Origin of the sequence: Alcaligenes sp. Me129 (genome assembly GCF_050487245.1) — a bacterium.
Lineage (GTDB): Bacteria > Pseudomonadota > Gammaproteobacteria > Burkholderiales > Burkholderiaceae_B > Alcaligenes > Alcaligenes phenolicus.
In genome coordinates this window covers 173,015-230,685 of sequence record NZ_JBKQGX010000006.1, presented here as the reverse complement: position 1 = coordinate 230,685, position 57,671 = coordinate 173,015, and the positions used below count along the sequence as shown (strand labels likewise).

Genomic DNA, 57,671 nt, shown 5'->3' with positions numbered 1-57,671 from the left:
AGTTGATCGTAGCCGCGCTGCAAAAAGGTAGAGTAAATCGCCACAACCGGCTTCTGCCCTTCACAGGCCAAGCCACCGGCAAAGGTCACGGCGTGCTGTTCGGCAATGCCCACATCAAAATAACGACGGGGGAATTGTTGCTCGAACTCCACCATGCCACTGCCTTCACGCATGGCGGGAGTAATACCGTACAGACGTTGATCCTGCCTGGCCATATCGCACAACCACTGACCGAAAATCTGTGTAAAGGTAGGGCGCGGCTTGGTCGTAGGCGTGACCAAACCCACAGAAGGATCGAATTTGCCTGGACCGTGGTAGAGCACCGGATCGGCTTCAGCCAGCTTGTAGCCCTGCCCTTTACGGGTCACCACATGCAGGAACTGCAAACCACCCAGATCACGCAGATTGCTCAAGGTAGAGACCAGCGCATCCAGATCGTGACCATCAATCGGGCCCACGTAGTTAAAACCCAGCTCTTCAAACAGCGTGGCCGGAGACAGAATCCCCTTGGCGTGGCCTTCAAACTTGCGCGCCAGTTCCAGCACAGGCGGGACATGCTGCAAGACAGTACGGCCTACATTCTTGGCAGCGGCGTAGAACCGGCCCGACATCAGGCGAGCCAGATAATGATTCAAGGCGCCCACCGGCGGCGAGATCGACATGTCGTTGTCGTTCAACACCACCAGCACATTTACATCGGGCGTTACACCAGCATTGTTCAGGGCTTCAAACGCCATACCGGCCGTCATCGCGCCATCACCGATCACGGCAATGTGCTGACGCTCGATCCCGGCATTGCGCGAGGCCACGGCCATCCCCAGTACCGCGGAAATCGAGGTTGAGGAATGCGCCGTACCAAAGTCGTCGTACTCGGACTCGGAGCGCTTGGGAAAACCGGAGATGCCATCTTGCTGACGCAAACCACTCATCTGATCGCGGCGGCCTGTCAGAATCTTGTGCGGATAGGACTGGTGACCCACATCCCACACGATACGGTCGTGGGGAGTCTCGAACACATAGTGCAAGGCAGTGGTCAATTCAACCGTGCCCAGATTGGACGACAAATGCCCACCGGTTTTGGATACGGATTGCAGAACAAACTCGCGCAGTTGTCGTGCCAGCTCGGGAAGATCACGTTGATCAAGCTGGCGCAAGTCGGCGGGAGACTGGATCTGCTCTAGGGAAACGGTTGTCATACTAAAGACGTCTATCCGGGCAAATAAGTGAAACGACTGTCTAAAAACAATCGCCAATCGGCTATTGTAAAACGCTTCGCGGCCTGTGCCAAAGTAGCACAGGCCCGCGTCGCTTAATGATTGCGACCCACGATGTAATCAGCCAGTTGTGTCAGACGTGCCGCAGCAGGTCCCAAAGGACGCAAGGCCAACTGGGCCTGCTCATTCAGAGCACCGAGCAACTCGCGCGATCCGTCCATACCCAGGATGGAGACATAGGTGGGCTTGTTATCGGCGGCGTCTTTGCCAGCCGTCTTGCCCAGCGTGGCGGTGTCAGCCGTCACATCCAGAATATCGTCCACGACCTGGAAGGCCAGACCCACAGCCTGGGCGTACTCTTCCAAACCATTACGCACGGTAGAGGAAGCACCCGCCACAATACCACCCAGCAAAACGCTGGCTTGCAACATGGCGCCGGTTTTCATGCTGTGCATCTCTTGCAACTGATCACGGTCCAGGGCAATGCCCACGCTGGCGCAATCAATAGCCTGACCACCGGCCATACCGGCACTGCCGGCGGCCTGCGCCAACTGGGTAATGGCTTGCACAATCAGCGCAGGGGCAATCGGCATTTGTGCCAATAACTCAAAGGCCAAGGGTTGCAAGGCATCGCCAGCCAGCATGGCGCAAGCTTCATCAAACTGAACATGAGTGGTTGGGCGACCACGACGCAATTTGTCGTCATCCATGCACGGCAAATCGTCGTGAACCAGCGAGTAGGCGTGGATCAATTCCACCGCCGCCGCTGCCAACTCCAATGCTTTCAATTGGGCTGCGGCCATGGGCTTGCCTTGCAAGGCAGCCTCACCGGCGGCATACACCAAGGCAGCGCGCACGCGCTTGCCGCCACCCAGCACCGAGTAGCGCATGGCTTCGTGCAAACGAGCAGGTTCCTGGCTGACAGGGGGCAGCAATTGTTCCAGTACGGTCTCAGTCTGCTCAACCCGCGCCTGCAGCCAATCAGAAAAACTGGTAGAACTCATCTTAACTATCTCCAACAGCTTCATCCCCGGACAAGGGGCGCAGCAGATTGCCTTGCAATACGCTGACTTGTTCTTGTGCAAGGTCCAGCTTGCGCTGACACAATTGGGCTAACTCCACGCCCTGCTCGTAAGCCTGCAAAGCCTGCTCCAGCGGCAATGCCCCGCTTTCCATGCGAGCGACCAGCGCTTCCAGTTGTGCCAGAGCGGACTCGAAATCCTGCTGGGCTGGCGCCTGGGCGCTTTGATTATCATCGCGAGATTTAACCATAACTATTCCTGATCAATGAGGGCCGTCAGGACTGGCTGAGACCCAATTGGAAGTGGCATTGTACGGGAGGCGGCGGCTTGCTGCCCTTCCCAAGGAGTACTTTCTACTTTGGGACCGCTCCACAGCAAAAAAGCCGCTCCGGAGCGGCTTTCTCAGCACCAGAAACTCAGGGCATTGAACTAGCTGCGCGCAACAGGTCGGCTGGCGTCACTCACCCATTCACTCCAGGAGCCGGGATAAATGCTGGAGCCAGACAAACCGGCCAACTCCATGGCAAAAAGATTGTGACAAGCTGTAATACCGGAACCACACTGGTGCACAACCATCTCTGCCGAAATCGCTCCCAGCAAGTCCTGAAACTCCTGGCGCAGCTGATCGGCCGGTTTGAAACGCCCCTGTTCACCCAGATTATTCAGGTGCGACCGATTAAGCGCATCGGGGATATGACCTGCGACCGGGTCCATCGGTTCCACGTCACCGCGATATCGCTCGGCAGCACGTGCGTCCAATACGGTAAAGATAGGTTTGGACAGGTTTTTCAGTACCTGCTCGGTCTGCACAGTAGGCATGGCAGCCTGCTCAGGCACACTCAATTTAGCAGTTGCTGGTACAGGCTTGGCCGGGCCGCTTTCTTCGGCTCCGCCCAACTGCTGCCAGGCCTGCCAGCCCCCATCCAGAATGGCGACTTGAGGATGCCCCAACCAGCGCAGCATCCACCACATATGGCTGGCGAATAAAGAACCTTGGGCGTCGTAGACCACGACCTGCATACCATCACGCAAGCCGTTTTTCTGCAAAAGCTGCGCCAGCTCCTGACGGCTGGGCAAAGGATGACGGCCATTCAGACCCGTCTTGGGTGCCGCCAGATCCAGCTCGTGATCCAGAAACACGGCACCCGGAATATGCCCCTGTTCGTAAGCGCGTCGTCCTGCCTGATGGTCGGCCAAATCATGGCGTACATCCAGAATCAGCCACTCCGAATTATTCAGATTGGCCTGGACCTGCTCTGCGCTAATCAGAAATTCAAACACGTTCTGCCTCCTTGACGGGAGCCTGCTCCGCTGTCGCGGCCTGACCTCGCAAGATACGATCCTCGCTGTAGGTACGCCAGGCCGACAACAGACCAGACCCAATAATCAATGCCATACCTGCCCAGGCTAACCAGTCAGGCACATCCCCCCAGAAAGCAATGCCAATCAGGGCGGCGAAAATAATGGTGGTGTATTGCAGGGCTGCGGTCAACAAGGCCGAGCCCAAGCCAAAAGCACGCGTCATGGTCAATTGCCCGAACAAGCCGGACAGGCCCACGCCCAGCAAGGCCAGCCACGCGCGCCAGCTCAGCTCGCGCCAGCCTTCCCACAAAAGTCCAACCAGGCTGGAACAGACGACAAAACAGGAGAACAGCAGCACGGTGCGCCATTCCGGCTCGCCAGAGCGCCCCAGGGCACGTACCTGCATCATGGCCACCGCGCTCAAGGCGCCAGCACACAGGCCCAGCATGGCGGCCCACCATTGGTCTGGCGTAATGCTGGGGCGCAGGACACCGATCACGCCCATAAAGCCCAGCAACACGGCAATCAGACGCACAGGGTCACGCTGGGTGCCACCCCAGGCAAGCATCCAGAAAGCAATAAACAAGGGAGCGGTGTAGTTCAGGCTGACCGCGGTGGACAAGGGCAGATTAGCCAGAGCCAGAAAGCCCAGCCACATGGAACTGACCCCGGAGACATTACGCCGGACATGCAGTTTCCAGCTTTGAGGAGCCAGCCTCAAACCACGGCTTTTAGCCCAGAACACCAGAAGAAGAACCGAGGGCACACCCCGGAACAAAACAATTTGCGCCATCGACGCCCCGGCATCGGCGGACACTTTGACACAGGCCCCCATAATGGCAAACATGGCGCAGGCTACCAGCATCCATAATGACTGCATGTGATCAAACCAGATTCAGTAATAAGGGTAGGGTAGGAACGGTTCATTACTGAACCATCCCCCCCTAAGAACCGGACTTGCGACTTTCACCGCATCCGGCTCAAGCACAACACGTCCAGTAGAAAAGGAGTTTCAGATTATATCTCTGATCACCTTTGCCGTCTGGACTCGAAGCCCTTATCGGGCCGGTTTCGCTACCTGCAAACCAAGGGTATGCACCCGTATGTGACAGACCGGATGCAAAAGCACTCGGTTCGAGAGGGCATCTGACCCACCATCCATCCGATAAACCAGGTGGTGGTCATGCCATCCGCTCTCGTAGTCCAGAGGTTCCCCGCACAAGGCGCAGCGCCCTGCTTGGGATACATATAATTTTGCAGCCTCGGTTCGATAAGCGATGCGTTTAAGCAGCCGCTTCGTCCTTAACTGTTCACCATAGACCTCCCACGACGAATCAAACGGGTTGTAATCCCCCTTGATTTTCTCGTGCCTCACGATCTCTGTATCAGCGAGCTTCAACAGGGTGATCGGGAAGGAACCTTCTTCCGTCCATATTGTTGCAGCAAACTCGTTCCGACCTGCGATGCATTGCCAGTAACGGCGATGGCACCACGGTCGGGACTTATTCGGATGCCGTCGTCTCGACCACCGCACGAGGCGCCAGTAGATCAGATTATCCATCCGACTAAAGGTTTCTTTCGCCACCACCGGTTGGTGGTACTGCGCCCAGCCCCGTAAAACAGAGTTGAGCTTGGCAATGAGATCCTCCTGTTTCACCGTTAAGTGCGTTTTTACGATCTCTCTGACCTTGCGATAGAACGTTTGCACGTTCTTCTTGCTAGGCTTGATGAGCAACTTTCCTTTGTACTTGCGAAAGTTCCATCCCAGAAAGTCAAAGCCTTTGTCTATATGTACGACTTTCGTCTTTTCCGGCGATAGTCGCAGTCCTCGTTGTGCAAGGAAGGCTTCTATCCACGGCCTGATTTCAGCCTCCAACAATTCTTGCGAATTGCCGGTGATCACAAAATCGTCGGCGTACCGGACCACATTGACTTTCAGCTTCACGGCTTTCGTCTTTCCGTATCGCGTACCAAGATACGCTTTCAGGTCTGATTCGAGCCCGTTCAAACACACATTCGCCAGCGTGGGCGAGATGATTCCGCCTTGCGGCGTCCCTTTTTCGGTTGGCGAGAGGCGGCCCTTGTGGACTACCCCGGCTTTCAACCACTTACGCAGGACAACCTTGTTCATGGGAACGTGGTCAACCAGCCATTGGTGGTTAATGTGGTCAAAACAGCCTTGTATATCCGCCTCCAACACCCATTGAGCCGCAACTTTTCTGGATGTGCAGACAAATATCTGTCCCATTGCGTCCGCCGTTGAGCGTTGTTTCCGAAAGCCGTAGCTGTTCGGGTCGCTCGTGGTTTCTGCTACGGGTTCAAGCCCCAGCAAATGCAAAGCCTGCATCGCCCGGTCGAACAGCGTGGGAATGCCCAAGGGGCGTTCTTTACCGTTCGCTTTGGGGATGTAAACCCGCCGCAAGGGAAGAGGCTTGTAACCTCTTTGCTGCCTTAACCTACCTATCGCCGCCCGTTTCAGGGCAGGAGTTTCCCAAAGCTGGCGATCGACACCGGCCGTTCGCTTGCCTTGGTTTTCAGTAACCCGTCTTACCGCCAAGGCTCTGGCGGAAAACGAGTGGGTTAAAGACCGTTGCAGGGCCTTGACCCTGCGCCAATCATTATCCCGCGTCGCCTTCGCGATACGTTGCTGCGTTGTTCGCACGAATTGCTCGACTCGACGCCAGTCAATGGTGTGCCAGTCTTGCGGCTCGTGTGAGGACGCAGAACCACGGGGAGTGGTCTTTCTCATGCTTTCCTCTTTCCGGTTATCCCGTTGAAAGGACGCACAACGTCCCCGAAGGGATGGTGTACATCCCCTCGGGGTGGTTTGAACGTTTGCAGTCGTCTTGCGACGGTTGCACCTAGTGGAAGTGGGCGTGCTTTCGCACCGGAGCAGAGCCCTATGCCACCCATTACAGGCGGCCATTCGCTTTTTCCACTCTCCCATACCCCCTCATCCAACAGCTTGCCTTGCGGTTTGCCTGCCAGAGGTGCTTACACACCTTGGCGGATAGTGGGGCTTACCACGTTCCCTGATCTACCGACTGATTACGATTTGCATCGTACTCAGACTCTCCGTTTAGGACTCATCTCTCCTGGGACTGTTTTAGTGACGACGTGTGTGAAGCTTCCACTCACACAGCCAACAGCACACCTTTTTGGTTATGGCCTAACAGCAGATTCAGCCATTCAGTAATTACCCAGGTTCCAACGATGATTCACATTACATTGCCCATACGGAACTAGCCTAGCCCCTTAACCGCCTTTCTGCTGGCAGTATCCACCCTAACCCTCACAGGTCAGAAGTGCCGCTTACGCGGGGGTACGTTGTCTGGTGAGCTTCGCACCCGCCCATTACTGGTCGAGCACGTCACCGTAGGCTACGTGTGGTCGTACACACGGTTATGGCACTTCCTTTCAGAAGGCATAACAAGGCAGATCAGAGCTTGCGCTCTGCGGTTTCACGTTATCCAAGTCAACTAGTTTTACGCACACAAAGAGTTCCATTTGGTATCGCGAGGATGCCGCATGGATTGCTCGGGTTTGGAGTGTCTAGTTGCCCTGTTGGGCAGTCTAGGGGCGTAAGAATACGGACGAGCGTTTGATAAACGTTGCCGTAAGGCAGAGTCTCTTCCGTAGAAGTGTCTCTGTCGTTTGAGACGCCAGCCAAGGCTGGGTCATTGACTTGTGTCAGGCACCGTAGTGCGTTGACTGATAGCAGTGAAGTAATACCCTGAACCTGCTCCTTGGGGGAGTAGGTCGTTCGGTTCTCAAGGGTTGAACCGACGCAGAAGCGACATCTACGTGTCGCACGAAAGCCATTACTATACTCCCCACCTTGTAAAAGTGGACCGGTAACCCCATATCCAGACCACTTACGCAACAGCAAGAACCTCGGCGCAAGAAACTATCTTGCCCGGAAGCTGACTAAAAGCTGAATATTTTATTTTCACGCCTGGAATCAAGGCTAAAATTCGCGCAGATCGTGTTCTCACGATCACGATTTTTTCTGTTACACCGGAATCCGCATTCATGAAACGAATTGTCCTTTTCTTAATCACCAACCTGGCCGTCATGCTGGTGCTCAGCGCCTCCATGAATATTTTGGGTGTGGGACGTTACCTGAACGCGCAAGGTCTGGACCTGACTCAATTGCTGATCTTCTCGGCTTTGGTCGGTTTTACCGGCGCCATTATCTCCTTGCTGATGAGCAAATGGATGGCCAAGCAAAGCGTGAACGCCCGTGTCATTGACCCGAATGCCCCCGCCAATGCCGAAGAGGCCTGGCTGGTCGATACCGTGCACCAACTGGCCGACCGTGCCGGTATTGGCCGCCCCGAAGTGGCCATTTACGAAGGCGAGCCCAATGCCTTTGCCACCGGCGCTTTCAAGAATGATGCTCTGGTCGCCGTGTCCACCGGCTTGCTGCGCGGCATGACCGAAGAAGAAGTCATGGCGGTGCTCGGCCACGAAGTTGCCCACATTGCCAATGGCGACATGGTCACCCTGACCCTGATCCAAGGCGTGGTGAACACCTTTGTGATCTTTCTGGCCCGTCTGGCCGGCTACTTTGTTGACCGCGTGCTACTGCGCAATGATCGCGACGTGGGCATGGGTTACTACGCCTCGGTCTTTGTGTTTGAGCTGATTTTTGGCGTGCTGGCCTCCATCATCGTGGCCTGGTTCTCGCGTCAGCGTGAATACCGTGCCGATGCCGGTTCCGCTCAGTTGCTGGGTTCGCGTCAGCCCATGATTCACGCGCTGGCCCGTCTGGGCGGCATGGCTCCTGGCGAACTGCCCAAGAACTTTGAAGCCTCCGGTATTTCGGGTGGTCGTTCGATCAGTGCGATCTTCGCCTCCCACCCTCCTATCGCTGCACGTATTCAGGCTTTGCAAAGCGCTCAATCCGTCTAAGATCCCAGGCGGCCTGAACGGCACAGCCAAATAAAATGCCCCAAAAGCACACAGGCTTTTGGGGCATTTTTTATGCCTTGGCGCAAAGTTAGCGTATGGGCTGCCGGACAATCATCTTGTGCCGACTCGACGACGCTTTGCTCCAATCACTCAGATAGATCTCGTGATACACGCCCAAAGGCTCCAACCCTTCCTGCGGCAGGAACTTCGTATAGAGCTGCGACAACAAAGCTGACAGATCGGCTGGGGAGCCCACATGCATCACCTGCACGCACTTGCCCTCCGTCACGGCTTCCCACCTGGGAGCTGGAGCGTTCCCCAACTGAGCACGCATCTGGGCCACCGCGCCTTCCAGACCCGCCTTATCGGTCCATACAGGCAAGGTCACTTGTACACGCCACTGCCAGTTTTCCCGCCGCCCTGCTTCCACATCTTTCGGATCCGCAGCCCAGTACAGAACTTCGACCGGCGCTTCCATAAAGTCACGCCCCATGCGTTGGCGTGCCTCTCGACGGATAGGCTCAATAGCAAGCTGCAAGGTCTTGATAGCCGCCCCCACCGCAACAGGCTCGGGAGCACCTTTGCCATCCAGAATGGCAAACGGCAAAGTGGGCACATCCAGCACCCGAAAATGGTGCTGCAAAGGCGCATACAACATCTTCAGGGCTGGGATATCCTGGCTTAAATCGATCATGTTTTCGTAAGCCATAAAAAGGTCTCACCTAACTCCAAACCTAATCAGCAAAGTGATATTCCAAAATATCGTCACCGAACTCATCACGCTGGCCGCTTTCGGTCCAGCCTAAATGACGATAGAAACCATAGGAGCGCACCTGAGGATCACTATTACAAGCCAGGAACAGGCGCGTAAAACCACGCCCCTGCAAGTCCTGCATCATCTGTGTCAGCAAACGGCGGCCCAGACCCAGGCTTTCATAGTCGGGCAATAGCGCCAACACCATGATCTCGCCGCTCTCGCTATCACCGAAGCAATAGCCAGCCATCTGCTCATCGACCAGGGCCACATAGCCGGGGCAACTACCATCCTCAATACCTGCGGCCCAGCTTTCTGCGGTAACTCCCAAGGCGGCCAGATCCTCTTCAGAAAAAGCATTTTCACGAGTCAGTCCCCGGATACGCAGGCATTCGCGGGCGTCATCAGGCACTGCAGCGCGCAAGACTATCTTGCTCATTCACTACTCCAATATAAAAAGGGCAATGACGGCAAATCATCACGTCATCGACCATACAAAAGACTTAAGGGGTGTCAGTGTTAAGTTGGCTCAACCACTGGGCAATGTCGCCCACGACCTGGGGCATGGCCGAGCTGCCATCGGCCTGCGTCATGACGTGATCCAGATCGGGATAGCTGCGCCACACCACATGCGGGTTATCCACCTGTGCCACCATCTGGGCAGCGGCTTGCGGCGAGACCGAGGTATCGCGCCCGGACTGAATCACCAGAGTGGGGATAGCAATCCGTCGCAGCACCTCGGCCTGATCCAGATTCAGCATCTGCTGCCACCAATCGCGTCCATGTCCGCTCATCCGAGTATCCAGGCCGGCCCTGGCCTGCCTCAAAAATTCGCCCAAGCCATCAAGCATGTTTTGCTTGTCGGCAGCCGGCATCTCTTGGATTGAGGCGCTATAGAGCACATCATCCTGGAACCAGCGCCCGCCGCCATTAAAACTGATGGCCGCATCCAGATGCGAAGTCTGGGCCGCCAGCAAATGAACAATCACCGCTCCCTCGCTGCCACCCAAGGCAAAAAGCTTGTCATAGCGGGTCTGACTTTGCAGCTGTTTTAAAACCGCATCCAGATCAGCCACACGCTGTTGGGGCTGGTCGCGCTGAATATAGTCTGTCGGGCAGTCGCTACGCTCGGGATCGTCGCTATCAGGCAGCGCGGCCGTCAGCGCATATTTTTCCACCGCCAGCACCTGGGCTTGTGGACGAGCCTTGGCCAGGGTTTCCCAAACAACTTTCTTGTGCGCCACGCTATTGCAATCCGAGCCTTGCACAATCAGAAGCAGCTCATGCACACCTTCTTGAGGGGCGATGGCAGGCTGGACGTAATAATGAATGGTGCTGCCATCTGCACGCGCCAATTCATGTGGCTGCGCTTGAGCATAAGCCTGGCTGCCCACGACCCCAGAGATAGCAAGGCCCGCCAGACGGGCCAGAGAAATTGAATAATCCATGCCGCACTGTGGCACAGAATGATGAAGATTTGATGGAGAAAAATGGCGGACTCGCCGCCATGAAAAGGGACCAGCCAGCAAAGAGCTGACCTGACCGGGGGAGACATCAAGCCATCACACCCTTTGCTGGCTGGTGTCCCGCCGCCGGTCGCCATTTGCCCAAAAAGACGACCGGACTGGCAAGACTCAAGGCTTCATGGGATTGGTCTTTTCTGGATTGATTTGATAGCGCTGCAAAGCATCGCTGACCAACGAGCGAGGCACCGAACCTTCGTCGGCCAAGGCCTTCAAGGCCGAGACCACGATGAAGTGCCGGTCCACTTCAAAGAACTCGCGCAGCGAGGCCCGTGTGTCGGAACGCCCAAAGCCGTCCGTCCCCAAAACCAGCAAACGACGCTCCGGCACAAAGGGCCGGATCTGCTCGCCCACAATCTTCATATAATCCGTGGCAACCACAATCGGGCCTGCATGCCCTTCCAGGCAAGACTGCACATAAGGGATACGCGGCTCGCTTTCCGGGTGCAAGGTGTTCCAGCGCTCCGTATCCAGGCCATCACGACGCAGTTGGTTCAGGCTGGGCGCACTCCACACATCGCTGGCCACACCAAAGTCCTCTTGCAGCAATTGTGCGGCAGCCAGCACCTCCATCAAGATAGAGCCACTGCCCATCAACTGCACACGCGGGGCCTTGGCTTTTTGCTGCGGTCCCGCCTGCAAGAGATACAGCCCTTTGATAATGCCCTGCTCCACCCCTTCCGGCATCTCGGGATGCGGGTAGTTTTCATTGAGCACGGTAATGTAATAGAACACGTCCTCCTGATCCTGATACATGCGACGAATACCATCCTGCATGATCACGGCCAGCTCATAGGAGAAGGTGGGGTCATAAGAGCAGCAGCTAGGCACCACGCTGGAGAGCACATGGCTATGACCATCATCGTGCTGCAAACCTTCGCCCATCAAGGTGGTGCGACCCGACGTTGCACCAAACAAAAAGCCTCGTGTCCGTGCATCCGCCGCAGCCCAGATAAAGTCCCCTACTCGCTGAAAACCGAACATGGAGTAGAAGATAAAGAGCGGAATCGTGGGCACACCGTGATTGCTGTAGGCCGTGCCTGCTGCAATCCAGGAGGAGATTGCCCCGGACTCATTCAGGCCTTCCTGCAAGATCTGCCCGTCCTTGGCTTCTTTGTAATAGCTCAACTGGCCAGCATCCTGTGGCGTGTACAACTGCCCCAAGTACGAGTGAATACCAATCTGGCGGAACAGACCTTCCATACCAAAGGTGCGCGACTCATCCGGCACGATGGGCACAATCAATTTGCCCAGTACCGGGTCTTTCAACAAGGTGCTCAAAATACGCACAAAGGCCATGGTCGTGGACAAACCACGCTCCCCTGTGCCTTTCAACTGGGCCGCAAAGCTGTCCAGCGTGGGCACCGTCAAGGCCGGAACAGAGGTTCTTCGCGATGGCACAAAGCCGCCCAGAGCAGCACGACGTTGCTGCAAGTAAACCGCTTCCGGGCTGCCTGGCTCGGGGCGCAGATAAGGCAGCTCTTCCAGTTGTTCATCCGTAACGGGTAGCTGGAAACGATCCCGGAAGGCACGCACTGCATCTGCGCTCATTTTCTTGAGCTGGTGATTGATGTTCTGGCCTTCACCAGCCTCGCCCATACCAAAACCCTTCACGGTTTTCACCAGAATTGCGGTCGGCCCGCCATGGCTGTTACGTGCGGCTTGGGCATACGCGGCGTAGACCTTATCGGGATCGTGACCACCACGGGCCAGGGCCCAGATGTCGTCGTCCGACAAATCCGCTACCAGTTCCAGCAGCTCGGGATACTTACCAAAGAAATGCTCACGTACATAAGCGCCACTTTGGGACTTGAAGGTCTGATAATCCCCGTCCACGCATTCCATCATGCGTTTGCGCAGCAAGCCGGTTTTATCTTTGGCCAGCAAATCGTCCCAGCCCGCGCCCCAAATTACCTTGATGACATTCCAGCCTGCCGCACGGAAGTTCGCTTCCAGTTCCTGAATGACTTTGCTATTGCCACGCACAGGGCCGTCCAGACGTTGCAAATTGCAGTTGACCACGAAGATCAGGTTATCCAGCTTCTCACGCCCACCCACGGCAATGGCGGACAGGGACTCGGCTTGATCCATTTCTCCATCCCCCAGGAACGCCCAGACCTTGCGACCATCCATAGGCTTCAAACCACGGAAATCCAGATAGCGCATATAGCGTGCCTGATAGGCAGCCATCAAAGGCCCCAGGCCCATGGACACCGTGGGAAATTGCCAGAACTCGGGCATCAGGCGTGGATGCGGGTAAGACGACAAGCCACGACGCCCCGCCTCACGACGGAAGTTGTCCATCTGTTCATCATCCAGACGCCCTTCCACATAAGCACGGCCATAAATACCGGGGGCGGAGTGACCCTGTATATAGACCAGGTCACCATCAAAGCTTTCTGTGCGGCCCCGGAAAAAATGGTCAAAGCCCACGTCGTACAGAACGGCCGCGGACTGATAAGTAGCAATGTGTCCGCCCACATTGGAGTGCCGACCGGCACGCAGCACCATGACCATGGCGTTCCAGCGCACATAGGCATTGAGCTTGCGCTCCAGTTCCTTGTCACCGGGATACGGGGTTTGCTGATGCACCGGAATGGTATTCACATACGAGGTGGTCACGCGTGTGTACAGGTCACCGTGATGACGCGCATCGAAATCCAGCAATTGATCAATCAGATAGTGGGCACGGGGGCGTCCTACTGCCGCCGTGACCGATTCCAGGGCATCCAGCCACTCGGTCGTCTCTTGCGGGTCCACATCCGCGATCTGCAAAGCGTGATTCATAACAATCTCCAGGTGGATAGGCCGGATCCGCCACGCGACGTCCTCACGGCCTGAACAAGACGCAGGGCAGGACAGACCCTCACCCATACGATTGCAATTGCAACTACTTTATGAGCGCATCTTATCCGCGTATAATTGCATTTGCAACTAAAAAATAAATTCCTGGGGGAAAGAACGATGAGTCGCTCCGACACTGATCTGTGGTTTTCCTTTGTGCGCGCGCACCGCAGCATCCTGAAAGAAATCGAACGCAGACTGGCTGCCGAAAAGTTGCCACCCTATGCCTGGTACGACGTGTTGTGGGGACTGGAAAGCGGGCCGGAGGGAACCCGACGCATGCATGAACTGGCCGATCGACTGGTCATAGAACGCTATAACCTGACGCGACTGATCGACCGGCTGGAAGCCCAGGGGCTGGTCCAGCGCAGTCGCTCCTCGGAAGATGGTCGGGCCGCCTTTGCCAGCATCACGGATGAAGGCCGGGCCTTGCGCAAACAGATGTGGCAGATCTACCAAAGCGCTGTGCAGGAACTGTTTCTGTCGGCCTTTTCCGATCAGGAACAAACGCAGTTTGCACACGGGCTGGATCAGGCTGCCCGACAAGCGCGGCAATCCTCCAACACCTAGATGTGTCTAACTGATACCTGAGGCTCACGCTTGTAAGAGGCGCTGGGCTATTATTTAGCAATGAAAGAAATCTTCGCACTTCTCGATTTCGGGGGTTATATCGCCTTGCTCCTGTGGGGTATCCACATGGTGCAAAGCGGTGTGCAACGCGCCTTCGGTGCCGAACTAGGCATCTGGATGGGTCATGCCCTGGGGCGTCCCCGCCGTGCTTTTGTTGCCGGAGCGGCCATTACGGCCGCCATCCAAAGCAGTACCGCCACCGGGCTGATGATTACCAGCTTTGCCGCCACCGGCATGGTCGCCCTGGTTCCGGCCCTGGCCGCCATGCTGGGCGCCAATGTGGGTACGACGCTGATCGTGCAGCTGCTGTCCTTCAAAATGACCGCGCTGGCCCCGGCCCTGATTCTTCTGGGCGTCTGGCTGTTCCGCTCGCAGGAGCCTGGACGCCGTCGTGACTTGGGTCGCGTCTTTATTGGTCTGGGCCTCTTGCTGCTGTCCCTGCATGAACTGGTGGGCTTGTTCTCCCCCATTCAGGACGCCCCCCTGCTGCAAACCATTCTGGAAGCGCTGGCAGGCAGTCCCATGACGGGCATGCTGCTGGCCGCTCTGCTGACCTGGGCCGCACACTCCAGTGTGGCCATTGTGGTGCTGATCATCTCGCTGGCCAGTCACCAGCATATGGACCCGCAACTGACCTACGCATTGGTGCTGGGTGCCAATGTGGGTACCGCTATCAACCCGATTCTGGAAGGGGCTGGCGGCTCCAAGGACCCAGCCAACAAACGTCTGCCCATCGGCAACTTGGGCACACGTGTGTTTGGTTGTCTGGTCGGCATGATTTTGCTGCCCTGGATTCCGGATTTGATGAGCTGGTTCACCAATGACCCAGCTCGTGCTGTGGCCAACTTCCATACCTTCTTCAACCTGGCCGTGGCAGCCTTGTTCCTGCCTTTACTCAACCCCTATTCGCGTCTGCTGAGCCGTTATCTGCCCCGCCGCACCGACCCGGATGATCCCGGCCTGCCCTTGTATCTGGACCAGTCCGCTCAGGAAGTGCCTGCCGTGGCCTTGGGCAATGCAGCGCGTGAGGCGTTGCGTCTGTCCGATATGTTGCAGGAAATCCTGGATACGGCCCGTCAGAACATGCTGAACAATAGCGCCCAAAGCATTAACCATGCGCGCTATATCAGTAATGCCGTCAACCGTCTGGAGCCGCTGATCACCACCTATCTGGCCAGTATGGACCAGGAAAACCTCAGCAAGAAAGATACCCGTCGTCTGAACGATATTCTGACGTTCTCCACCAATATCTCGCACGCCGCCACGATCAGCGTCAATGGCTTGCTCAGCCACACGGCCAAGCTGCGTAAACAAGGCTGGATACTGCAATCGGAAGAACAAGCCGAAATCGGCAAAGTCATGGACAGGCTGATTCGCAACCAGCGTCAGGCAGCAGCCCTGTTTGTGGCCGAAGATGTAAAAACCGCCCGCTTCCTGGCCTTTGAAAAAGACTTCTTCCGCGAACTGGAAGTGGCGGCGGGAGACCGTCATATTCGCAAGATCAAGGCCGGTCAGCTGGACTCCGCCGAGCAGGGCTCCTTGTACCTGGAGATTTTGCGCGACGTGCGTACCATCAACTCCTATCTGGTCAGCGCCGCCGCCTATCCAATTCTGGCCAAGCACGACGAGTTGCTGCCCAACCGAGTGCGCTCCAACGAGGAATAAACAGACTGCAGCCAGGCGGTGAAAACAAGCCGCTCTGCTACTTAAAAAAAAGGCGACCATCAGGTCGCCTTTTCCTTTAGCTTGCCAGGAAGCCTTAGTGAGCCTGTTCCCAGTTATCACCCACGCCGACTTCAGCCACCAGCGGCACATCCAGCTTGGCTACATTGCACATCAGGCCCGGCAGGTTTTCACGCAGGACATCCAGCTCGTCTTCGGGTACATCGAATACCAGCTCGTCATGTACCTGCATCACCATCTGCGTGCGCAGCTTTTTTTCTTCCAGCCAGCGCTGCACAGCCACCATGGCCATCTTGATCAGGTCGGCCGACGTGCCCTGCATCGGCGCGTTAATGGCGGCACGCTCTGCACCGGCCATGCGTGGCCCTTTCGCGCCCTTCAGTTCAGGTAGCCACAGACGGCGACCGAACACGGTTTCCACATAACCCTGCTCATGCGCCTGCGCCTTGATGCGCGTCATGTAGCTGGCCACGCCAGGATAGCGGGCGAAGTAGCGATCAATATAGGCACGGGCTGCATCACGAGTAATGCCCAGATTGCTGGCCAGACCAAATTCGCCCATGCCGTAGATCAGACCAAAGTTGATCGCCTTGGCCGCACGACGCTGGTCCGAGCTGACGTCCTTGGCATCCACACCGAAGATCTCGGCAGCGGTTGCCGTGTGCACGTCCCCACCCTGCTCAAACACCTGCTGCAGATTCTCGTCGCCCGATACATGGGCCATGACACGCAATTCGATCTGGGAATAGTCAGCCGACACCACTTTGCCCAGTTCAGACACGAAAGCGGCGCGAACACGGCGGCCTTCTGCGGTACGCACTGGAATGTTCTGCAAGTTGGGATCGGAGGAAGCCAGACGTCCGGTAATGACGGCAGCCTGTGCATAACGGGTATGCACACGGCCACTGTCCGGGTTCACCATTTTGGGCAGTTTGTCCGTATAGGTGGACTTGAGCTTGGCCAGGCCACGATATTCCAGCAGTACCTGGGGCAAGGGGTAATCCTGAGCCAAACGGGTCAGCACATCCTCATCAGTAGAGGGGGCACCGCTGGCGGTTTTACGAACCACCGGAATACCCAGCTTGCCGAACAGAATCTCGCCCACTTGCTTGGGGGAGTTCATATTGAAAGGTTGGTCGGCCAGCTCGTAAGCCTTGTTTTCCAGTTCCAACATTTTCTGGCCCAGCTCGTGGCTTTGGCGCGCCAGAGTAGGCACATCAATCTTGACGCCATTGCGCTCCACAATGGTCAGCACGTCCGACGCCTGCACTTCCAGCAAATAGATACGCTCCAGCCCCTCTTCCTTGGCCACTTGAGGGCGCAGGCACTGATGCAGACGCAAGGTGTAATCCGCGTCTTCACAAGCGTATTGCGAGGCCACGGGAATATCCACCTCGTCAAAGCCGATCTGCTTGGCCCCCTTGCCGCAAATATCCTCGTAAGAGGCGCCTTTCAGACCCAGCCATTGCAAGGCCAGCTCTTCCATGCCGACACGCTTGTGCGATTGCAGAACATAAGCCTGCAACATAGTGTCCTCGCGAATACCGCGCAGGCTGACTTTTTCATTCAGCAAGACATGGGTATCGTATTTGGCGTTATGCAGGACCTTGGCCGCCTCTGCGCTTTCCAACCAGGGGCGCAGCGTTTCCAGCACATAGTCTTTATCCAGCTGTTCTACATCCAGCGAGCCACGATGAGCCACCGGCACATAAAAAGCCTGCCCCGCCTTGACCGACACCGACAAACCCACCAGACGCGCCATCAAGGGGTCCAGGGAGGTGGTTTCAGTATCCAAGGCCACCAGCTCGGCCTTTTCCAGCAGGCCTAGCAGGGTCTGTAGTTGTTCTTTCGTCGTGACGGTCTGGTAATCCAGCTCGGCAGGCGCAGCAGGTGTTTCAGCCTCGACACGGGCATCCTGAGCGGGAACGCGCTTGGGATCATCCGTCAATTCACGCAACCAGGTACGGAAACCGAAGGTCTCGTAGATATCCTGCAACACGGCGTTGTCGCGGGGCTCTGGCTCCAGCGCCTCGAAATCCCCGGTAAACCCAGGCACTTCGCAATCAAGTTTGACGGTGACCAGTTTGCGCGTCATTTCAAAGTTGGAGCTGAAGTCGCGCAGATTCTGGCCGGCCACCCCCTTGATTTTGTCGGCATGCTGCAACAGTTCATCCAGACTGCCATATTCGCCCAACCACTTGGCGGCCGTCTTGGGCCCCACCTTGGGAACGCCGGGAATATTGTCCGAAGTGTCGCCAATCAGCATTAAATAATCGATAATCTGATCTGGGCGTACCCCATACTTGCTGGTAACGCCTTCTACATCCAGCTTCTCGTTACTCATGGTATTGACCAGCTGCACATGCTCATTGACCAGTTGGGCCAGGTCCTTGTCCCCGGTAGACACCACGGTCTCGATGCCATTTTCTGCCGCCAGACGGGAAAGCGTGCCGATGATATCGTCGGCCTCTACACCAGGCTGACAAATCAGATGCCAGCCCATGGCGCGTACCGCTTTATGAATAGGCTCTATTTGCACCGCCATATCTTCGGGCATGGAGGGCCGGTTAGCCTTGTATTGATCGTACAGATCGTCCCGGAATGTGCGGCCTTTGGCATCAAATACGCATACCATATAGTCCGCTTGATAATCCTGTAGCAGACGGCGCAGCATATTGATGACCCCGTACAAGGCGCCTGTGGGCTGGCCTTGCGCGTTTCGCAGATCGGGCATCGCATGGTACGCTCGGTACAGATAGCTGGAACCATCAACGAGCAACAAGGTTTTTTTCATGTCTAACAATAAAATCGTCCGTTTACCGGCCTCTGAGCAGATTCCTACCATCATGAAGGAGCTGCAAACTGCGGTCGATACATTAAAAGAAATGGGTGCTGGCGTTAGTGTTTTCGGCAGCGCACGCATCAAACCCGGTCATCCTTACTACGAACTGGCCCAGGAGCTGGGCCGTCGTCTGGCCGAAGCGGGCGTCACCCTGATTGCTGGTGGTGGCCCTGGCCTGATGGAAGCCGCCAATAAAGGCGCGTACGAAGCAGGCGGGCAAAGTATTGGCCTGAATATACGCTTGCCTCACGAAACCACCAACAACCCTTACCAGACACAAAGTCTGCAGTTCGAGTACTTCTACTCGCGCAAGGCCACCTTTTTCATGCACAGCTGGGCCTACATTGCCCTGCCTGGCGGTTTCGGTACCCTGGACGAGCTGTTTGAAGTCATGACCCTGGTTCAAACAGGCAAAGTCCCACCCGCACCCATTGTACTGATCGGCACTTCCTTTTGGTCCGGCCTGATCGAATGGATTGGTGACCAATTGATGGAGATGGGCCTGATTGGTCCCAAAGACCTGAATTTGCTGGTCCTGACCGACGATCTGGACGAGGTCATGGGCTACATCAACCAGTGCTGCGTACTGCCTAGGGCGGAACCCGCATTGCCCCAGTAAGGCGTACGGGTTAAATTTGCAGTCTTTCTTCGGCCCTCCATCAGCAGGGCCGAATTTGTATTGAATGCCACAAGCTAGTCGATATTTGCCGGAGTCCTCCACATGAACAAAATGCTTGCCCGCCTCCTGATGGTGGCTTTTTGCAGTGCCTTGGTGCCCGCTGCTGCCCATGCAGCCGGGCCGTCCGAAATCCGTTTTGCCACTGAAGCGGGTTATCCCCCCTTCGAGTTTCTGGACCCCAGTGGCGAGCTGCAAGGCTTTGACATCGACATCGGCAACGAAATCTGTAAGCGCCTGCAAGCCAAGTGCGTGTGGATCGATCAGTCCTTTGACAGCTTGATCCCCGGCCTGCAAGCGCGCAAATTCGATCTGGCCAACTCCACCATGACCGCCACCGAGGCACGCGCCAAGGTGATCGACTTTAGCGAGCCCATGTATATCGTGCCGGTTCGCCTGGCCGCCCGCAAAGGCAGCGGTCTGGAGCCCACCGCCGAATCCCTGAAAGGCAAGCGTGTCGGTGTGCAGCAAGGCACCACCATGGAAACCTATGCGCGCCAGAACTGGGCCAACAACGGTGTCACCATCGTGGCTTACCCCAGCTACACCGACGCCTTCAATGACCTGGCCGGTGGCCGCGTGGACGCCACCTTCCAGGAAGCCCAGAACGCCGTTGAAGGCTTTTTGACCAAGCCTGCCGGTGCCGACTTTGAGCTGACTGGCAGCACCGTGGACGACAGCCCCATCCTGAACGAGCCTATCGCCATGGGTATTCGCAAGGGCAACAAGAAACTCAAGAAAACCGTTGATGAAGTTCTGCGTGAAATGAAGGCCGATGGCACCATGCAGACCTTTGCCGACAAATACTTCCAAAAAGAAAACATTCGCATCGCGCCCTGACCTGGATACCTGAACCATGTTGCTTTACGGTTATGGGCCGCAGTTGCTGGTCGGCACCTGGGAAACCATCAAACTGGCAGTGCTCTCGCTGCTGGTTTCCCTGGTGCTGGGTCTGGTCGCTGCCCTGATGAAACTGTCCCGCACCTCGCTGCTGCGATGGGTGGGCGGTTTGTATACCACCTTGATCCGGGGCGTCCCGGATCTGGTGCTTTTGATGTTGTTCTTTTTCAGCTTGCAAATCTGGCTGAACGAACTGACTGACTGGCTGGAATGGGACATGATCGAGATCGATCCCTTCGGAGCCGGTGTGGTCACGCTGGGCTTTATTTATGGTGCTTACTTTGCCGAAACCTTCCGTGGCGCCCTGATGGCTATCCCCAAGGGCCAAATGGAAGCGGGCAAAGCCTGTGGCTGGAGCGCCTGGCAAGTTCTGCATCGCATCCAGATTCCTCAGATGATGCGCTACGCCCTGCCCGGACTGGGCAATAACTGGCAAATCCTGCTCAAATCCACCGCGCTGGTGTCCCTGATCGGCCTGAGCGATGTGGTCAAGATTGCGCAAAATGCCGGTAACGCGACCTTCAACTCCTTCCTCTTTGTGGGCATCACTGCCCTGATCTATCTGGGCCTGACCGCCGTCAGCAATATTGGACTGGGCTACCTGGAACGACGCTACAACATTGGCGTGAAAGGAGCACAGTTCTAATGGATGTTCTGAACGAATTCTGGCGCGCCTATCTGTACCAAAGCAATGGTCAGCTCTCAGGTCTGGCCATGACACTTTGGCTGCTGGTGATCTCGGTTGCCATCGGCTTTTTCCTGTCGATTTTCATGGCCATTGGCCGTGTCTCTGGCAAGGCCTGGCTATCGCGCCCTATCGGTGCCTTCACCTACTTTTTCCGTGGCACCCCCTTGTACGTGCAGATCCTGCTGATCTACACCGCCATGTACAAGCTGGCCATCGTCAAATCCGTACCTGCACTGGAAGCCTTCTTCATGAGCGGCTTCAATTGCATGATTCTGGCACTGACCTTGAACACTGTTGGCTACACCACCGAGATTTTTGCCGGAGCCATCCGCTCCATGCCTCCCGGTGAAGTGGAGTCGGCCCGTGCGTATGGCATGTCCGGCTGGACCTTGTACCGCCGCGTGATTCTGCCGCAAGCCCTGCGTCGTGTGCTGCCTGCTTACAGCAATGAAGTGGTGCTGATGCTGCATGCCACCTCGCTGGCTTTTACCGCTACCGTTCCTGACCTGCTCAAGATCGCGCGCGATGCCAATGCGGCCACCTACCAAACCTTCACCTCCTACGGGATTGCTGCACTGATTTACCTGTGCGTGTCCTTCATTCTGGTGGGCATTTTCCGTATCGTGGAAAAGCGCCAAATGGCATTCTTGAATCACTGAGTGCTGAGGTGCTGAGGTGCTGAGGTGCCGAACAAGAAAAAAGGGCCGCTTTCACAAGCCGCCCTTTTTTTCTTTAGCGATACAGCGGCCGTGTCAGTCCCCCGTGTGATCCAGGTTCTGATAACGCATCTGGCGCCCCATCACACCGGCCATCATCAAAAAGAAAGTCAGGCCGCGACGCACTTCCGGCTCCTTGGCCAGTCGTATCAGGCCCATCAGGGTCGGTGTGGTCTCCGTGGCCCGCACCTGATCCGAAGCCATACGTGCCGCATTTCCAACCGACCAGGCGGCCCCTATGCCCTCCTCAAAGCCCTTCATAAGCTTTTCGAGCATATAGTCGTCCGTCATATCCACCAGATCGGCCAGCAGGGACACCGCATCCACCACCCGATTAAGGCGACCACCGGCCAGCAAAGGTTCGATCTTGCCGATCAGTTCATCCAGGCCCTTGATGCCCGGATCCTCTCCAAGCAGGCTTTCCAGGGCAGAAGGAGACTTCTGAGCAGCGCCCGCATCACCGGGATTCAAGGATTTATCCGATACCGAATTCATCTGTCTCTCCTGAATTAGACCAAGCCACGGGCCACGGCCCAGTAAATACCCCGGTTAAAACCCTTGCGCAACAGTCCACCCAGTTTGGTGGGCGGCGTGGGATGCACATCCTCCTTGTAGTCGTACCAGAGCGGCATACCGCCCTCCAGACCCATTTGGGCTACCGCCACCACCCGGCCATCGTATTCGTCGCTGGTGCGCCCAAATCGCAACTCTGAGGACAGGTTGTTGACCACTACGGGCGATTGGTTATGGCAGGAGCCGCCCGCTTTACTGATAGGCAGGTCCACCGTGTCACCCAGCACGTATACATTGTCCAGCCCCAGCACCTTCATGGTTTGGTGATCGGTGGGGACCCAGCCTTCGTTGTCGGCGGCTTGAGAAATCCCCGAGTCACGTATAGCAGGCACCGCCGTAATGGGAGGAGTCGCCATCAGGAGGTCGAACGGCTCTTCTGCGCCTTCTTCGGAATAGGCAATCTTGCGTTCAGGGTCCACACGGCTCAGGGTGAAACCGCGTTGATGCTTGATGTCACGATCCTCAAAAATGGGAGGCAAGACCTGACAAACCTCGTTCTGCATGAACAGGCAGTTACGCAAAAGCTGGGAGGTCGTGGGATAGGTATAAGCAATCTCTACCTTGTCGCGTACACCACGACGACGCAGGTACTCGTCCAGCATCAAGGTTGTTTCTACCGGTGCAATACCGCACTGGTGAGGGACGTTATGAGTTTTGGGGAAGGTGACCGTTACCAGCACACGGCCCTTTTCCAGCTTGCTCAGGCGGTCCGCCAATTGGCGCGCGGGCGCATGCTGATAGAAATGATCACCGCCCTCTTTCAGGCCTTCGATTTTTTCCGGTGAGGGGACGCAGCCGGTAGACAGAACCAGGTAGTCATAGTCGATCTTCTTACCACTGGCGCAGTGCAGACGGCTGGCCTTGAAGTCAAAACCACTGACTTCCTCTAGCTGAAAATCAATTTCGGGGCGCAAAAGTGAAATTTGCGGACGTCGCAACTCATCCCGAAAAAAAGCATCAAACGCCACGTACATAAAAGCGGGCTTGTAATAATGCCAGGGAGAGTTGGACAGCATGGTAATGCGGACTTTACCAGAGCGAATTTCCGGGTATAGCTTGGTCACTAAATGATTGGCAGTCATCGTACCGCCAATACCACCACCTACAATCACAATATGCTGCACCATCAGTATTCTCCTTAATGGGGGAAACTGCGCACCGGCTCTTGCAATGAAAAAATCTTTTCAAAAACAAGAAGATGCCCAGCTACAACTGAGACTTTGCAAAGCGAGCTTGGTAATGTGTCCAGCCAGTTTGTATCAGGCAGGTATTAAGCAGAAATTAAAGCAACTCATCAGACTCAATAAGCCACTTAATCAATTTTATTTATCCCACACCCTTTCTTGAATTTAAAAATCAAGCTGGGGTGCTTATGCACACACCCCAGCTTTTTAATACCGCGTTCTAAATCCGGCTGACGCCAACCATAGTAAGACAAAAAAAACGCCTGCATCAAGCAGGCGTTTTCTCGTATCGCTAAACCCGAAATATTAACTTTCGCGTTGGCTGCGACGGCGCTCGTGTTCTTTCAGGTAACGCTTGCGCAGGCGAATGGACTTGGGAGTCACTTCAACCAGCTCGTCGTCATCCAGGAAGTCCACAGCGTATTCAAGAGTCAGACGAATAGGTGGAACCAGATCAATATGCTCGTCCTTGCCGGAAGCACGCACGTTGGTCAGTTTCTTTTCCTTGATGGGGTTAACCACCAGGTCATTGTCGCGGCTGTGAATACCGATGATCATGCCTTCGTACAGAGCATCACCCGGGGACACGAACATGCGACCACGATCCTGCAGCTTCCACAAGGCGTAGGCCACGGCATCACCGTCGTCCTGGCTGATCAGCACGCCGTTACGACGCTCGCCAACCGTGCCTTCGCGCATGGGGCGGAACTCGTCAAAGGTGTGGCTCATCAAGCCGGTACCGCGTGTCAGCGTCATGAACTCGCCCTGGAAACCGATCAGGCCACGGGCGGGAATACGGTACTCCAGACGTGTACGACCACGGCCATCAGCAACCATATCCTGCAAGTCACCACGACGGCGACCCAGTTCTTCCATCACGCCGCCTTGGTGGCCGTCTTCGACGTCCACGGTCAGCTGCTCGTAGGGCTCCATCTTGACGCCGTTCTCTTCACGAATCAGCACGCGTGGACGCGACACGGCCATTTCATAGCCTTCACGACGCATGTTTTCGATCAGAATGGTCAGGTGCAATTCACCGCGACCGCACACTTCAAACACGGTGTCGTCGTCAGTTTCGTTAACGCGCAGAGCCACGTTGGATTTCAGTTCGCGGTCCAGACGGTCACGCAACTGACGGCTGGTCACGAACTTGCCTTCACGGCCTGCCAGAGGCGAGGTGTTCACCATGAAGTTCATGGTCAGCGTAGGCTCGTCAATGCGTAGCAAAGGCAGAGCTTCCTGGTGAGCAGGATCGGTCACCGTGCAACCAATGCCCAGCTCTTCAATACCGTTGATCAGCACGATGTCGCCGGCTTCAGCTTCGTCCACCGATACACGCTCCAGGCCCTTGAACTTCAGAACCTGATTGATACGGCCTTTGATGACTTCGCCATCAGGACCAAATTTCACGACCACGTCCTGGGCAGCGCGCACGCGGCCACGGTTCACACGGCCTACACCGATCTTGCCCACGTAGGAGCTGTAGTCCAGCGAACAGATCTGCAACTGCAACGGTGCGTTGACGTCGTCCTCACGCTGAGGCACATGCTCCAGGATAGCGTCGAACAAAGGACGCATATCGCCTTCACGCACGTCTTCGGTCAAACCGGCGTAGCCCGACAGACCCGATGCGTAAATGATGGGAAAATCCAGCTGTTCGTCGGTCGCGCCCAGTTTGTCGAACAAGTCGAACGTGGCGTTGATCGCGAAGTCAGGACGGGCGCCGGGACGGTCAACCTTGTTGACCACCACAATCGGACGCAGGCCCAGTTCCAGAGCTTTGCGAGTCACAAAACGGGTTTGAGGCATGGGGCCTTCAACCGCATCCACCAGCAACAACACGCCGTCAACCATGGACAGCACGCGTTCGACCTCACCACCAAAGTCAGCGTGACCGGGGGTGTCGATAATGTTGATGTGGGTGCCTTCGTATTCAACGGCACAGTTCTTCGCCAGAATGGTAATACCGCGTTCTTTCTCGATATCGCCCGAGTCCATGACACGTTCGGAGATATGTTCGTTGTCACGGAACGTACCTGCCTGTCTCAACAATTGATCGACCAGGGTGGTCTTCCCGTGGTCAACGTGGGCAATAATGGCCACATTGCGCAATGCGCGTCTCATAACTCATCCTTCTGATTGAAGTTTTTTGGGCAAAATCTCGGTAGGCAAGCTCTCGATGGCCAGCAAGGCCGACATCGGGTCTTCCATCGCCTGCAACCCGTCCAGGGTGTAGGCGTCGTCGATATGAAAAGGTCCTAATTCTGTCCGGCGCAAGGCCGTCAGATGGGCAAAACACCCCAGAGCACGTCCAATGTCTTGCGCCAGGGTCCGAATATAGGTTCCCTTGCTGCAACGTACAAACAAACGCGCCGATTGCGGCGTAAAGTCTTGCACCTGCAAATCGTGAATCACGAGATGTCGTGCCTCACGTTCCAGCTCTATACCCTGACGGGCATATTCATACAGGGGCTTGCCATCGCGCTTGAGCGCGGAATACATGGGCGGCACCTGGGTAATGGGTCCTCGGAAAGCAGGTAGAACTGCTTCCAGCGCCTCGAGGGTGACACCGGCAAAATCTGCCGGAGCCTGGGACACCACATTGCCGGTCAAGTCACCTGAATCGGTTTCCTGCCCAAACTGCAAGGTAGCTTCATAGGCTTTGTCTGCTTCCAGCATCGTGGCGGAAATCTTGGTAGCCCGGCCAAAACAGCAAACCAGCAGGCCCGTTGCAAACGGGTCCAGGGTTCCAGTATGGCCAGCTTTGCGGGCATCCAGAGTGCGGCGGGCACGCTGCAAAGCGTGGTTGCTGGACATTCCGTCGGACTTGTCCAGTAGCAGCACACCATCAATCAACTGCCCGCGTTTTCGCGTAGCCATCGTGTGTCAATCCGTGAAGAAACAACAGCCGCGTCAGGGCTGTTCGTCTGGCTCGTCCGATTTGGAAGCAGAGCCAGTCAATTCGCTATCGGCCTGGTTGGCGCTGTCGATGAGCTTGGAGAGCTCCATGCCGCGTTCCAACTGTCGGTCGTGATGAAAATGCAGAGTAGGAACCGTGTGGATGTGCAGCAGCTTGAACAACAGCGAGTGCAACCAACCGGCCTTCTCGGTCAAAGCCGCCTGAGCGACTTCGGGCTCGGCGCCCAGCACCGAGTAATACACTTTGGCGTGTGCGTAGTCTGGAGACAGCTCCACGCCGGTCAAGGTAATCAGACCAGCGCGGGTCATGTCGATCTCGCGCTGGATCAGAACCGCCAGATCCTTCTGGATCTGGTCGGCCAGGCGCAGGTTGCGCCCTGGGTTTGGTTTGGACTTGTGTCGTGCCATAAATTACAGTGTCCGGGCGATCTCTTTGATCTCGAAGATCTCAAGCTGGTCGCCCACTTGGATGTCGTTGTTGCCACGCAGCGTGATACCGCAATCGAAGCCGGAACGCACTTCCTTGACGTCGTCCTTGAAGCGGCGCAGGGAATCCAGGTAGCCACTCCAGTGCACGACGTTGTTGCGCAGCAAGCGAACTTGCGAATCGCGACGGACCACGCCTTCGGTAACCATACAACCGGCGATATTGCCAATACGCGACACGTTGTAGACTTCGCGGATTTCAACCATACCGATGACTTCTTCGCGCTGCTCGGGAGCCAGCATGCCGGACAGGGCTGCTTTGACCTCGTCAACCGCATCGTAAATGATGTTGTAGTAACGCAGATCAATGCCGTTGGCTTCAGCCAGTTTCTTGGCGCTTTGCTCGGCACGGACGTTAAAGCCGATCACTACCGCGTTGGAGGCAATCGCCAGGTTGACGTCGCTCTCGGAAATACCACCCACGGCGGCGTGTACAACCACCACACGCACTTCGTCGGTAGACAGCTTGACCAGCGACTGTACCAGCGCTTCTTGCGAGCCCTGAACGTCGGTCTTGATGATGAGCGACAGGGTTTGCATGCCTTCGCCCAGGTTGTCGAACATGGACTCCAGCTTGGCGGCCTGTTGACGCGACAGTTTCACATCACGGAACTTGCCTTGACGGAACAGCGCGATCTCACGAGCTTTACGTTCGTCAGCCATCACAACCAGTTCATCACCCGCAGCGGGCACTTCAGTCAGACCCTGGATTTCTACAGGAATCGACGGACCAGCCGAATTCAGCGACTTGCCGGTTTCGTTCAGCATGGCGCGAACGCGACCGAAGGAGGCGCCGACCAGCACGCTGTCACCACGGTTCAAGGTACCGCTTTGAACCAGGATGGTGGCCACAGGACCGCGGCCCTTGTCCAGACGGGCTTCAATAACCGTACCCTTGGCAGGTGCGTCAACCGGAGCTTTCAACTCCAGCATTTCGGCCTGCAGCAGCACGTTTTCCAGCAATTCGTCGATGCCCTGGCCGGTTTTGGCCGACACAGGAATAAAGGGCACATCGCCACCGTATTCTTCAGGCACCACTTCTTCGGCTACCAGTTCCTGCTTGACGCGCTCTGGATTAGCTTCAGGTTTATCAATCTTGTTGATCGCCACCACCAGCGGCACGCCAGCGGCGCGAGCATGGTGAATGGCTTCACGGGTCTGGGGCATCACACCGTCATCGGAGGCCACCACCAGAATCACCACGTCAGTGGCTTTGGTACCGCGAGCACGCATGGCCGTAAAGGCTTCGTGACCGGGGGTGTCCAGGAACGTAGCCGTGCCACGTTCTGTCTTGACGTTGTACGCACCGATGTGCTGTGTAATACCACCGGCCTCGCCCGAGGCGATCTTGGCACGACGGATGTAGTCCAGCAGCGAAGTCTTACCGTGGTCAACGTGACCCATGACAGTTACCACTGGAGCACGGGGCTTCAGTTCGGCGTCGTTCTGAGCATCGGTATCGACCAGGAAGGCTTCAGGATCGTCCAGCTTGGCAGCAATCGCCTTGTGACCCAGTTCTTCGACCAGAATCATGGCTGTTTCCTGATCCAGAACCTGGTTGATGGTAACCATCTGACCCAGCTTCATCAGGTGCTTGATCACCTCGGCAGCCTTGACGGCCATCCGGTGAGCCAGATCGCTGACCGAAATGGTTTCCGGCACGTGCACTTCACGGGCAATGAATTCTGCCACTTGTGGTTCACGGCGCTCGGCCTGAGCGTTGCGGCCACCACGACCACCCTTGCCACGACCCGCCTTGGCATTGGCTTTCCAGCCTTCACGACCACCACCGGCACCGGCGGAAGCCACATCAGCCTTGGAAGGCTGCTTCTTGCGGCTGGCATCGCTGGTCCAGCCAGGGGTGCTGTCAGTCTTGACGGGTTTGCCCGGGGCCTTCTCGGTCTTGGAGCCTTTGGCGTCTTTCTTCTGAGCGCCCTTGGCACCTGCCTTGCTATCAGCCTCTGGCTCGGGAGCACGCAAGACCTTACGAGGACGGTTCAACATATCGCGCAACGCAGCGGCTTCGGCCTCTGCGGCCTTACGGGCGCGATCACGATCCTGGTCTTGCTCCACATCGGCGGCAACAGGAGGAATCACCGGGCCACGCACTGCACGGCGCTGACCAGTAGCGGCCATATCCCGAGGTTTTCCAGTCGAAGTGGGCGTTTTAGTCCCTTGAGGGTGCTGATTTTTATTCACAGAGTTAGCTTGACGGGCGTCGTTTACAGATTTAGTAGGTTCCACGGGCTTTTCTTGGGCCGTAGGAGAGGGAGCCGATTCGGCCTTTTCCTGAACAGGCGCTGCCGCGGCTTCGGATGGCTCCGTTGCAGCAGGTGCTTGTTCCTGAGGCTGAGGCTCGGGTTTCTTTGTATCTTCCTGAGCAGCCTCAACGGGCTGTGCAGGAGCTGCAGGTTCGGGCGCAGGCTCGGCAACAGGAGTCGGCTCGGGAGCAGCGACCACTTCGGGCTCTGGCTCTGGCTTGGGCTCAGGCTTGGGCTCGACAGGGGCTTGCTCTTTCACAGGAGCTTCAGGAGTTGCTGACACAGGATCTACGGGCTTGCTGACAGGCGCGGCAGGCGCCTGTTCAACAGCTTGCTTTTCCTGACTGGCCGCCTGGGCCTGAGCAGCTTGCTCCTTTGCATTTTCCTGTGCCAATGCCGCATTGGCTTCTGCCACCAGCTCGGAGGGATCACGCTTTACAAACACGCGTTTTTTGCGTGTTTCCACCTGAATCGTGCGGGAGCGACCCGATCCGTCATCCTGACGGATCTCCGATGTTTGACGGCGAGTCAGGGTGATCTTGTTGCCTTCCTGACTGCCGTGCGAGCGGCGCAACGATTCAAGCAGCTTCGCCTTATCCGAATCAGTGATGGCGTCATCAACTGATTTGAGCTCAATACCTGCGCTACGCAACTGCTCCAGCAGAACATTCGCAGGCATTTTCAGTTCTTGAGCGAACTGGGCGACAGTGTTACTCGACATTCGACTCTCTCTTGCTTTACTACAACTATTCTTAATGAATACAACGCGCGGGACCTAGCTAGACATATCAGGCCTCGTCGTCAAACCAGTGGGCACGGGCACGCATGATCAGTTCGCTGGCCGCATCTTGCGCCAGGCCGGTCATCTCGGACAGTTCGTCCGTTGCCAGTTCCGCCAGTTCATCCAGCGTTGTAATCTCGTTTTCGGCCAGTACGGCGATCAGCTCAGGCGTCATGCCCTCGACTCCTGCCAGTTCCTTGACCGCGGTCTGTACCAATTCTTCCTTGGCGATGGCCTCGCTCAGCAGCGCATTGCGGGCGCGGGCACGCAGCTCGTTGACGGTTTCTTCGTCAAAGGCTTCGATGTCCTGCAATTCCTGCAGAGGCACATAAGCGATTTCTTCCAGACCGGTAAACCCTTCGTCGATCAGAATATCGGCCACGGCTTCGTCCACATCCAGACGGGACATGAAGGTAGCACGCAATTCTTCGCGCTCTTCGTCCTGACGGTTGCGGCTTTCTTCCGGTGTCATGATGTTGATCTGCCAGCCCGTCAATTCCGATGCCAGACGCACGTTCTGACCACGCGAACCAATCGCCTTGGGCAGGTTTTCCTCGTCTACCACCACATCCATGGCGTGCTTGTCTTCGTCCACCAGAATGGATTCGACGTGTGCCGGTGCCAGAGCACCGATCACGAATTCGGCCGGATCATCGGCCCACAACACGATATCGACCTGCTCGCCGCCCAGTTCGTTACGCACCGCAGTAACGCGCGAACCTCGCATGCCCACACAAGTACCGATAGGATCGATACGCTTGTCGTAAGCAATAACAGCGATCTTGGCGCGCACACCCGCATCACGGGCAGCGGCCTTGATTTCCAGCAGGCCCTGTTCGATCTCGGGTACTTCGTTCTCGAACAGTTCTTTAATGAATTCAGGTGCTGTACGCGACAAGATGACCTGCTGGCCACGTGCTGCGTAGTCCACCTTCTGTACCCAGGCGCGGACACGGTCGCCCACGCGGATATTTTCCTTGGGGATCATTTCCGAACGAGGCAAACGTGCTTCGATCTTGCCCATTTCGATAATGGCATCGCCCTTGTCCATGCGCTTGACCGTACCGGAAACAATGGTCTCACCACGCTCCAGGAAGTCGTTGAGCACTTGCTCGCGCTCGGCATCACGGATTTTTTGCAGGATGGCCTGCTTGGCAGCCTGGGCACCGATACGGCCAAACTCGATAGGCTCGAGTGGCTCTTCGATGTAATCGTCCACTTGCAGCTCGGGATCGATCTCCTGGGCGTCCGACAGCATCTCCTGCTTGTCGGGCTCTTGCAGACCGGCCTCGTCGGGCACGACCAGCCAGCGCCGGAAGCCTTCGTGGGCGCCGGTTTCCCTGTCGATTTCCACACGGATATCGACATCTTCCTTGAAGCGCTTTTTCATGGCCGAGGCCAAGGCGCTCTCGAGCGCGGTGAACACGACATCACGCGCTACGGATTTTTCACGCGCCAGCGCATCGACCAGCAATAGAATTTCGCGACTCATCGCTTCTTACCCTTGAAATCAAGAACGGGATCCAATTTGGCACGATCCACCTGGTCATAGGTGAATTCGACCTGCGTCAGCTTGCCCGATGCTTCGTCCAGTTCCAGCCTAAAAACGGTATCCAGCGGAACACTAGCCGGTAGCGCCCCTTCAGGAGCGTGGAGCGTACCCACAAACACTTTCCGATTGTCGAGCGCCTCGTGCAGGCGCACCTGCACCCGACTGCCCGCAAAGCGCACGTAATCGCCAATACGCAACAAGGGGCGATCTATCCCCGGCGAGGCCACTTCCATACGCTTGTAATCCACGTTTTCCACTTCGAAAACGCGTGATAATTGTTTAGACACCCATTCACAGTGTTCGATACGCACCCCTTCCGGGTGATCGATGACGATGCGTAACAAGCCTAGCGGCGCACGCTCCACGTCCACCAGTTCGTACTCGGTACCCGCCAGGGTCTCTTGTGCCAAAGCTAGAATGTCTGCCATAAAATCCAAAAAAAATGGGCTGTACGCCAGCCCATGGTCACCATGCACGCTTGAGAATCAAGCGGGCCCTGGTCTTGCGCATTGCCAACGTCAAATCGGGATAGTTGCAGGCGCAACCGAACCGGATGATCCACGCGGTCTCTGCCTTGAAAGACCGCCCTATTCGCTGGCGCGCAGCATCAAAAAAGACCCAGCCGACACAAACGTCTCTGAGCCAAGTTCTATATTCTACCAGAAAACCGGAAAATACGTGCATTCACACGGCCTTACAGGCCCAAACCGCAGGGTTCGGGCCACAAACTCAAAGTCCGTGCGTCCTGGCTTTACCGGCGCCCGCGTCCCAGGTGGGATTCATGGGCCGCCGAGCTGGCTGGTTGCCAGTCATCATCACGACGGCTGACACGGCGCACCACCGTTGTTTTCTTCACATGAGCCTTGGGCGTTTGCCCGGCTCCGGCACGATCGGAAGCGCCGCGACGGGCCGAAGGCGCACGTCCTTCCTGAGCACCGCGAGCGTGACCACCACGGGCCTGATCACCACGCCCCTGCTCACCGCGCGCCTGGTCGCCACGCACTGGACGGCGGCCATTGTGCACACGCGCACCTTCCTGCGAACGCCCCTCGCGACTGCGACCTTCATGCGCGCGTCCTTCCGAAGAACGCCCTTCCGCCGAACGACCGCGTTGCTGGCCACCACGTACACCCTGACCGCTACGTGGAGCACCACGCCCTTGACCACCGTGTTCACGACGACCACCATCAGGATGGCCATTGGCCAGACCACCGCTAATGAACAAGGCACCGCTGACGGATTCGTTTACACGCACATTATTTGAGGAGCGACCGCGACCTGCCACACGACCACCACGCCCCATGCGAGCACCACTCAGACCGTTGTGCTCCAGCGTACCGAAACCGGGAGGCAAAGCGCTGTCGTGGGACAGAGGTTGACGTTCGCGACGCTGGTGGGTGCCTTCGTCATCCGACTCTTTCACCAGCCCCAGGCGCAGCATGAATGCCATCACCACATCAGCATCCAATTCTTCCCAACGGCCACGGCGCAGATTTTTAGGCAGACCCACATCCCCAAAACGAGTGCGAATCAGACGGCTGACCGTCACACCCATCGCTTCAAACATACGGCGCACTTCACGGTTACGGCCTTCATGAATAGTGACGCGATACCAACGGTTGCTGCCTTCGCCACCCAAAAATTCGATCATGCCGAACTTGGCCACACCGTCCTCCAACTGCACGCCATCGCGCATGGATTGCATTTGCTCTTCGCTCAGCTCACCCAGAACACGTACAGCGTATTCACGCTCGGCACCGTAGCGCGGATGCATCATGCGGTTGGCAATATCACCCGATGTCGTGAAGATCAGCAAACCCTCGGTATTCAAATCCAGTCGACCGACCGACAACCACTTGCCCACTTTCAGGGAAGGCAGGCGACCAAACACGGTGGCACGGCCTTCGGGATCGTCGTGCGTGACAATTTCGCCAGCCGGCTTGTGATACAGAATCACGCGCGGAGGACGCTTGGTGTTCGCACGATTGATCAATTGACCATTGATACGCACCTTGTCATCGGCACTGACACGTTGACCGATATGGGCAGGTTCGCCATTCACGGAGACACGACCTGCAACGATCAGCTCTTCCATATCGCGGCGCGAGCCGATACCGGCTTCGGCCAGCACCTTGTGCAATTTAGGCTGCACCAAGTCGCTGCCCATGTATTTGCCCAGACGCTGCGACAAACGGCTTTGCTTGTCCAGATGACTGAATGCGATGTCATCATCACCATCCAGAATCACGACAGGAGCGTCATCAGCAGGGTTCGAGTAACGAGCGGCCTGGGTGTTGCCCGGACGCTTGTTGGCACCACCGCGTGTATCTTGACGACGGCCAGCAGCCGCTGGTTTGCGTCGATTGTTTTGTGGGCGAGCCGGACGGGCCTTGGCTTCGCCAGGAGCAGCCGCCTGGGTCTCTTCATTCTGACGAGGAGCCGACTCTTGCGTGGCATCGCCACGACGGCGGCGAAACGGGGTGCGCAGCTTGCGCCCTTGGCCCTTCGCGCGGGGATTCTTGGGGTCGGCCGCGCCAGAGGCGTCCGACATGGAGGCTGTGTTCGTCTCGTGCGAATCAGTCATTTTTAATCATTTACTCCAGAGTTTTTTATTTCGTCCGGTACCTGTATATCCGATAGGCCAGCCGCAGCCTGGGCCTCATCCACGGGGTCCGGTGTCGTATTCACTTCAGCTTGTTCGGTTTGTGGCAGCTCCGCTTCTGAAACTGCCTCAAGCAAATCGTCCTGACTGCCTGGCTCGAAATCCGGTTCGGACTCCAGCTCAAGCTGAGCAACAGAGGCCTGTAGCGGCTCCATGCTCACTTCCAAAGCAGCGTCTTGCTCTGCTTCTAGTTCTATTTCTTGCCCTGCTTCGGAACCAGTTTGCTGCCCAGCCACAGATGCAGACTCTTGCTCTGCACCCTGCTCTGCCGCTTGCTCCTGGCTCTGATCCTGATGATCCCCGCCCTGCTGTTGATCTTGCTGTTGATCCTGTTGCTGATCCCGTTCTTGATCCGATTCTTTGTTCTGCTCCTGATCAGCCGACGCAGTTGCTTGCCCGTTTGGCAAGGAAGCCAAGGCATCCAGGGAGTCCAGAGTTTCAACCGAAGGCAACTCATCCAAAGAGCGCAGACCCAGATCATTCAGAAACTGACGGGTCGTTCCCAGCAATGCCGGGCGTCCGGGCGCATCACGATAGCCCAGCACTTCAATCCAGCCCCGATCCTCCAGGGTACGCACAATTTGAGTCGATACGCTCACACCACGTATGTCCTCAATATCCCCACGGGTAACAGGTTGCCGCCAAGCAATAATCGCCAAGGTTTCCAGCACGGCCCGCGAATACTTGGGCGCGCGCTCCAGACTAAGACGGGACAAAAACACTTGCATGGCCGGGCGACTTTGAAAGCGCCAACCCGAGGCAACCTGAACCAATTCCAGGCCACGCTCTTTCCAATCCAATTGCAAGATAGCCAGATAACGGCGCAGATCATCCGCGCTCAGCGGCGGGGAGACAAACATTTTGCGCAACTCGGCGCTGTTCATGGGCTGCTGTGCACACAGCAAAGCCGTCTCCAGGACTCGGATTATTTCACTTTCAGTCACTGCTGGGAAGCCTCACTTTCTGGCGATACTTGCATAAAGCAAAAATTCCATGTTAGTATTTATCTTTTCCGGCGCGGGGTGGAGCAGCATGGTAGCTCGTCGGGCTCATAACCCGAAGGTCGTAGGTTCAAATCCTGCCCCCGCAACCATCACCCGGAACTGCTCAGCAGAACCAAACAAGCCAGCCAATTTGTGCTGGCTTTTTTGTTGCCCGCTGTTTTGATCTGCAATCTTGCGCGCGGCGCAGCCCACAGTCAGAACACGCAGGCCAGCCATCAGCAATGTGGCAACAACCCCAGCCCAAACAAAGGCCACCACAGCAGCCGCAGCACGCATCCGAATCACCATCGTCGCCATCATCGGGCTTTTTTGCATCGGGCCGGAAGCGCACGCAAGCCCGCCGCCCAGGCTCAAACCAGAAACAGCCGCTTTAAAAGCAATTAAAAATGTTGTGTAAGCACACATGCTGATGATGAGTATGTCCGCAAGCCCTATCGGACTGGATTTGAATTGGCGCTCCTGATTGGCGGAACGCGAAAACAGCACAACAACGTTTGGGGCAATAACTGATCGGGGCGACAGGTCTACATTGTCAAATGCCAACATCAAGGCACCAACAGACCACCGCAGGGCTTATCGATTGCCTAAACCTGAAGCAAAGCCAGAAACAGAGAAATTCGTTTTGCCGGGACATCCCGCCTAGTAGGGGAGCCGACTGCTATCAAAGCCAGATGCCAGCCATCAAGAACTGGTCGCTATACAGGAAGCCGCTTGCGCGTTTGAACTTTTTGAAATGCCAGTCCGGCTGAACCTGTAAGCACAGTTCGTATTACACCATTGCGACCAGCAAGACGCAAGAAAATTGAGGATCGTTTTATCCAGCCTTTATGCCCCTTCCAGCGGCAATCGCCAAATATTAATGAAATAAACACGCCACACTATGTACATAATCAAAAACTATGTTATAGTTACTTTTCTGACGCGGGGTGGAGCAGCATGGTAGCTCGTCGGGCTCATAACCCGAAGGTCGTAGGTTCAAATCCTGCCCCCGCAACCAAATTCATTTATCGGCCTCTTGCAGATAAATTTGAAAAAACCGGATTTATTCCGGTTTTTTTTATGCCCGTTGTTTTTAAATAGTCTGGTTTCCTCAAAACAATAAACACGGCGTACCCACGACAAGCCCTCTTCCTGCAGTAACTCCCACCCCGCTAGTACGCCCCCATCTACTTCAAGCACGAAATTTTCTTGACGGCCGCAGTCTCACCGTGCGATAAACCTTCCCGTGCGGGTGATTAGCCAGCTTAAGCATGACCAGAACACAGAATAACAAGTCAGCTCCAGCCCCTCTAATCGTGCTTCAAAACCCGTCAATCAGCTTATCTGTGCGTGAACACAGTGGCATCCCGTGGATGCCGCCAACGCTGTACGTGCACGATCCACAGCCAAGCTGAGTTTCAAGAAAGACGACATCCCTTATGAAAGCCAGGCCGCCTCTTCTCCAGCGCTGGAGCAAGCGCGTGCCTGCGTGATCCTGGGACAAGTCGTACTTTTTCTGCAGTCAATCAAAAACAACCGGAACTGGCTGGAGACAGCCGACTAAAGGATCAAGACATGAAACTAGTACCAGCAACCGCAGGTACCGCCCTGGCCTTGCTGATGGCCAGCACCAGCACCTTTGCCGCCACCACCTATTTGACTTGCGAGTTTGCCGACCCCTCTGGCAAGCCCCAGGTCTTCAATTTCGCCCTGGATCAAGAGGCTGGCACCTTTGGGGTGTACGTTCCTGCTTCGGGCAGCGAAAGAATGGAACGAGGCACCTTTGCCGACAACAAGGCCAGCCTGAATGAAGGCGCGATTGCTTGGGAAATTGACCTGGCAAGCGGCACCATCATCCGTGATCGCCGCATGGTAGGCGAGAAAGATCAGGGCAGTTGCAGCGCCATTTCCGCCGAACGCAGCGGCTTCGAGCAGTAATCCCCCTCTCCCCAAAAAAGACATGTCTCTGCCCCCTCTCCAGGGGCAGCGCAGCTTATCTCTACAGCGCGAAAATGAAGAAACTTACAAGTATTGTGATCCTGGGCGCGATCGGTATTGCCGTCGGGGCCTACGCCAGTGGCCAATTCAATACCTGGCTGCCACAGGAAATGAAGGTCGGCACCTCCAGCAGCTCCCTTCTGGGTAATGGTGAGGTCAACCTGCAAAAACAGGATATGCAACTGGCCGAGAAACTGCAGCCAGTAATTGCCTGCCTGAATGACGTCGCCAGCCCCTTGAGCCAGCATGCCCAGAAATACATCAAGGAATATCAGAACCTTGTCGCTACCCCCGGCTCCACCCGCATTGCCGCCAGCTTCAAGATCAAGGTGTACGAGCAGAACAACTCCATCTCGCGCGAATGCATCACCCAAATGCGCAATGCCATCGCCATGCCGCCAGCAGACGCTGGACTGGACAAGCCTGGTCAAGTGTTTGCTGACACGCTGGAAAAGCTGATTCCCGTCATGAATGAAGCGGATCTCTATTACAGTCGCAAGGACAATATTGACGACCAGATGAAGAAAGGCCGCGAGCTGGACGAGCAGATCATGCCTCTGTTCATCAGCTTCTTTGATGCGGAAGACACGCTCAGACAAACAGTCTCGGAGCGCAATCACAGTCTGCGGGAAAAACAGCTGGTAGCGATTGAAGAGGCTTACGGCACCGAGAACTTTGCTTGGCACACGCTGAATGTCTCTCTGGCCGCCCGCCGCGCCGTTGATGCCATCAGCACGTTGGCAGAGTCCGAGCAGCTCACTGGCCAGTCCATCGAGAAAATCGAGCAAGCGTATCAAGCCGCCTTCGACAAGGCTGATGCCTTTGCCAAAGCACATCCCGACACCAAAACGCAGCTGGGCAACGCGCCCAAGTGGTTTGCCCTGTCCAGCAACTTCAATACCTTCCTGGTGGGCTTGAAGGATCTGCGCCGAGCCCTGGCATCGGACGCAAAGCAAGCCAATGTGGAGTACCAGCTCTCCAAGCTGGAGAACGACTACAACAGCATGATCAGAAACTACAACATGCTACCCGACGCCTGACGAAACCAGGCTAAGGGCTGCGTTTTCCGTAAGCAGGAGAGCGCAGCCTGCGCACTGGCAATGGCAGACCCCAAGCAAGATGGGGTTGATCCGGTATTACAGGGCCTCCCGCCACCAGGGCCAAACGCTCATTAGCGCGCCGCGTCATCCTTGCGAAGACCGAAAAACTGCAAACCATCGCGCAGGCGATCACGCAGCCAGACATAGACAGAGGGGACTTCTTGCCCCGTATGGTATCTGGCTTGCACCTTCATGCCAGACATCAATTTACGCACCTGATCCACAGACAAGCCAGACTCCAGACGTGCCGCTGGCCAAGGGGGATCCATTGTCATATTCAACGACAAGCGCCCCTGGGGCGCGGGTAGCTGAGCAATAAATGCCAGCAAGGCATCGCGGCTGTCCCGATCCGCCACCGAGTCAGGCATCAACTGCACGGAAGTGCGTGCTGCCAACAAGGCCTTCTCAATACCGGGGCGCGGGTCTTCGTACATGCTCATGTTCATGACCAGGGCTGGCATGATCATGGACTGGATCAGATTCTGATTATCCAGGTACAGATTCAGACTTTTAAGCTCTACCTGCTCAAGATCATCGGCACCCAAGGGGCGTCCTGCGGCCGACCTAATCCCGAATTGCGCCTGAGCACGAACCTCACGCAGGTACTGACTACGCAGTCGAACCTGCTCCAAATTCAATTGTGCCAAGGCCGAGTCCCACTTGTACTTGAAAGTAAAATCCATAGGCTTGGCTTGCAGGCGCATTACGTAGTCCTGCCCTGGCAAACGTCCCGTCAGAACATAGATCCCGCTAACTTGTAGATCCATGGAGTCTGGAATAACTTGCCGCTCGGACAAGGATGCCAAGCCTTCATCACGCAAGACCAGCTCATCAAAGGCCAGCAGCATTGACGAAAAACCGGCCGACCATTGTCCATTCCGAACCAGACAAGCCCCCTCCTGATCCTGCATCTGCAGCTCGTCGCCGGATTGCGGCTGTAAAGCGACATAATTACGCAAATACTCACAAGCAGGACCCGCTTGAGCCGAACCTGCCAGCACCATCCACGTACCCAGCGCCAAGGTAATTTTCTTCATGAATTCCTCTTATTGGGCAAGCGCTGGCAACAATACCAATCAAGCCTTCCCTTTGTATGAAACGCTGGCTAGTATACAAAGCCGTCAGGGTCTATGCCCTAGCCCTGTTTCAAGTTGAGCTTACCGACGTACTCCTTGCCATGGTCAGCACTGAACCGATCCAATTTTCACTTTGCACACAGCTGAGTCAGCTCGACGCAGCACACTGGGACGCGCTCTCTGGCCATCACCTGTTGCTCAGTCATGCTTTTCTGACGTCATTGGACGAAGCTGGCTGCGCCATTCCACAGACAGGCTGGTCGCCACATTACCTCTTGATGCATCGTGGACAGACGCTGTCTGGTGCCGTGCCCCTGTATCTGAAGCACCATTCGCGCGGCGAGTATGTGTTTGATCAGGGCTGGGCTCAGGCTTATCAACGCCATGGGCTGGACTATTACCCCAAGCTGCTCAGTGCCGTCCCCTTTACGCCCGTTAGCGGCCCACGTCTGCTGGCGCACACACAAGAGGATCGCATCCTGCTGGCCAGGCAACTGATCCAGCTGACGCAAAGTAATCAGCTGTCCTCTGTGCATGTCCTGTTCCCGAATCCAGAGGACAGGCAAGCTCTGGAGCAGGCGGGCTTCATGATTCGCCACGATGTGCAGTTTCACTGGCAAAACCAGAACTACGCCAGCTACGAAGACTTCCTGGCTTCCCTGACCCAACAAAAGCGCAAAAAAATGCGACAGGACAGCCGCAAGGTTTACGAGCAGGGGCTGTCCTTTGAACACAAACAGGGTCAGGAGATTAGCGAGCAGAACCTGGACTACTTTTACCAGTGCTATGCCAATACCTATCAGGAGCGCGGACAACGCCCCTATCTGAATCAGGATTTCTTTGCGCGCCTGCACGAACAGCTACCCGACTCTCTGGTACTGATTCTGGCACAACAAGATGGGCAAGATGTAGCCTGCGCCCTGTCGCTGCGGGACGGGCACACACTTTATGGACGTTACTGGGGCTGTACTCGATACGTGCCAGGCCTGCATTTCGAGACCTGCTACAACCAGGCAATTCAGTTCTGCATTGCGCAGCAACTGCGTTTCTTTGAAGGCGGTGCTCAAGGGGAGCACAAGCTCTCGCGAGGTTTGCTGCCCACTCCCACCAGCTCGGCGCACTGGATTGCTGACCCCCGCTTTGCCCACGCCATTGAAGAGTTCCTGCATGAAGAAGCGGGCCATGTGGCCCGCTATCAGGAAGCATTAAGCAGCCATACCCCGTTTAAAACGCTGGCAGGCTAAAAATCAGTCTTTCTTGTCTTTGCCTGGTGGCGCAAAGGGAAAGACCGAGAACATTTGCCGGGTCTGATCCTGCATCTGGTCCTGCATTTGGACGAACAGATTCTTGCTTTGATCGATATAGCTGTTCATGACGGTTTGCATCACAGGCGCCTGTATGCTCATGAATTGCGCCCAGGCTTCCGGGCCGAACTGACCGCCGTAGACGCCTTTGGACTGTTCGGTCATGCGCTCCTGGATTTCCATGAAGGCCTGAATGTTCTTTTCCAGATACGAGCCCATCACCCCCTGCATGGCATTGCCATAAAAGCGGATGATCTGCATCAGCACCGGAGTGGAGAACATGGGGATACCCCCGCTTTCTTCCTCAAGAATAATCTGCAACAGAATACTGCGCGTCAGGTCCTCGCCGCTTTTGGCATCGACGACCGCGAACTCCTCTCCTGACAGGACCAGTTGCTTGACATCGACCATAGTGATGTAAGCGCTGGCCTGCGTGTCGTACAAGCGACGATTGGGGTATTTCTTGATGAGTCGAGGGGATCCCATGCTGGTGCTTACTTCCTAATCAATAAATCAAAAACACGCGCTATGCACTGCAACAAGCCTTAGCTCATGTGCAAGCCACCGTTCAAGGAGAAATCCGCACCCGTGGCAAAGCCGGAATCACCCGAGGCCAGCCAAGCCACCATGGAGCCAATTTCATCCGGTGTACCCAAACGGCCCACTGGAATGGTCGCCACGATTTTCTCCAGAACGTCGGGGCGAATCGCACGCACCATGTCCGTACCAATATAACCGGGGGAAATAGTATTGACCGTCACCCCCTTATTGGCAACCTCCTGGGCAAGAGCCATGGTAAAGCCGTGGATCCCGGCTTTAGCCGTGGAGTAGTTGGTCTGGCCAAACTGCCCTTTCTGCCCGTTTACTGAACTGATGTTGATGATGCGGCCCCATTGGCGCTCTACCATGCCATCAATAACTTGTTTGGTCACGTTGAACAGGCTGTTCAGGTTGGTGTCGATTACCGCACGCCAGTCTTCCTGGCTCATTTTACGGAAGGTACCGTCGCGTGTAATCCCGGCATTATTGACCAGAACATCCACACGACCAAACTCGGCAAAGACCTTTTTAAAGGTTTCAACGGTCGAGTCCCAGTCTGCTACGTTGCCCACCGAAGCATGAAATGTGTAGCCCAGCTCGGCCTGCTCGCCCAACCATTTCTGAAAATCACGGTTGGGGCCGCAGCCTGCAATAACGGTAAAACCGTCTTTGGCCAGACGCTGACAAATGACTGTCCCTATCCCTCCCATACCACCAGTGACGTAAGCTACTTTGCTGCTCATATACTTCTCCTGAAAGGGGTGACAAAGCTCGATCCCTGGGCCGGCCCGGGCAATGAAAAAGCCTGGCGTCGGGATAATGGAAACAGGCAAACCGCCCTGCTCCCGAAACCTGAAAAATTGAAAATTAACTGGCGCGCACTTTCACATAACTGCCGGGCGCATCCTCCAGCACGGGATAACGCGCATGGCCCAGACGACGTTTTGCGCGACGCCGCGTACCCGACAAGGGTGCAAGCCACGCAATCCAATCGGACCACCAGCTACCAGGTACGGACTGAGCCCGCTCCATATACTGCTGGGCATCCAGCGTGGCGACTGGCTCGCCATCTTGCAGCACCCAGTAATTACGGCGGTGCTTGGCAGGCGGATTGATCACGCCTGCGATATGGCCCGAAGCTCCCAGCACAAAACGATGCTGAGCCGCAGGCAGTGCCTGCAAGGACGCATAGGCCGACTGCCAGGGCACGATATGGTCTTCTTTGGAGCCATACAGGTACACAGGCAAATCCAGTTGGCTCAGATCGGCGCGGTGCGCCCCCACGGGGACACCACCTTTTTGAACCAGACGATTTTCCAGATAGGTGTTGCGCAAATACCAGGTAAAGAAAGGACCGGGCAAATGGGTGCCGTCGGAGTTCCAGTACAGCAAGTCAAAGGCAGGTGGTTTTTTACCCTGCAAGTAGTTACTGTTCACATAGTTCCAAACCAGCTCGGCGGGGCGCAGGAAAGAAAAGGTACTGGCCAGCTCACGGGCATTGAGCAATCCGCCCTGCCCCAACTGCCACTCCCGAAACGCAACCTGTGCTTCATCGATAAAGACATTCAGCATGCCCACGTCGGTGAAATCCAACATGGTGGTCAGCAAGGTCATGGAAGCGGCTGGGTCCTGACCTTTATCGCGTGCCAGTGCCAAAGCGCTGGCCAGCAAGGTGCCACCGATACAAAAGCCCAGCGTATTGATTTTTTCCTGGCCCGACAGCTCCTGGCTGACACGAATCGCCTCCAGCACGCCCTGCTCCAGATAATCCTGCCAACTCAGTGCATGGATATGGGCCGCGTCATTCGGCTGGGGATTGCGCCAGGACATCAGGTATACCGTCAGCCCCTGATCCAGAGCGTGGCGTACAAAGGAATTCTCCGGCTGCAGGTCCAGAATGTAGAACTTGTTAATGCAAGGCGGCACGATCAGCAAGGGCACGGTATGGACCATGCTGGTAGTAGGTGCGTATTGAATCAGTTGAAAAATATCGTTCTGGAACACCACGGCACCGGGGGTGGTTCCCACGTTTTGCCCCAGTTGAAACTGGCTTTCATCCGTTTGTGTCAGACGGCCTTTTTGCCAGTCGTCCATAAAATTGGACATCCCTTCCAGCACGGACTGGCCGCCCGTATCCATCATGGTTTGCAGGGCCTGGGGGTTGAGCATCAAATAGTTGCTGGGCGACATGGCCTCAGCCCACTGCATCATGGAAAAGCTCAGGCGCTCACGCTGCGCGGCTTCCAGCTCCATCGAGTCCAGCATCTCGTTCATGGCCTGAACGCTAAGCTGCCAGATATGGGCATTGAACAAGGCGGTGGGATTGCTCTGCCAGGCGGCATCCGCAAACCGGCGATCCTGGGGAGGTGGCAAGGCACCGCGCTGGGCCTGGTCCCACAACTCCTGCCACTGTTGCATATAACGAGCTTGCAGTTCAGCACAGCGGGTGGCATCGATCGGTTTGCCAAAACCTTGAAAAGCTCTGTTGTTACTCGACATCTGCCACCTGTAAACGAATTGCAAATACGCTTAGAGCATGACGTTCGTAACAAAAGCAGTCAATTGGGGTAATTAATTAGGCTGGCACGCCAATAGACGGAATTAAAGATTCCATATCGTATTTAATACGATCAAAAAACCGTTAAAGCAGGTTCAAGCGAGCAATGGTGGCCTGTCGGCCGGTCAAGGGCGAGCGGCGGTAGGAATAAAACAATCCATTCTCTTGAAACGTACACAAGCCACTTAAGTGCACGGTCATTTTTCCAGGGCTTAATTTTTCCAAACGGTGGCGGGCAATACCGGGCAAATCCGCCTGCCATTTTCCAGGACGCTTTCCCTGAATAAAAAAGGCGGCCAATTCCGGCTCATCCTGAACATAGGCATCAAAGACCTCCTGCCCGACTTCGAAGTGCTCCTGACTGATTGCCGGACCAATCCAGGCTTGCCAGGATTGCGCTTGGGGACAACGGGCGGCCATCGCCTGCCAGGTACGCTCCAGGACTCCGGCTTGCAGACCACGCCAACCGGCATGGGCCACACCCAATACCTGAGATTGCTCGTCCCAGATCACCACCGGCAGGCAATCGGCGGTCAGAATGGCCAGGGTACGATCCCGGCGTGTAGTGATGGCAGCATCAAACTGTCTGGGCATGGCAGGCAACACATCCTGATCTGCATCCAGCACATCTGTGCCGTGTATCTGTGCCAGCCAGACTGGCTCCAAGCCCAGGAAGTCCGCCAGCCGCTGGCGATTTACCTGCACCCGCTCCGGATCGTCACCGGTATTCAGGCCCAGATTCAGGCTGTCACGCTCGTCCTGGCTGACGCCCCCAGCCCGAGTCGTACAGAAATAAAGCAGCCCCGCTTGTTCGGGGCCGCTAACACCAGGAATCAGCTTTGAGTGTGCCATTCAATCGCCTCTGCAACAGACTGATAGTCAGACGGTGGCTCCGCCGAGAAGCGACGGCGCTCGCCCGTATCGGGATCATCAAACTCCAGCACATGGGCATGCAGCATTTGGCGCTGCGCCCCCGCGACAACGCGGCCACCATATAAGGTATCGGCCAGCAGAGGATGCTTGATTGAACTCAGGTGGACACGAATCTGGTGGGTACGCCCTGTCTCCAGTCGGCAAGCCACCTCGGTCACCGCTTCCTCGCCTGCATAACCCTGACGCAACATTTGATAATGCGTTACAGCATGCTTGGGAGCGACGGACGGCCCAGTACTCATGCGCACTGGCACGCGCAAATCGCGTCCAATCGGCTCATCGACCGAGCCCTGGCCCGGCAAGACGCCATGGACCAACGCCAGATACTGGCGTCCCATGCTACGCTCTTGCAGTTGTCGGACAAAGTGAGTTTGTGCGACTTCCGTGCGGGCCACGACCAGCAAGCCGGAAGTGTCTTTGTCCAGCCGGTGTACAACACCGGCACGGGGTACCTGACGCAGATTGGGGAAGCGAAACAGCAAACCATTGAGCAAGGTGCCACGCCAGTTACCCGCGCCAGGATGCGTGACCAGACCTACTGGCTTGTTAACCACCAGCCAGGAGTCGCTTTGAGCCACAATCTCGAAGTCCACGTCATCAGGTTCGAAGGCCATGTCTTCTGGGGCCTGTTGCTCCCAGACCAGCACGGTATCACCGGGGTAAACCGTATGCTTGACCTTGACGGCCTGGCCGTTGACGAGAACATGCCCACTCTCGACCCAGGACTGTAGACGGCTGCGCGAATGCTGTGGCAGTAAACGCGCTAAGGTCTTGTCCAGACGGTCGGGAGACGCAGTGATGGGAAGGATAAAACGCAGTGCGTCGGAAGAAACAACACTATCTTTTTCAGTATCTGTGTCAGGCATGGCGACAAATCATATAATTGAGCAGCAATGCTAACACCAAGGACGCTTTTGTGACTCGCCTGAACCTGAACTTGCCACGTATTCGTGGTACCAAGCTGGCCCACGTAGCCGCATTAATGCTGGCTGCCACTTTGCTTGCTGGCTGCGGCACTACCAAAAAAGAAGTTGACCCCACCTCGGGTTGGACCGCCGAGCGCCTGTATAAAGACGCCCGTGAAGAAATGTCCGCCGGCAACTGGAAAGACGCGCGTACCCGCCTGGAAGCCGTCGAGTCCCGCTACCCCTTTGGCACTTACGCACAGCAATCGCTGATCGACCAAGCCTATATCAACTGGAAAGACGAAGAGCCTGCCAAAGCCCTGGCCGCTATCGACCGCTTCCAGAAGCAGTACCCCAGCCACCCCGGTACCGACTACATGCTGTACCTGAAAGGGCTGATCTCCTTTACGCCTCCTAGCGCTGCCCTGTCCAACATTACCCAACAGGACCCCAGCGAGCGTGACCCCAAAGGTCTGCGTGAATCCTACGAAGCCTTTAACGATCTGCTGCAACGCTACCCCAATAGCCGTTACGCACCGGATGCCGCCAAGCGCTTGACCTGGCTGGTCAGCACCATCGCCCAGAACGAAGTGCACGTAGCCGAGTACTACTACAAGCGTGGCGCTTACGTGGCTGCTGTGAACCGTGCGCAAACCGTGATTACGGACTTCAAGGGCGTGCCTATTGCTGAACGCGCGCTGTACTTGATGTACCTGTCCTACGACAAGATGGGTCAAACCGAGCTGCGTGACACCACCAAACGCGTGATGGATCAGAACTTCCCGGACTCCACTTACTTCAAGGACGGTCTGGATGCCAAGGTTAACTACTGGAACCCGATTAACTGGTTCTAAACCTTGAGGCAAAGCAGCATAAAACACAGGCTGCCTTTGTGAAGCGACAATAAAACGTCTCACAGAACGCAGTCAAAAAAGGCCGAATCCCATACAGGATTCGGCCTTTTCAGTTTTCCGGCTTCAAGCTGATATTCCTTACCAGTCTGCTCTGCCCTGCTCATCAAAACAGTAACGACAAGTCAGGTAGCTCCTTAGCCTGCAGCCATCTAAACACACCCCGCCCCCACAGGCTCCAGAGCCTCCTGAATATCACCCCACCTTCTTGGCATTGTCCTTCTGCACGCTGTACATACGCTCTGCAAAAGCCTTGGCCTTGGCTGGGTCCAGGGGCTGGCCTCCCAGAATCTTCATGGTGTCGTCCAGATACACCATGCGGTCTTCCAGCTCTTCCTGCAGGCCAATCAGGTAATAGCCAATCTGACAAAAGTACGTCGTCCGGGCTCGGGTCTGGGCTTCAATCTCTTCCAGACCCATACGCTGAAAGAAATTGGCCAAGGCATTCATGCAGGCCTTGTCCGCCCGCGCGACGGCCTGACGCACTCGCTCGGAGCGCCTTGCCCAATCCCGCATGGCCATATCCAGGCCCGGCTCAAAACGGGACACATCCAGCCAAGTGGAGAACAGGGACAACATGCCATCTTGCAGATTGTCCACATTCTCCAGCGCCAACATGGTGGAGCGCATATTCTTTTGTTCCCAGAAACCGACCAACCCATCCAGCAGATCGTCCCTGTCCTTGAAATGCCAATAAAAACTGCCTCGCGTGACGGCCATGACCTGCGCAAGGCGAGTGATGCGCACCGCCTCCACGCCTTCCTGCATAAACAGGCGAATGGCCGCTTCCAGCCAGTCCGCCCGCGTCAAATGCACATTGGGCTCGGTCAGCGCGCCGGCCTGGGCCACACGTTCAATCAATTCCTTATCGCTCATATCGCCTGCTTGTAGAGTCGCTTTAGTCGCCAAAGTATACCGGCGCTCCTCTTATAACAGGCCCAGCATTCGTGGAAACGCCAAGGAAACAGCGGGCACGAAGGTGGTGATCAATTGAATCGGAATAGCCACAAACACGATCATGGCGATGGCCGGGCCAAAGGAACGATGTACCGTCACCTTGCTGATACGGCAGGACATGTACAGCACAGGTGCCATCGGCGGGCTGTTGGAACCCACAATCACCGCACACGCCACAATCGCGGCAAACTGTATCGGATTGACATCGGCCACGCCCACCAAAGGCAGCAGCAAGGGAGCCACCACCACGGTCAAGGACACATCGTCAATAATCATGCCCACCAGAATCAGGAACACATTGACCATCAAGAGAATGCCGATGGGGCTATCCACCAGACCCGTCACAAAGGCGGTCAAGTCCTGTGGCACACCTTGCGCAACCAAAATACGGCCGATCAGAAAGGAGAACAGCAAGATCAGGATAACGGTGCCCGTAGTCTCTGCCGTGCGAACGAAGCTGTCACGCAGCTTGCGCAGGGTCAGTTCACGATACACAAAACAGCCGATGCCAATCACCAGCACAACCGCCACCGCCGCAGCTTCCGTGGGTGTGAATACGCCCCCGTAAATACCACCCAGAATCAAGGCGGGAATACACAAGGCGGGCACGGCATAAAGCAAGGTCTTGAGAGAAGAACGACGGGATTGCTCATCAGCAGGCTGTGCAGGCAACTCCTTGAACCAGCGTCCAGCCACCACATAGTTGAACAGCGTCAGCCCGACCATCAACAGAATCCCTGGCCCGATCGTGGCTGCAAAACACGCCACTACCGACTGCTGCGTCACCACCGCGAACAGAATCATGGTGATGGACGGCGGAATCAGAATCCCCAGCAAAGAGGAAATCCCCAGCAAGGCCGCCGAGTACTGACGCGGATAACCGCGCTGCTCCATGGGATCGACCAGAATGGTGCCAATGGACGCCACCGCCGCCGAGGCCGTACCCGAAATCGCCCCGAACACCCCGGAAGCCAGCACCATGCTGGCCCCCATGCCACCACGACGATTCTTGACCAGCATTTCGGCAAAACCCACCAAACGGTGCGCAATCCCGCCTGCCTGCATCAAGTACCCCGCCATGATGAACAAAGGCAAAGCCAGCAGAACCAGAGAGTTCAAGGAACGGAAACCTTGCAGCATCAAGGTGTTCAAGTTGACGTCATACACCAGCGTCAACATCAGCAGCGTGCCGGCAAAGGACCAGGCCACTGGCACCCCGACACCTAGCAGGAACAGGAGCAAGAGAACAGAAAATCCAGCATGCATAATCAATGGCCTCCATGGCGCAAGGCCATCAAAGACTGATAAACATCGCGCAAGGCATAGATCAGGCTACCGGCGGCGTTCAGACCAATAGCAGCTTGCGGCACCCAGACAGGAATTCCCAGCTCAGCCATCGTGGTCGAGAACCGGGAACCCCACATGAACATGCGCAAGGTCCAATAGGCAAAAGCCACCACAATGATCAGCACCAGTACGGACACGATGAAACGATGGATAGCACGCGCCCGTGGGGTCTTCAAACGATGCGACAGGTAATCCACCACCAGATGCTGACGGGACTGGCTGGCAATCAAGGCCCCCGTCATATACAGCCAGATCGCCGCCACCATCACAATGGTGTGCACACCGGCTGCCGGCCAATTCAGGTAATAACGTGCGGCCACCACATAGGCCAAACCTGCCGCCACCACAACGCTGGACGCAATGGCCAGCCATTCCAGGGCGATCAGGGTCGGCCCTCGCTTGATCAGAAGGTCCTCACTCACATTCATACTCCCTTGTTCCAAGGTGTTCACTTGAGAGCCGAGGCGTTTTTCTCGATATGGGCCATGATGCTGTCGCCCACTTCAGCGTGCATCGCAGGCCAGACCTTGGCACGCACATGGGTGCCCAAAGCAGCCAGTTGATCCTTGTCGAGCTCAAGGTAGGTTTTACCCAGCGCTTTCCACTTCTCCACAATGGCCGCGTCCGCTACCTGGGCCTTGGAAAACTGATCTTGCATGATGGTGATGGCCGAGGTCTGGATCACTTCCTGCTGCTCGGGCGTCAAGGCTTCCCAGGCTTCCAGGTTCATGGACAGCACGCCGGTAATGAACTGTTGCTTGCTGCGCACGTAGTAATCCAGCGTGTCGCGGAAATATTCGTAGTCGTAATAAATGACGTTGGCTGCATCACCATCCACCACGCCGGTCTGAATGGACGTAAACACTTCGCCCCAGTCAATGGCTGCCGTCTGATAACCCATGGCTTGCACGGACTGCTGCATCATGGAGATCGGGGGGACACGTACCTTGATGTTCCTGGCGTCTTCTACCGTCACGGCATGTTTACCTTTGGTGGCGACGCCATTGAATCCTTCAGGCCAGGCACCGAAGAACTTCAAGCCGTTCTCTTTGTAGATACCGTCCAGCGTTTCATTCAACCAGCCACCGGGCTGGTACGCGGCCAAGGCTTCTTCCCAGGTGGTGAACATATAGGGTGTGTAGATCACCGCAATGCGCTTGTCGTAGGAAGTCATGGGCCAGTTCAGCATCAACTGCACATCACCGGCTACATGCTGGTCAAACACCTCTTCCTGACCTCCCAACTGGTTTTGATAAAAAACGCGTGGCGACACCGCGCCTTGCGTACCCTCCTTGATCAGCGCAGCCCATTTCTCGATTGCATCACCGCTAGGCGAGCCTTGCGCGCCCGAGTCCGTTGCAATGCGCATGGTCTGTGCGGACACGGTGGCCGCGCTCAGGCTGAACATCACCGTCAGCAAGGTCTTGCTCAAAAGCTTCATAACTCCTCCTGGGTATGTCTTTTAAATTTATTGTTCAAACTTCGGCTATCAGGCTTCCGCCCGGTGCCGCCATAACTCCCAGCCCAAACGGGCCCGGACACCCACATCCAGAAACGGACGTGGCGGCAAGGCATCGGGTTGCCCCAAAGCCTGCATATCGGCAATCAAGGGATTGTCCACACCGCAAGCCAGATCGGCGACCAACATGCCGGAAATCGTGCCCTTGGTCAGACCAACCCCGTTCTGACACACCGCGGAATACACATGCGGTGCCACCTGCCCAAAGCCTGGGGAACCATTACGGGACAAGCAGATAAAGCCGGTCCAGGTGTGTTCCATCTCCACGTTTTTCAGATTCGGGAAACGCTCGTCAAACAGGGCTTTGTGCTCAATGCGCACACGGCGGCGGCTTTCATCATCACTGCGCAAATTGGGCGCGTAAGTCATGTGCTGACGAATCAGAATGCGCTGGTCATTGGTGCGACGCATGGTAATGCCCACAAAGGCATTGGCGGGGGTCAATCCCCAACTGGGCAAACCACCCAGCTCACGCTGCTCGCTTTCTGTCAGGCAACGGGTCAGGCTTGCATGAGCCGCCATCGGCATCAGCTTGCCACTGTAAAAACCGAACTGCTCGGCGAACACATTCACGGCCAGAATCATCTTGCCTGCACGAACCTTGCCACCGGGGGTTTCCAGCGTGACACCGTCGCCTTGCTGCAAGGACAGCACGGGCGTTTTTTCGTAGACGGTAACGTTGGGGGGCATATTGTCGGCCAGACCACGCGACAGACCCGCCGGGTTCAGCAACACCGTACCGGGGGTGTAAATTCCTGTGCGGAAATGCTTGAACCCCAGCTTGTCGTGCAAGGCTTTGCCGTCCAGCCACTCATGCGGTTCCTTCAAGGACTCCAGCACCTGCAGCGTAGGCTTCAAGGTTGTGCGTACGCCTTCCTCGGAAACCGCAGCGTGGAATTTCCCGATGGGGCTCCAGTCGCACTCGATACCGTAACGCTCGACCTGGGTTCTTAGATAAGCAATCGCCGTACGCGCCAGGCGCACATGCGAACGGGCGGCGTCCAGTTCGCCCATGGAACTACCGACGTTATGAGGGCTATCAATCGCAAAGCCGGAGTTTCGGCCTTGAGCGCCCTCGCCCACCAGATCGGCCTCCAGCACCACGATGCTGTCACCGGGGCGGTTCTCTGCCAGGCGACGGGCAGCGGCCAAACCGGCCAGGCCACCGCCGACAATCACCCAATCAGCCTGCACGTCTTTGGCCAAAGCGGGCTTGGGAGTACGGGGAGCCAGGAGCCGACTCCACCCATTTGTCTTGTCGTTCTCCGGCAGACGCGTAATTTTCTTGATGCTCATGCCGCCGTCCGTGCGCTAGCCCAGTTGCTGGGATGCAGGCAGTAATGGATCAGAGCAGATTCTGCTTCATAGATCAGGGGCGTGCCCGCTGGCAACCACACACAATCACGTGGACCGGCTTCCAGAATGCCCTGCGGCGTATGAATGCGCATGCTGCCCTCGATCACCGTCACGACCTCGTCGTACAACACGGTCCATTCAATGCGGGCCTGGTTCAAGCGTGCATACCCCGCCCCCAAGGGCGTCCCATCCTCCTCACCCACGATTTCCGCCAACTGCGCCATCTCCGGTTTTTCCTGTCTGGGCTGAAAGACCAAATCATCAAAACGTATTACTCGCGGCAAAGTTTTTTCTGTTGTCATGTGAATCACCAAACACAAGTGGTTTTAGAACATACATGGTTGTATGTTGTGATGGTAATGAGCCGAATTTGACGCGTCAATGCGTGGAGAGATGGGGATTACCCTGCGTTCCAGGCGGGAGAGCTTTATATTTAAATAATTAAATTAGCCTTGTAACAGGATCTGAAAGCAGGGTTCTTGGTAGCGCTTTTGGCTGTTTTCTGCGCAACGCTTCTTCCAGCTTTTCACGCCCTTCTCCCATCAGCCAAGAACGCAGCGAGACAAGTTCAGGATTGATTTCTCGCATCAGACCGAGGTCCACCTGTTCTGCAAGAGGGCCATCCTCCAGACTTGACGCCATATGCCCCAAATCGGCGTTGGCAGCTAATACTTCATCAGGGAATCGGGCATAAGTGATAGAGCGACCTGCGGCTTCAGAAAAGGCGGCCTCCAGCTCCTGGCCGGTCACACGATCACTGGCGATCTTCAAGGTCCTCCCGGCAAAACGTGCCCTGTCCGCAAACAGGGCGGCAACGATTTTCCCTATGTCTTGCACCGCAGTGAGTTGGATCGAATGATCACGGTGTATCAGAGACACCAACCGCCCTTCCTCCAGGCCAAAGCCCGGCCGCACAAGCATCTCCATGAAGATCATGGGACGGATGATGGTTGCAGTCAGCGGCAGTTCGCGAATATGTGCCTCAATAAGAGGCTTGGCATCAAAGCGCGCAACACCTGTCAGTTTGTCCCCAGCGCTAGCCCCCGAGGAATAGATGAAATGCTCGACGCCATTTTTTGCCGCCAGATCAGCAAGACGTGTGCCATAACAAACCTCCTCTTCTGCTGATAGGTTCGCAGGCATCACGCTAAATACGCCATACACATCCTTCATGGCCGACGCGATAAGATTGGCATCGTCCAATGACCCTTGCACGAGTTCAGCGCCTGCTTCCCGCAGAGCGATTGAAGCCGGTTTGGATGGAGATTGCACAAAAGCGCAGACAGGCCAGTGAGCCTCCAGAAGTGCTTTGGCCACCGATCCACCTTGCCGGCCTGTGGCTCCGAAAACCAGAATGGGACGATGTACTTTATTCATGATTCAGCTCGAAAAAAAAGAGAATGTCGTATTCTTTCCTCGATATCTGAATTGCGGAAGACGGCACTTTTTTGAACCTCAGGCACAAAAATGAAACCCATAGATCCAGCAGAGTCGGATGCTCTCAAGGAGAAACCCGACAGCGACTCATCATTCCAGCCAATTCCATTGAATGGAGTCTGCACACGCCTCGGTGACAAATGGACCGTGCAGGTCATCTGGCGCCTTGCCATCACGGGTGATCGTAGGCTGCGGTTTTCCGAGATCAAGCGTGAGGTGGAAGGAATCACACAGCGCATGCTGACGCTAACACTGCGAAACCTGGAACGAGATGGCTTGGTAGAACGCCATTATTTTCCCGAGGTGCCCCCACGTGTGGAATACGAACTGACGGAGATGGGGAAAAACATGCTCGATGCGCTGAAAGGCATCAATGTGTGGGTCAGAGAGAACCTTCCGCGTATACAGAAATCACGTCAAACGTACGATGCCAAAAAGCCTTGATGTAGAACGGAGAACGACGCGAAATTGAAGTCCAAGCTTATGATGCTGCGACTTTATACAATGTCGTGCCCCGTGCCTGGTACTGTGCAGCACCTAGCTCAAAACTCCACCGTGGCAAGCAATGGCTGAAACCTGTCCTAAGTTGTTGGCCCGTAAGACCCACTACTCCGCTTCCCGACGTCACAAGAACATGAAAACAGACATTTTCCAATGTCCAAGAATGCCCCTTTCATAAACCATACTCCATGAACCACGAACAAGCAGAAACACGGGTACTAGAAGCCATTCCTGTACTGGCAAAGGATCAAAGCATTGAGGAGTGCATCGCTCAACTGCAAGCCAGCGGCCTGTCTGAAGTCCGTGCGACCAAGCTTTGCGTGATGATTCCAGAAGCCTTCGGGCTGGCACTGGCCTGGCGCCTGGGTGCAGCACTGCCTGATGAAGAGCAGATGTTTGATGTGCACAATCGCGCAGGCGAGACGGTTCAGGTCCCCATGCTGGGCCAGCATGTGTTTTCCGTCGCGCTGGCAATGGCGGTAGCGGTGCTCAAAAAAGGCTGGTTTACGCCTATCACTCGGGAAGCGTTTGAGGCAGTCAGCAATCGCAGTGCCGTCATGTCCGTTCTTCAGCAGATAGAGGGCAGTCTGGAAGGCGCTGGCACACCCAGCCTGTTCTTATGGGGCCTGGTGGCAGAGGACATCGTCGCAGACGAGTCCTTACCCTAGTTTTAATAGGCGGAGAATACAAGCAATACTTTCAAGCCTGCTCCGAGCTGTCGTTCAGCTCCACATCACTGACCTGAGCGCTCTGCCGCCTGGCTTTCTGCTCCCGCAGAAACGCCAAGGCACGAGCAGGATCACGGGTACGGGCAAAGGGGGGCAAACCACGCCATAGCAGTTTGCCGTAGGGCTTCTCGACAATACGGGTGTCGCCCACCATCAGCACGCCCCAGTCGCGCTCGGTACGAATCAGACGCCCTGCCCCTTGCTTCAAGGCAATGGCGGCTTCGGGCAACTGGTATTCCATGAAGGGATTACCGCCCCTGTCCTTGCACTCCTTGATACGCGCTTCCAGCACCGGATCATCCGGCGGAGCAAAGGGCAGCTTATCGATAGCCACCAGCGTCAAGGCATCACCGGGCAGGTCAATCCCTTCCCAGAAGCTGGCGCTCCCCACCAACACCGCATTGCCACGGGCACGGAACTCGTCCAGCAGAACTTGCCGTGAACGCTCCCCTTGGCGCAGCACATTGCGTTCGATGTCTTCCCGATCAAATCGGTCCCGCAGCATATCTGCAATCCGCTCGACCGAGCGCAAGGTGGTACAGAGCACCAGCACACCACCCTGACCCGCCTTGATCAGCGGAATGAGCGCATCCACGAAGGCCTGATTGAAGTTGGGATGGCTAGGAAGCGGCAAGGTGCTGGGGACGTAGAACAGCGCCTGATTCGGATAGTCGAACGGCGAAGCCCAGGCTTCGGTGCGAGCATCAAACAAACCCAGTTGACGCTTGAAGTGATTGAAATCACCATGCACCGACAAGGTGGCCGAGGTCAGCACCCAGGACTGCTCCTTGCCTCGGTAGCGCGAGAAAATCTTGGCGACCGACAAAGGGGCACTGTGCAGGCGCAGATAATGCTGCCCACTTTCTACCCAACGCACGAACTCGTCGGGCTGGTCTTCGTCTTTTTCACTTTCTGGCAAATAGGCGTGACGGCCTTGACGATCCGGCTGGCTCCATTGGAACAAGCGCGCACGTAACTCCAAGGCGCTTTTATGCGCCGCCGTCAGATCAGGATGGCGCTCAGCCACCATGGCCAGCATCTTGATGACCTTGTCGAAGGTCTCCAGCAAATTCTCCAACGCTTCATCAAACAGCTCGGGCTCGGGCAAGGCCTGGAAAGTGGCGCGACCACCCTGTGCCGCCAGCGACGCAGTACGCAAATGCAAATCCCGAGCCGCTTGCTCCAGCTTGCGGGCCACCTGACTCCAGTCTACGGTCTCACGTGCCTGGGCCAGACCCGCCGCTTCTATCTGCCGACACAAATCCGTCAATTGATACAAGGACACGCTACTACCCAGAAAACGGGTGGCCACGTCGGGCAGTTGGTGTGCCTCGTCAAACACCACCAGATCCACGCTAGGCAGCAAATCCGTCACACCCTCTTCGCGCAAGGCCAGGTCCGCCATGAACAGAGCATGGTTCACCACTACTACATCCGCATCCTGGGCATGACGGCGCGCCTTCATCACAAAGCAGTCGCGCACAAAGGGGCAATCCTGTCCCAGGCAGTTATCGCGTGTGGAAGTGACTCGGTGCCAAATATCCGCGTCCTCCGGGACTTCGACCAACTCACCCTTGTCGCCGCTACGGCTGCGTTCAGTAAAAAGCTGGATGGCCCGCAGATAGGCAATTTCCGCACGGGACTTCAGGGCACGGTCATCCTGCCCCAATCGTTCCAAATGGTAATGACAAACGTAGTTGCTGCGCCCCTTGAGCAAGGCCACATCCACCGGCAAGGCCAGCGCTTTACGCAGGTGGGGAATATCCCGACGGAACAATTGGTCCTGCAAGGTGCGCGTCCCGGTCGAAACCAGCGCTTTGCCCCCTTGCATGAACACGGGCACCAGATAGGCCCAGGTCTTGCCCGTGCCTGTGCCCGCCTCGGCAATCAGTACGCCGGACTCGGCGACCGTCTCGCTGATGGCTTGGGCCAGCTCCAGCTGAGCCTGCCGCGGACGATAGTGCGAGACAGACTCTGCCAGAGGGCCTTGGGGAGAAAAGATATCGGAATAATCCTGCAACAACATGGGGCAAAACCGCTCAGGGAGAGGTGACGAATGACAGAACTGTCTACAATCACAGTGGAATACATACAAGATGATACCTGCCAATTCTGGGTCGCTGCCGGTCTTTATGGCAAAATGCGGCGCTTGCAGACCCTTTTACAACGATGGACCCATAACTGAAATGACTGTGGAAACCCTCGCCCAGCAACAGGATCACCAACAGATTCTGGCGCTACTGGCCTCTGAACTGAACATCCGCATCCAACAAGCCGCCTCTACGGTTGAGCTCTTGGACAACGGGGCCACGGTCCCTTTTATTGCCCGTTACCGCAAGGAAGCGACTGGCGGTCTGGACGATAATGTCCTGCGTGATCTGGAAGTGCGCCTGATCTATTTGCGCGATATGCAATCGCGTCGTCATGCCATTCTGGAATCGATCCGCCAGCAGGAAAAACTGACGCCCGAGCTGGAGCAAGCCATTCTGGCGGCTGACACCAAGCAGCGTCTGGAAGACTTGTACGCGCCGTACAAGCCCAAGCGTCGTACCCGTGCCCAGATTGCCCGCGAAGCCGGTCTGGAGCCGCTGGCGGACGCCATTCTGGCCCAGAAGGATGCAGACCCTGTGGCGCTGGCCGAAGGCTATCTGAATGCCGAAGCCAAGATCGACACGGCCAAAGCCGCCCTGGACGGTGCCCGCGACATTCTGGCCGAACGCTTTGCCGAGCAGGCCGACCTGCTGGAAGCCATGCGCGACTATCTGTGGAAGTCCGCTCACTTGTACTCCAAGGTTGCCGAAGGCAAGGAACAGGAAGGCGACAAGTTCCGCGACTGGTTCGACTTTAACGAAGCGCTGCGCCAACTGCCTTCTCACCGCGTGCTGGCTTTGTTGCGCGGTCGTCAGCAAGGTGCACTGGACCTGCGCCTGGGCCTGAACCCCGAGCAGGATGCGCTTCTGCCTCACCCTTGTGTACTGAAAGTCGCCGAGCTGACCGATATTGGCGCTGACTTTTCCGCCGACGCCAGCCCACGCGACCATTGGCTGGCCGAGGTTTGCCGCTGGACCTGGCGCGTCAAGTTGCTGACAGCATTCGAATCCGAGCTGATTGGCCGTCTGCGCGAAGAAGCCGAGCAAGAATCTACCCGCGTGTTTGCCGCCAATCTGCGCGATTTGCTGCTGGCAGCCCCCGCTGGCAATAAAGCCGTTCTGGGCCTGGACCCAGGTATTCGTACCGGCGTAAAAGCCGCTGTGATCGATGCAACCGGCAAGGTGCTGGATACGGCCACCGTCTATCCCTTTGAACCCCGTCGTGACCGCGAAGGCGCCATTCGTACCCTGGCCGGTCTGGCTACTCGCTACCAAGTTGAACTGGTGGCGATTGGTAACGGCA

General features: G+C 56.3%; 50 protein-coding genes and 2 tRNA genes (2 of these 52 running past the window's edge). 16 read left to right on the top strand and 36 right to left on the bottom strand.

Going from position 1 to position 57,671, the window contains the following annotated elements:
• The 7 genes from dxs to ACLPGZ_RS08915 all read right to left on the bottom strand — a co-directional run.
• On the bottom strand, positions 1-1,196 hold the 5' portion of the coding sequence (gene dxs, locus ACLPGZ_RS08945; RefSeq protein WP_022983569.1) for a 1-deoxy-D-xylulose-5-phosphate synthase. 670 nt of this gene lie to the left of the window's left edge; the window shows 1,196 of its 1,866 coding nt (coding positions 1-1,196); its start codon is at positions 1,194-1,196; its stop codon lies beyond the left edge, outside the window.
• A 113-nt stretch (positions 1,197-1,309) separates the two neighbouring features.
• Positions 1,310-2,218, bottom strand: coding sequence for a polyprenyl synthetase family protein (locus ACLPGZ_RS08940; RefSeq protein ID WP_022983568.1), 909 nt, complete (start codon positions 2,216-2,218; stop codon positions 1,310-1,312).
• Between the two features lies 1 nt (position 2,219).
• On the bottom strand, positions 2,220-2,486 hold the full coding sequence (locus tag ACLPGZ_RS08935) for an exodeoxyribonuclease VII small subunit (protein ID WP_003802451.1): 267 nt from the start codon (positions 2,484-2,486) through the stop codon (positions 2,220-2,222).
• A 179-nt stretch (positions 2,487-2,665) separates the two neighbouring features.
• The gene (locus ACLPGZ_RS08930; RefSeq protein WP_373568165.1) at positions 2,666-3,517 is read right to left on the bottom strand and encodes a sulfurtransferase; all 852 of its coding nucleotides are present in this window, start codon (positions 3,515-3,517) and stop codon (positions 2,666-2,668) included.
• The gene (locus ACLPGZ_RS08925; protein ID WP_080655545.1) at positions 3,510-4,418 is read right to left on the bottom strand and encodes a DMT family transporter; all 909 of its coding nucleotides are present in this window, start codon (positions 4,416-4,418) and stop codon (positions 3,510-3,512) included. The genes ACLPGZ_RS08930 and ACLPGZ_RS08925 overlap by 8 nt, the downstream gene beginning before the upstream one ends.
• A gap of 177 nt (positions 4,419-4,595) precedes the next feature.
• Positions 4,596-6,287, bottom strand: a complete 1,692-nt coding sequence (ltrA, locus tag ACLPGZ_RS08920; protein ID WP_429641136.1) for a group II intron reverse transcriptase/maturase — start codon at positions 6,285-6,287, stop codon at positions 4,596-4,598.
• 1,126 nt (positions 6,288-7,413) lie between these two features.
• Complete coding sequence (locus tag ACLPGZ_RS08915; RefSeq protein WP_155624324.1) at positions 7,414-7,572, bottom strand: hypothetical protein; 159 nt, start codon at positions 7,570-7,572, stop codon at positions 7,414-7,416.
• Between ACLPGZ_RS08915 and htpX the strand changes: the two genes are divergently transcribed.
• On the top strand, positions 7,571-8,452 hold the full coding sequence (gene htpX / locus ACLPGZ_RS08910) for a protease HtpX (RefSeq protein WP_009457574.1): 882 nt from the start codon (positions 7,571-7,573) through the stop codon (positions 8,450-8,452). The genes ACLPGZ_RS08915 and htpX overlap by 2 nt on opposite strands.
• 88 nt (positions 8,453-8,540) lie before the next feature.
• Here htpX and ACLPGZ_RS08905 read toward each other — a convergent pair whose 3' ends face one another.
• The 4 genes from ACLPGZ_RS08905 to aceE form a co-directional block, all read right to left on the bottom strand.
• Positions 8,541-9,161 carry a GyrI-like domain-containing protein gene (locus tag ACLPGZ_RS08905; protein ID WP_035270757.1) on the bottom strand — a complete coding sequence of 207 codons (621 nt, stop codon included), beginning with the start codon at positions 9,159-9,161 and terminating at the stop codon, positions 8,541-8,543.
• 25 nt (positions 9,162-9,186) lie between these two features.
• Positions 9,187-9,645 (bottom strand): GNAT family N-acetyltransferase, encoded by a 459-nt coding sequence (locus ACLPGZ_RS08900; RefSeq protein WP_009457575.1) that lies wholly within the window; start codon positions 9,643-9,645, stop codon positions 9,187-9,189.
• A 64-nt stretch (positions 9,646-9,709) separates the two neighbouring features.
• Positions 9,710-10,654, bottom strand: coding sequence for an alpha/beta fold hydrolase domain-containing protein (locus ACLPGZ_RS08895; RefSeq protein ID WP_239055255.1), 945 nt, complete (start codon positions 10,652-10,654; stop codon positions 9,710-9,712).
• A 186-nt stretch (positions 10,655-10,840) separates the two neighbouring features.
• Complete coding sequence (gene aceE / locus ACLPGZ_RS08890; protein WP_427974791.1) at positions 10,841-13,516, bottom strand: pyruvate dehydrogenase (acetyl-transferring), homodimeric type; 2,676 nt, start codon at positions 13,514-13,516, stop codon at positions 10,841-10,843.
• Between the two features lie 177 nt (positions 13,517-13,693).
• Between aceE and ACLPGZ_RS08885 the strand changes: the two genes are divergently transcribed.
• Together ACLPGZ_RS08885 and ACLPGZ_RS08880 are read left to right on the top strand one after the other, a co-directional pair.
• Positions 13,694-14,143 carry a MarR family winged helix-turn-helix transcriptional regulator gene (locus ACLPGZ_RS08885; protein WP_035270761.1) on the top strand — a complete coding sequence of 150 codons (450 nt, stop codon included), beginning with the start codon at positions 13,694-13,696 and terminating at the stop codon, positions 14,141-14,143.
• Positions 14,144-14,203: 60 nt separating this feature from the next.
• Complete coding sequence (locus ACLPGZ_RS08880) at positions 14,204-15,868, top strand: Na/Pi cotransporter family protein (RefSeq protein WP_429641135.1); 1,665 nt, start codon at positions 14,204-14,206, stop codon at positions 15,866-15,868.
• Between the two features lie 94 nt (positions 15,869-15,962).
• Here the strand turns inward: ACLPGZ_RS08880 and polA are convergent, their stop codons facing one another.
• A complete protein-coding gene (gene polA / locus ACLPGZ_RS08875; RefSeq protein WP_239055253.1) occupies positions 15,963-18,680 on the bottom strand; it encodes a DNA polymerase I in 2,718 nt (905 codons plus the stop codon).
• On the opposite strand from polA, the gene ACLPGZ_RS08870 reads away from it, so the two are divergent.
• The 4 genes from ACLPGZ_RS08870 (at position 18,679) to hisM (ending at position 21,651) form a co-directional block, all read left to right on the top strand.
• Positions 18,679-19,347, top strand: a complete 669-nt coding sequence (locus ACLPGZ_RS08870; RefSeq protein WP_009457591.1) for an LOG family protein — start codon at positions 18,679-18,681, stop codon at positions 19,345-19,347. The genes polA and ACLPGZ_RS08870 overlap by 2 nt on opposite strands.
• A gap of 102 nt (positions 19,348-19,449) precedes the next feature.
• Positions 19,450-20,244: an ABC transporter substrate-binding protein gene (locus ACLPGZ_RS08865; RefSeq protein WP_009457593.1), complete on the top strand. Its 795-nt coding sequence runs from the start codon at positions 19,450-19,452 to the stop codon at positions 20,242-20,244.
• Positions 20,245-20,260: 16 nt separating this feature from the next.
• Positions 20,261-20,950 (top strand): ABC transporter permease, encoded by a 690-nt coding sequence (locus ACLPGZ_RS08860; protein ID WP_009457595.1) that lies wholly within the window; start codon positions 20,261-20,263, stop codon positions 20,948-20,950.
• Entirely contained in the window at positions 20,950-21,651 is a 702-nt protein-coding gene (hisM, locus tag ACLPGZ_RS08855; protein WP_022983563.1) for a histidine ABC transporter permease HisM, read from the top strand. The genes ACLPGZ_RS08860 and hisM overlap by 1 nt, the downstream gene beginning before the upstream one ends.
• Before the next feature lie 93 nt (positions 21,652-21,744).
• Here the strand turns inward: hisM and ACLPGZ_RS08850 are convergent, their stop codons facing one another.
• The 10 genes from ACLPGZ_RS08850 to scpB all read right to left on the bottom strand — a co-directional run bounded on the left by ACLPGZ_RS08850 (position 21,745) and on the right by scpB (position 35,010).
• Complete coding sequence (locus tag ACLPGZ_RS08850; RefSeq protein WP_035270768.1) at positions 21,745-22,203, bottom strand: DUF1641 domain-containing protein; 459 nt, start codon at positions 22,201-22,203, stop codon at positions 21,745-21,747.
• Positions 22,204-22,217: 14 nt separating this feature from the next.
• On the bottom strand, positions 22,218-23,408 hold the full coding sequence (locus ACLPGZ_RS08845) for an NAD(P)/FAD-dependent oxidoreductase (protein ID WP_239055252.1): 1,191 nt from the start codon (positions 23,406-23,408) through the stop codon (positions 22,218-22,220).
• Between the two features lie 363 nt (positions 23,409-23,771).
• A complete protein-coding gene (gene typA / locus ACLPGZ_RS08840; RefSeq protein ID WP_009457601.1) occupies positions 23,772-25,589 on the bottom strand; it encodes a translational GTPase TypA in 1,818 nt (605 codons plus the stop codon).
• A gap of 3 nt (positions 25,590-25,592) precedes the next feature.
• A complete protein-coding gene (gene truB / locus ACLPGZ_RS08835) occupies positions 25,593-26,345 on the bottom strand; it encodes a tRNA pseudouridine(55) synthase TruB (RefSeq protein WP_022983561.1) in 753 nt (250 codons plus the stop codon).
• Between the two features lie 33 nt (positions 26,346-26,378).
• A complete protein-coding gene (gene rbfA, locus ACLPGZ_RS08830) occupies positions 26,379-26,792 on the bottom strand; it encodes a 30S ribosome-binding factor RbfA (protein WP_009457603.1) in 414 nt (137 codons plus the stop codon).
• Between the two features lie 3 nt (positions 26,793-26,795).
• Positions 26,796-29,852: a translation initiation factor IF-2 gene (infB, locus tag ACLPGZ_RS08825; RefSeq protein ID WP_088450787.1), complete on the bottom strand. Its 3,057-nt coding sequence runs from the start codon at positions 29,850-29,852 to the stop codon at positions 26,796-26,798.
• Positions 29,853-29,919: 67 nt separating this feature from the next.
• Positions 29,920-31,404 carry a transcription termination factor NusA gene (gene nusA / locus ACLPGZ_RS08820; protein ID WP_026484319.1) on the bottom strand — a complete coding sequence of 495 codons (1,485 nt, stop codon included), beginning with the start codon at positions 31,402-31,404 and terminating at the stop codon, positions 29,920-29,922.
• Positions 31,401-31,892, bottom strand: a complete 492-nt coding sequence (gene rimP, locus ACLPGZ_RS08815; protein WP_009457607.1) for a ribosome maturation factor RimP — start codon at positions 31,890-31,892, stop codon at positions 31,401-31,403. The genes nusA and rimP overlap by 4 nt, the downstream gene beginning before the upstream one ends.
• Before the next feature lie 323 nt (positions 31,893-32,215).
• Entirely contained in the window at positions 32,216-34,048 is a 1,833-nt protein-coding gene (gene rluB, locus ACLPGZ_RS08810) for a 23S rRNA pseudouridine(2605) synthase RluB (protein WP_226348628.1), read from the bottom strand.
• Between the two features lie 2 nt (positions 34,049-34,050).
• Positions 34,051-35,010, bottom strand: a complete 960-nt coding sequence (gene scpB / locus ACLPGZ_RS08805; RefSeq protein ID WP_230940589.1) for an SMC-Scp complex subunit ScpB — start codon at positions 35,008-35,010, stop codon at positions 34,051-34,053.
• Between the two features lie 132 nt (positions 35,011-35,142).
• Here scpB and ACLPGZ_RS08800 point away from each other — a divergent pair.
• From ACLPGZ_RS08800 to ACLPGZ_RS08785, 4 genes are all read left to right on the top strand, one after another.
• Positions 35,143-35,219 (top strand) — tRNA-Met (locus tag ACLPGZ_RS08800).
• An 831-nt stretch (positions 35,220-36,050) separates the two neighbouring features.
• A tRNA-Met gene (locus ACLPGZ_RS08795) sits at positions 36,051-36,127 on the top strand.
• A 557-nt stretch (positions 36,128-36,684) separates the two neighbouring features.
• Positions 36,685-37,047, top strand: a complete 363-nt coding sequence (locus ACLPGZ_RS08790) for a hypothetical protein (protein ID WP_060185740.1) — start codon at positions 36,685-36,687, stop codon at positions 37,045-37,047.
• 74 nt (positions 37,048-37,121) lie between these two features.
• Positions 37,122-38,147 carry a DUF3829 domain-containing protein gene (locus ACLPGZ_RS08785; protein ID WP_429641134.1) on the top strand — a complete coding sequence of 342 codons (1,026 nt, stop codon included), beginning with the start codon at positions 37,122-37,124 and terminating at the stop codon, positions 38,145-38,147.
• Between the two features lie 131 nt (positions 38,148-38,278).
• Here ACLPGZ_RS08785 and ACLPGZ_RS08780 read toward each other — a convergent pair whose 3' ends face one another.
• Complete coding sequence (locus ACLPGZ_RS08780; RefSeq protein ID WP_429641133.1) at positions 38,279-39,244, bottom strand: hypothetical protein; 966 nt, start codon at positions 39,242-39,244, stop codon at positions 38,279-38,281.
• Between the two features lie 140 nt (positions 39,245-39,384).
• Here ACLPGZ_RS08780 and ACLPGZ_RS08775 point away from each other — a divergent pair, with 140 nt between their 5' ends.
• Complete coding sequence (locus ACLPGZ_RS08775; protein ID WP_268380543.1) at positions 39,385-40,527, top strand: GNAT family N-acetyltransferase; 1,143 nt, start codon at positions 39,385-39,387, stop codon at positions 40,525-40,527.
• Between the two features lie 3 nt (positions 40,528-40,530).
• Here the strand turns inward: ACLPGZ_RS08775 and phaR are convergent, their stop codons facing one another.
• From phaR to ACLPGZ_RS08750, 5 genes are all read right to left on the bottom strand, one after another.
• Positions 40,531-41,073 (bottom strand): polyhydroxyalkanoate synthesis repressor PhaR, encoded by a 543-nt coding sequence (gene phaR, locus ACLPGZ_RS08770; protein WP_009457627.1) that lies wholly within the window; start codon positions 41,071-41,073, stop codon positions 40,531-40,533.
• A 59-nt stretch (positions 41,074-41,132) separates the two neighbouring features.
• Positions 41,133-41,870, bottom strand: coding sequence for an acetoacetyl-CoA reductase (gene phbB / locus ACLPGZ_RS08765; protein ID WP_088450794.1), 738 nt, complete (start codon positions 41,868-41,870; stop codon positions 41,133-41,135).
• A gap of 124 nt (positions 41,871-41,994) precedes the next feature.
• Complete coding sequence (locus tag ACLPGZ_RS08760; RefSeq protein ID WP_429641132.1) at positions 41,995-43,626, bottom strand: PHA/PHB synthase family protein; 1,632 nt, start codon at positions 43,624-43,626, stop codon at positions 41,995-41,997.
• A gap of 142 nt (positions 43,627-43,768) precedes the next feature.
• Positions 43,769-44,536 (bottom strand): peptidoglycan editing factor PgeF, encoded by a 768-nt coding sequence (gene pgeF, locus ACLPGZ_RS08755; protein WP_239055249.1) that lies wholly within the window; start codon positions 44,534-44,536, stop codon positions 43,769-43,771.
• Positions 44,518-45,483: an RluA family pseudouridine synthase gene (locus ACLPGZ_RS08750; protein ID WP_026484310.1), complete on the bottom strand. Its 966-nt coding sequence runs from the start codon at positions 45,481-45,483 to the stop codon at positions 44,518-44,520. The genes pgeF and ACLPGZ_RS08750 overlap by 19 nt, the downstream gene beginning before the upstream one ends.
• 116 nt (positions 45,484-45,599) lie before the next feature.
• Between ACLPGZ_RS08750 and ACLPGZ_RS08745 the strand changes: the two genes are divergently transcribed.
• Positions 45,600-46,376, top strand: coding sequence for an outer membrane protein assembly factor BamD (locus tag ACLPGZ_RS08745; RefSeq protein ID WP_035271413.1), 777 nt, complete (start codon positions 45,600-45,602; stop codon positions 46,374-46,376).
• A gap of 252 nt (positions 46,377-46,628) precedes the next feature.
• Here the strand turns inward: ACLPGZ_RS08745 and ACLPGZ_RS08740 are convergent, their stop codons facing one another.
• The 7 genes from ACLPGZ_RS08740 to ACLPGZ_RS08710 form a co-directional block, all read right to left on the bottom strand.
• Positions 46,629-47,309, bottom strand: a complete 681-nt coding sequence (locus ACLPGZ_RS08740; RefSeq protein ID WP_052362930.1) for a TetR/AcrR family transcriptional regulator — start codon at positions 47,307-47,309, stop codon at positions 46,629-46,631.
• Between the two features lie 51 nt (positions 47,310-47,360).
• Positions 47,361-48,656, bottom strand: a complete 1,296-nt coding sequence (locus tag ACLPGZ_RS08735; RefSeq protein ID WP_035270793.1) for a TRAP transporter large permease — start codon at positions 48,654-48,656, stop codon at positions 47,361-47,363.
• 2 nt (positions 48,657-48,658) lie between these two features.
• Positions 48,659-49,165 carry a TRAP transporter small permease gene (locus ACLPGZ_RS08730; protein ID WP_035270795.1) on the bottom strand — a complete coding sequence of 169 codons (507 nt, stop codon included), beginning with the start codon at positions 49,163-49,165 and terminating at the stop codon, positions 48,659-48,661.
• A 20-nt stretch (positions 49,166-49,185) separates the two neighbouring features.
• Entirely contained in the window at positions 49,186-50,178 is a 993-nt protein-coding gene (gene dctP, locus ACLPGZ_RS08725; protein WP_035270797.1) for a TRAP transporter substrate-binding protein DctP, read from the bottom strand.
• Positions 50,179-50,226: 48 nt separating this feature from the next.
• A complete protein-coding gene (locus tag ACLPGZ_RS08720; RefSeq protein WP_321289772.1) occupies positions 50,227-51,552 on the bottom strand; it encodes an NAD(P)/FAD-dependent oxidoreductase in 1,326 nt (441 codons plus the stop codon).
• Entirely contained in the window at positions 51,549-51,914 is a 366-nt protein-coding gene (locus ACLPGZ_RS08715) for an ethanolamine utilization protein EutQ (protein ID WP_240688263.1), read from the bottom strand. The genes ACLPGZ_RS08720 and ACLPGZ_RS08715 overlap by 4 nt, the downstream gene beginning before the upstream one ends.
• 139 nt (positions 51,915-52,053) lie before the next feature.
• On the bottom strand, positions 52,054-52,989 hold the full coding sequence (locus tag ACLPGZ_RS08710) for an NmrA/HSCARG family protein (RefSeq protein ID WP_257113157.1): 936 nt from the start codon (positions 52,987-52,989) through the stop codon (positions 52,054-52,056).
• 90 nt (positions 52,990-53,079) lie between these two features.
• Here ACLPGZ_RS08710 and ACLPGZ_RS08705 point away from each other — a divergent pair, with 90 nt between their 5' ends.
• Positions 53,080-53,493 (top strand): winged helix-turn-helix transcriptional regulator, encoded by a 414-nt coding sequence (locus ACLPGZ_RS08705; protein ID WP_083053999.1) that lies wholly within the window; start codon positions 53,080-53,082, stop codon positions 53,491-53,493.
• A gap of 245 nt (positions 53,494-53,738) precedes the next feature.
• Entirely contained in the window at positions 53,739-54,218 is a 480-nt protein-coding gene (locus ACLPGZ_RS08700; protein ID WP_083054000.1) for a hypothetical protein, read from the top strand.
• A gap of 31 nt (positions 54,219-54,249) precedes the next feature.
• On the opposite strand, the gene ACLPGZ_RS08695 is transcribed toward ACLPGZ_RS08700, so the two are convergent.
• On the bottom strand, positions 54,250-56,304 hold the full coding sequence (locus tag ACLPGZ_RS08695; protein ID WP_429641131.1) for an ATP-dependent DNA helicase: 2,055 nt from the start codon (positions 56,302-56,304) through the stop codon (positions 54,250-54,252).
• Positions 56,305-56,464: 160 nt separating this feature from the next.
• Here ACLPGZ_RS08695 and ACLPGZ_RS08690 point away from each other — a divergent pair, with 160 nt between their 5' ends.
• Positions 56,465-57,671, top strand: the 5' portion of a protein-coding gene (locus ACLPGZ_RS08690) for a Tex family protein (RefSeq protein WP_060185728.1). It continues 1,142 nt past the right edge of the window; the window shows 1,207 of its 2,349 coding nt (coding positions 1-1,207); the start codon lies at positions 56,465-56,467; its stop codon lies beyond the right edge, outside the window.

Excerpts from the sequence above, each read along its gene's own strand:
- phbB (WP_088450794.1), bottom strand. The coding sequence starts at position 41,870 with ATGAGCAGCAAAGTAGCTTACGTCACTGGTGGTATGGGAGGGATAGGG.
- ACLPGZ_RS08760 (WP_429641132.1), bottom strand. The coding sequence starts at position 43,626 with ATGTCGAGTAACAACAGAGCTTTTCAAGGTTTTGGCAAACCGATCGAT.
- ACLPGZ_RS08715 (WP_240688263.1), bottom strand. The coding sequence starts at position 51,914 with ATGACAACAGAAAAAACTTTGCCGCGAGTAATACGTTTTGATGATTTG.
- aceE (WP_427974791.1), bottom strand. The coding sequence starts at position 13,516 with ATGAATCACGCTTTGCAGATCGCGGATGTGGACCCGCAAGAGACGACC.
- ACLPGZ_RS08850 (WP_035270768.1), bottom strand. The coding sequence starts at position 22,203 with ATGAATTCGGTATCGGATAAATCCTTGAATCCCGGTGATGCGGGCGCT.
- ACLPGZ_RS08785 (WP_429641134.1), top strand. The coding sequence starts at position 37,122 with ATGAAGAAACTTACAAGTATTGTGATCCTGGGCGCGATCGGTATTGCC.
- ACLPGZ_RS08885 (WP_035270761.1), top strand. The coding sequence starts at position 13,694 with ATGAGTCGCTCCGACACTGATCTGTGGTTTTCCTTTGTGCGCGCGCAC.
- ACLPGZ_RS08935 (WP_003802451.1), bottom strand. The coding sequence starts at position 2,486 with ATGGTTAAATCTCGCGATGATAATCAAAGCGCCCAGGCGCCAGCCCAG.
- typA (WP_009457601.1), bottom strand. The coding sequence starts at position 25,589 with ATGAGACGCGCATTGCGCAATGTGGCCATTATTGCCCACGTTGACCAC.
- ACLPGZ_RS08790 (WP_060185740.1), top strand. The coding sequence starts at position 36,685 with ATGAAACTAGTACCAGCAACCGCAGGTACCGCCCTGGCCTTGCTGATG.
- truB (WP_022983561.1), bottom strand. The coding sequence starts at position 26,345 with ATGGCTACGCGAAAACGCGGGCAGTTGATTGATGGTGTGCTGCTACTG.
- nusA (WP_026484319.1), bottom strand. The coding sequence starts at position 31,404 with ATGAGTCGCGAAATTCTATTGCTGGTCGATGCGCTGGCGCGTGAAAAA.
- ACLPGZ_RS08720 (WP_321289772.1), bottom strand. The coding sequence starts at position 51,552 with ATGAGCATCAAGAAAATTACGCGTCTGCCGGAGAACGACAAGACAAAT.
- ACLPGZ_RS08940 (WP_022983568.1), bottom strand. The coding sequence starts at position 2,218 with ATGAGTTCTACCAGTTTTTCTGATTGGCTGCAGGCGCGGGTTGAGCAG.
- scpB (WP_230940589.1), bottom strand. The coding sequence starts at position 35,010 with ATGAACAGCGCCGAGTTGCGCAAAATGTTTGTCTCCCCGCCGCTGAGC.
- ACLPGZ_RS08705 (WP_083053999.1), top strand. The coding sequence starts at position 53,080 with ATGAAACCCATAGATCCAGCAGAGTCGGATGCTCTCAAGGAGAAACCC.
- ACLPGZ_RS08700 (WP_083054000.1), top strand. The coding sequence starts at position 53,739 with ATGAACCACGAACAAGCAGAAACACGGGTACTAGAAGCCATTCCTGTA.
- ACLPGZ_RS08880 (WP_429641135.1), top strand. The coding sequence starts at position 14,204 with ATGAAAGAAATCTTCGCACTTCTCGATTTCGGGGGTTATATCGCCTTG.
- ACLPGZ_RS08730 (WP_035270795.1), bottom strand. The coding sequence starts at position 49,165 with ATGAATGTGAGTGAGGACCTTCTGATCAAGCGAGGGCCGACCCTGATC.
- ACLPGZ_RS08775 (WP_268380543.1), top strand. The coding sequence starts at position 39,385 with ATGGTCAGCACTGAACCGATCCAATTTTCACTTTGCACACAGCTGAGT.
- ACLPGZ_RS08905 (WP_035270757.1), bottom strand. The coding sequence starts at position 9,161 with ATGGCTTACGAAAACATGATCGATTTAAGCCAGGATATCCCAGCCCTG.
- ACLPGZ_RS08925 (WP_080655545.1), bottom strand. The coding sequence starts at position 4,418 with ATGCAGTCATTATGGATGCTGGTAGCCTGCGCCATGTTTGCCATTATG.
- ACLPGZ_RS08915 (WP_155624324.1), bottom strand. The coding sequence starts at position 7,572 with ATGAATGCGGATTCCGGTGTAACAGAAAAAATCGTGATCGTGAGAACA.
- ACLPGZ_RS08745 (WP_035271413.1), top strand. The coding sequence starts at position 45,600 with ATGCTGGCTGCCACTTTGCTTGCTGGCTGCGGCACTACCAAAAAAGAA.
- htpX (WP_009457574.1), top strand. The coding sequence starts at position 7,571 with ATGAAACGAATTGTCCTTTTCTTAATCACCAACCTGGCCGTCATGCTG.
- ACLPGZ_RS08750 (WP_026484310.1), bottom strand. The coding sequence starts at position 45,483 with ATGCCTGACACAGATACTGAAAAAGATAGTGTTGTTTCTTCCGACGCA.
- polA (WP_239055253.1), bottom strand. The coding sequence starts at position 18,680 with ATGAAAAAAACCTTGTTGCTCGTTGATGGTTCCAGCTATCTGTACCGA.
- rluB (WP_226348628.1), bottom strand. The coding sequence starts at position 34,048 with ATGACTGATTCGCACGAGACGAACACAGCCTCCATGTCGGACGCCTCT.
- ltrA (WP_429641136.1), bottom strand. The coding sequence starts at position 6,287 with ATGAGAAAGACCACTCCCCGTGGTTCTGCGTCCTCACACGAGCCGCAA.
- rbfA (WP_009457603.1), bottom strand. The coding sequence starts at position 26,792 with ATGGCACGACACAAGTCCAAACCAAACCCAGGGCGCAACCTGCGCCTG.
- ACLPGZ_RS08900 (WP_009457575.1), bottom strand. The coding sequence starts at position 9,645 with ATGAGCAAGATAGTCTTGCGCGCTGCAGTGCCTGATGACGCCCGCGAA.
- ACLPGZ_RS08780 (WP_429641133.1), bottom strand. The coding sequence starts at position 39,244 with ATGAAGAAAATTACCTTGGCGCTGGGTACGTGGATGGTGCTGGCAGGT.
- pgeF (WP_239055249.1), bottom strand. The coding sequence starts at position 44,536 with ATGGCACACTCAAAGCTGATTCCTGGTGTTAGCGGCCCCGAACAAGCG.
- rimP (WP_009457607.1), bottom strand. The coding sequence starts at position 31,892 with ATGGCAGACATTCTAGCTTTGGCACAAGAGACCCTGGCGGGTACCGAG.
- ACLPGZ_RS08735 (WP_035270793.1), bottom strand. The coding sequence starts at position 48,656 with ATGCATGCTGGATTTTCTGTTCTCTTGCTCCTGTTCCTGCTAGGTGTC.
- phaR (WP_009457627.1), bottom strand. The coding sequence starts at position 41,073 with ATGGGATCCCCTCGACTCATCAAGAAATACCCCAATCGTCGCTTGTAC.
- ACLPGZ_RS08865 (WP_009457593.1), top strand. The coding sequence starts at position 19,450 with ATGAACAAAATGCTTGCCCGCCTCCTGATGGTGGCTTTTTGCAGTGCC.
- ACLPGZ_RS08845 (WP_239055252.1), bottom strand. The coding sequence starts at position 23,408 with ATGGTGCAGCATATTGTGATTGTAGGTGGTGGTATTGGCGGTACGATG.
- ACLPGZ_RS08895 (WP_239055255.1), bottom strand. The coding sequence starts at position 10,654 with ATGGATTATTCAATTTCTCTGGCCCGTCTGGCGGGCCTTGCTATCTCT.
- hisM (WP_022983563.1), top strand. The coding sequence starts at position 20,950 with ATGGATGTTCTGAACGAATTCTGGCGCGCCTATCTGTACCAAAGCAAT.
- ACLPGZ_RS08740 (WP_052362930.1), bottom strand. The coding sequence starts at position 47,309 with ATGAGCGATAAGGAATTGATTGAACGTGTGGCCCAGGCCGGCGCGCTG.
- ACLPGZ_RS08710 (WP_257113157.1), bottom strand. The coding sequence starts at position 52,989 with ATGAATAAAGTACATCGTCCCATTCTGGTTTTCGGAGCCACAGGCCGG.
- dctP (WP_035270797.1), bottom strand. The coding sequence starts at position 50,178 with ATGAAGCTTTTGAGCAAGACCTTGCTGACGGTGATGTTCAGCCTGAGC.
- infB (WP_088450787.1), bottom strand. The coding sequence starts at position 29,852 with ATGTCGAGTAACACTGTCGCCCAGTTCGCTCAAGAACTGAAAATGCCT.
- ACLPGZ_RS08870 (WP_009457591.1), top strand. The coding sequence starts at position 18,679 with ATGTCTAACAATAAAATCGTCCGTTTACCGGCCTCTGAGCAGATTCCT.
- ACLPGZ_RS08860 (WP_009457595.1), top strand. The coding sequence starts at position 20,261 with ATGTTGCTTTACGGTTATGGGCCGCAGTTGCTGGTCGGCACCTGGGAA.
- ACLPGZ_RS08695 (WP_429641131.1), bottom strand. The coding sequence starts at position 56,304 with ATGTTGTTGCAGGATTATTCCGATATCTTTTCTCCCCAAGGCCCTCTG.